The sequence below is a fragment of the uncultured Phascolarctobacterium sp. genome (assembly GCF_905212365.1).
Taxonomy (GTDB): Bacteria; Bacillota; Negativicutes; order Acidaminococcales; family Acidaminococcaceae; genus Phascolarctobacterium_A.
On record NZ_CAJMEH010000009.1, the window covers coordinates 1 to 48,730 of the forward strand.

Sequence of the window (48,730 nt, forward strand, 5' to 3'; positions counted from 1 at the left end):
CCTACGGCGGCAACGTAGCTACGCCGTGGCAGTGGAACGCGGGCGTGCGCTGGAGTTTCTAAAGCATAATATCGTCAACATAAAAGAGTCGCTGCTTGCAGCGGCTCTTTTAACTTTCAGTAAAATGCCAGCCCTTTACAAGACTATGGAAATTACAGGCAATATATGATATAATTTAATGACGATTTGTTTCTCAAGGGATTATTATGCGATTTTTTTGCTGGCTTAGAGGCTTTTGCGCCTTGGCCGGCAGCTTGTAATAGGAGTTGTCATGGTAGGACTTATTAGTGGCGTGCGCAAAAACAGCCTGGCAGAGCAGGCCGGTATTCAGCCCGGCGATAAGCTGCTTGCTGTGGACGGCGTACAGGTTAAAGATATTATTGAATTAAGTTTTTGTACTTCTGACTACGCTGTGGAGCTGGAGCTGGAGGGCCCCGACGGTCAGCGCCGTCAGCTGCATATTGATAAATATCCTGATGAGGATTTGGGCCTGGAGTTTGAAGCGGCAGTTTTTGATAAGGTAAGCACCTGTTATAACAAGTGCATCTTTTGCTTTGTCGATCAGATGATTCCCGGTATGCGGCCTGGCCTTTATGTGCGCGACGACGATTACCGTCTGTCCTTTTTGTACGGTAATTTTATTACGCTGACAAATATGAAGGATGCTGATTTTGAGCGCATCATCAGTACCCATATGACGCCTTTGTACGTTTCGGTGCACGCTACCGACCCGGAAGTGCGCTGTCAGATGATGAAGAACCGTTTTGCCGGTGAGCTGATGCCTAAGCTGCGGCGTTTATTTGACGCTGGTATTCAGGTGCATACGCAAATTGTTTGCTGCCCCGGCTATAACGATGGGGAAGTGCTGGCTAAAACCTTTGCCGATTTATACGCTTTGCATCCTTCGGTATTGACAATGGCGGTTGTGCCGGTAGGCTTGACGAAGCACAGGGAAGCGCTGCATCCGCTGCGTACTTTCATGAAGGAGGAAGCGGCGGCGATTGTAGACCAGGCTGCTCTTTGGCAAAAGCAATGCCGGGAAGAAACGGGCAAGTCCTTTATTTATTTAGGCGACGAATTTTACCTGCTTGCAGGCAGGGAGGTACCTCTTGCCGAATGGTATGACGGCTTTCCGCAGCTGGAAAACGGCATCGGCCTGACCCGCACCTTTATAGACGAATGGCGCAAGGAGTGCGGCAAGCTGCAGGGCTGGAAGCCTACGGCCCCGGCGGTAATTCCTGTGGGCGAAAGCGCTTATCAGGTGCTGCAGCCGCTGATGGAAAAGTTTAACTGCCGTTTCGGCGCTCAGCACCGTTTCGCGGCTGTACCTAATTTGTTCTTTGGCGGTAAAGTGAACGTCACCGGTCTGCTGACTGCGGGCGATATTTTAAGCGCCGTACAGGAGCAGCGCATTATTTTGCCCTCTGTAGTGTTAAACAATGACCAGCTGTTTTTAGACGATAAATCCTTGGAGCAGTTCAAGCAGGCCTATCCCGGCAGGGTGGAACTGGCTAAGGACGCTAAAGAGCTTTTGCATTTACTATTGGAAAGATAAGGTGGTACTATGCTGCAGGTATATACGGGCACAGGCAAGGGCAAGACTACTGCCGCTTTAGGCGTGGCGCTGCGGGGAGCAGGCTACGGCTTAAAGACGCTGATGCTGTCCTTCCTTAAAGACGACCCCGCTTACGGCGAGGCTAGAGCGGCGCGGCTGCTGCCGGGCTTTGTTTTAAAGCAGGTAGGACGCGACGCTTTCGTAAATTTCCGCAATCCCGATCCGGTGGATTTAAAGCTGTGCCGTGCTGGCTGGGAGGAAGCAAAAAAAGCTATCGCTCAAAAAGCGGCGGACATTATTATTTTAGACGAGCTGAACATCGTGCTGGCAACCCATATGCTGCCAACGAACGAGGTTTGCGAATTTTTGCGGCAGTACAGCCATACGCTGGAAATTATTACTACTGGCCGCGGCGCACCGGAGGAGCTGCTGAAAATTGCCGACTTGGTAACGGATATGCAGGAGATTAAGCATTACTTCCACAGGGGGATTGCATCGCGCAACGGCATCGACCACTGATTTTAGACTGCAAATAAAGCGTCATATACTTCGTCAGGGCTCCTGACGCAAAGACCCGATTATTCGTGAACATGAGTGAAACGAATAATCGTTGGTCGTGCTAATATCCGAAGGATGAGGAGTATTAATTATACACCGTCGTCGCCCTTTCTCGTCTCTAACGCTTTCTTTTCAGTCTGTATAATAAAGATTTTACATTACTTTGCTGGATAGATTACGAAATTTATATTATTATGGAGGAAACGTATTATGGGAAAACCTATTGTTGCGATAGTAGGACGTCCTAATGTGGGCAAATCGACCTTGTTCAATATTTTTGCCAATAGTAGGATATCCATTGTGGAGGATACGCCGGGCGTTACCCGCGACCGTTTGTATGCTACGGCCGAATGGCTGGCTCACGAATTTATGATGGTGGATACAGGCGGCATCGAAATTATGAACGCCGACGCTATCGCCGTATCCATTCGCCAGCAGGCGCAGATCGCTATTCAGGAAGCGGACGTTATTCTGTTTGTCTGCGACGCCCGCAGCGGTATTACTACTGAGGACGCCGACGTAGCGCGTATGCTGCGTCAATCGAAAAAGCCTATTGTTCTGGCGATCAACAAGGCCGATTCTCCCAAGCAGGAGATGAATACCTTTGAATTTTACAATCTGGGCATCGGCAAACCGATACCGGTTTCGGCGTCCAATCATTTGGGCTTAGGCGATTTGCTGGATGCAGTTGTCGCTAAGTTCCCCAGCGATAAGATGCAAAGCGAGCTGGACGATGAGGATGAAATCAAAGTAGCGCTTATCGGCCGTCCCAATGTAGGCAAATCTTCCATTTTTAACGCGCTGGTAGGCGAGGAGCGCTCCATTGTCAGCGATATTGCCGGCACCACCCGCGACGCAATCGATACTCCCGTAGTACGTAATGGGCAGAAATATCTCTTTATCGATACTGCCGGTATGCGCCGCAAGGCCAAGGTGGACGAGCCCATTGAAAAATACAGCGTTATGCGTTCTCTGCGCGCTGTGGACCGCAGCGACGTAGTGCTCATGGTTTTCGACGCCGTAGAAGGCGTTACCGAACAGGATAAGCGTATCGTCGGCTATGCCCATGAGGCAGGCAAGGCTGTCATTCTGGTGGTTAATAAGTGGGATTTGTATGAAAAGGACAACAGCTCCACCCTGCGCTATACGGAAACATTGCGCAAAGAGCTGGTATTTTTGCAGTACGCGCCCTGCGTTTTCGTTTCCGCCATTACCAAGCAGCGTATCCACCGCTTGCCGGAGGTTATTTCCTATGTAGCCGAACAAAATGCTATGCGTATTTCTACCAGTATTCTTAATCAGGTTATCGAGGACGCTGTGGCTATCAACCCGCCGCCGACAGAAAAGGGCAAGCGCTTAAAGATTCTTTATGTAACGCAGGTTAAGATTAAACCGCCCACATTCGTTATCTTCGTCAACGAGCCGGAGATTATGCACTTTTCCTATCAACGCTATTTAGAAAACAAGCTGCGCGAAGCCTTTGGCTTTGAGGGTACGCCGATACAAATGATCATTCGCGGCAAAAACGAGGACGAATAACGGCTAAAGACAGGTGATTTTTTATGTTTAATGAGGTAGGGGTTGTCCATTATTTAATGGGCTTTGCGCTGGGACATTTAGGCGGCTCTATTCCCAGCGGGCTATGGCTGGTGCAGGCCATTCATGGCATCGATATACGCGATTACGGCAGCAAAAATATTGGCACGACCAATGTGTTTCGCACCGTAGGCCCGCAGACAGCCGTTTTGGTGCTGCTGTGCGATATGCTCAAGGGTATCGCCGCAGTGGCTTTGGTAAGCTATTTGTTTCACAATCCGGTATTAGATGTTGTGACGGCCTTGGGCGCGCTCTTAGGGCATAATTATTCGGTATTCCTAGGCTTTAAGGGCGGCAAGGGCGTGGCTACGGGTTTGGGACTGCTGGTATTTTTGATGCCCAAGGTAGCGGGTACGGTCTTTCTCATCTGGCTGGCGTTGGTTATGGCAACGCGCTATGTTTCCTTAGGCTCCATTGTAGCCGCGGTGTGTACGCCTATTATGGCCTGGTATTTCGCCTATCCGCCGGCCTACATAGTTTTAGGCGCGATTGCAGGCTTCTTTGTGGTGCTGCGCCATAAGGAAAACATCGGGCGCTTGCTGTCCGGTACAGAAAGTAAGATTAAGCCGGGCAACGCCAACAATCTGAAAAAGTAAAGCTAATCATAAAATCAAGACTGACAGAGAGATGCTGAATACATCTTTTTGTCAGTCTTTTTTCACAAAAACCTTTGTACTTTTCACACAAACAGTGCTATAATAAACAAAGAGTTCTGTGTAAAGAAGGGAGGCATTATTATGCCTGAAAAATCTACATTTTATTTAGTTCGTGAAGAAATTCTTCCGGAAGCTATTAAAAAGACTATTAAGGTAAAAGAGATTCTCAAGAGAGGCGAAATTAAGACGATTAACGAGGCTGTAGAAAAAATGGGTCTCAGCCGCAGCGCTTATTATAAGTATAAGGATTTTGTTTTTCCGTTTTATGAAGCCAGCAAAGAAAAGATTATTACCCTGTCCCTGCTGCTGGAGCATAAATCCGGCGTACTGTCCAAGGTTCTGAATACCGTAGCCGACGAGTCCGGCAGCATTATGACCATCAATCAGGGGATTCCTTTGCAGGGCGTGGCCAATACTACAATTTCTATTGAAACCAAGCATTTGACCGTTGACCTAGAAGCCCTGCTGGATAAGCTGCGCATGATCGACGGCGTAAAGCGTTTAGAAGTATTGGGTCAGGTCTAATCAGCCTGTAAATAGCTGTAATATTATGAAGTTGGAGGGGAAGTTATGAAGGATTTTATCAATGTCGGCCTTTTGGGAGCCGGTACCGTAGGCGGCGGCGTTATTAAAGTATTAGAGAAAAATGCTGCGGCAATTACGCAAAAGGTAGGCAAACCTATTCGCATTACAAAAATTTTAGATAGAAATGCGGAAGCGCGGCAAAAGGAATTTGGCGATCAATATATCTTTACCGATGTTCCGGACGATGTGCTGAACGATAAGGATATCGATATTATCGTCGAGCTGCTGGGCCGCGAGCATCCGGCCAAGGAATATATCGCGCAGGCCTTTGAAAACGGCAAGCACGTAGTTACCGCCAATAAGGACGTATTGGCGCGTTATGGCTCCGAGCTGTTTCCTCTGGCGGAAAAGCATAATTGCGATTTTATGTTTGAAGCGAGCGTTTGCGGCGGCATTCCCATTATCGAACCGTTAAAAACCAGTATGGCCGCCAATACTATCAATTCCGTGATGGGCATTGTCAACGGCACTACTAACTATATGCTGACGAAAATGTCCAACGAGCATCTGGAATATGACGAGGTATTGAAGGAAGCGCAGGAAAAGGGCTATGCCGAATCCGACCCTACCGCGGACGTAGGCGGCCTGGACGCGGCGCGCAAAATCGTTATTTTGGCTTCCATAGCCTTCAACACCCGCATCAGTCTGGACGATGTGCTGGTAGAGGGCATTGAAAGCGTTGAAGCCAGCGATATTAAATATGCTCAAAATTTAGGCTATGCCATCAAGCTTTTGGCTATTGCTAAAAATGATCCGGAAAACGGCGTTATGGTTTGCGTTAAGCCTACCATGCTGCCTTTAAGCCATCCTTTGGCAGGCGTTAACGGTGTATATAACGCAGTTTTCGTAAACGGCGACGCTATCGGCGAAGCCATGTTCTTGGGCTTGGGCGCAGGCCGTTTGCCTACGGCCAGCTCCGTTTGCGGCGATATTATTGAAATCGCCCGCAATATGCAGCATCATTCTAATGGGCGCATCAGCTGTACCTGCTTCAAGGAAAAGAAGCTGTGCCCGCCGGAAAAAATGGCTGCTCCTGCATATATCCGCTTGCAGGTTCTGGACCAGCCGGGCGCTCTGGCGGCTATCGCCGCTGCTTTCGGCGCACAAAACGTCAGCCTGCGCAATGTTTTGCAGACGAACGGTATTTTAGGACAGAAGGCCGAGATTGTTGTAGTAACGCACAGCGTATCGGAATCCAATCTGCAAATGGCGCTGCAAATTCTGCAGGTACTGCCGGTAGTAGAGAAGGTGAGCTGCGTCATCCGCGTTGAGGACAGCAGCTTATCCTAGAGGTGCGGCATGATGAAGAAAGTAACGATTCAGGTTCCGGCTACCTCCGCCAACTGCGGCCCCGGCTTCGATACGTTGGGGCTGGCATGTACGCTTTACAACGAAGTAACCTATGAAATAACGGACACCAAAGGCTTTCAGCTTTGCGTAACGGGTGAGGGTGCAGATTATCTCAAGCCCTTCGGCCGTAATTTAGCCTTTGCCAGCTTTCTGCGCGTGTGGAATAAGGCTGCTGGCGGCCAGCGCATTGGCCTCAAGGTAACGATGCATAACCGCATCCCTATGTCCCGCGGTTTGGGCAGCAGCTCCAGCGCTATTGTAGCCGGCTTGTATGCCGCCAATTGCTTGTGCGGCAATTATTATAACAAGGACGAGCTTTTGGGTATAGCTACGGATATCGAGGGCCATCCGGATAATGTGGCTCCCGCTATTTACGGCGGCTTTACTATCAGCTATATGGATAACGGCAAGGCCCATTCCCTGCGCCTGCAGCCCGCCAAGCCTTTGAAATTTATCGCCGTAGTGCCGGATAGCAAGCTGCCTACAGTGCAGGCGCGTCAGGCTATCCCGGCTAATATTGCGCATAAGGACGCGGTATTCAATACCTCCAGGGCTTCGCTTTTGGTAGGCGCGCTGCTGAGCGGCAATTACCAGTATTTAGGGGCGGCGCTGGAGGATAAGCTGCACCAGCCATATCGCGCTCATTTGATACCCGGCCTGCGTGAAGTTTTTGCCGCGGCTAAAGAAGCCGGAGCATATAACGCTATTATCAGCGGCGCAGGCTCTACGGTTATGGCATACGCTGCGCCGGAAGCTGATTGCCAGGCTATTGCGGAAGCTATGAAATGCGCTTTTGCCGCTCAAGGAGAACATTGCGCGTACCATATACTTGATTTGGATACTGACGGCGTAAAAGCTATTTAGATAATCTGAAGATTTTTACTTGGAAAGTATTGACAAAAGCATTTTAATGCAGTATAATCTTATTCGTTGCTAAGATATGGCAACAACCCAAAGTAGTCGGGGCGTGGCTCAGTTTGGTAGAGCGCTTCCTTGGGGTGGAAGAGGTCGTGGGTTCGAATCCCGCCGCTCCGACCATGTCGGATCTATAGCCTTTACGTTTGCGTAAAGGCTTTTTTTACGTTTATTTTTGGAGGCATTACCAATGATTCGTACCTTAGACCTTATTTGCAGCGAATGCGGCAATACCTTTGTGCCTGGTGAAAAATTGTATTACCGCGACAACTTTTTGAACGCGAATATCCGCGATACTAAATTTATCTGCCAGGAATGTATCGCCAAATGGCATGCTAAATGGCAGATTAAAAGCGCCAGCTTTACCGAAAAGGATTACGTGATGACCGTGGATATCGAGCTGGAGGACGGCAGCGTTTACCATAATATGGACTGCACGCCCCTCGAAGAAACGGAAACTGTAGTCGTAGGCGAGGATATTCCCGTTGAGGCGCAGCGCAGGCTGTACGCCGTTTACGACGCCTGGAACAAGGAGCGAAAGGCTCATTATCTGAAGGATTGCATTTTTACGGACGAATTTATGCGTACCTCCTTTACCTGTGAAACCTACGGCGGAGAAAAATTCGATAATGTGGCCTTCCGCGTAACCATGCGCGGCGAGCTGCAGACGGAAATCCCCGTACCCGATTATATCAAAAAGCAAATTCTGGAAGCCTATAAATTATACGAGGCGCAAAATATGGATGAAACCATTGAGGATTGATAGGGGGATCTTATGCAGGAACTATTAGAAAAAATTGAAAAACGCCGGACCTTTGCCATTATTTCGCATCCTGACGCCGGCAAAACTACCTTAACGGAAAAGCTGCTGCTGTACGGCGGCGCTATTCATCTGGCAGGTTCCGTCAAAGCAAGAAAAAGCAATAAGCACGCTGTGTCCGACTGGATGGAAATTGAAAAGCAGCGCGGTATTTCCGTAACTTCCTCCGTACTGCAATTTGATTACGACGGCTACCGCGTTAATATTTTGGATACTCCCGGTCATCAGGACTTTTCCGAGGACACCTACCGGACGCTGATGGCTGCCGATAGCGCCGTTATGCTTATCGATGCGGCCAAGGGTGTAGAGCCGCAGACGAAGAAGCTCTTCTGGGTCTGCCACCGCCGTCATCTGCCTATTTTTACCTTTATCAACAAACTGGACCGTTACGGACGCAATCCTTTCGACCTGATGGACGAGCTGGAAAAGGTTTTAGGCATTCGCGCTTATCCTGTCAACTGGCCCATTGGCATCGACGGTCATTATAAGGGCGTATATGACCGCCTGCAAAACACTATCGAGCTGTTTGAGGACGATACCAGCCACGGCTCCAATAAACTGAAATCTACCACCGGCTCTCTGGACGACCCTAAAATTAAGAAGATGCTGGGGGAGGAGCTGTACGAAAACCTGTGCAACGACATTGAGCTGCTGGATATGGCTGGCGACACCTTTGATTTGGATAAGGTAAACACAGGCGAGCTGACGCCAATGTTTTTCGGCAGCGCTATGACCAACTTCGGCGTGCAGAGCTTTTTGGAAAAATTTTTGGAATTGTCTCCCAAGCCACAGCCTAGAACGCTGCAAGATGGTACAATAATAGAACCGGACAACGAAAAATTCTCTGCTTTTGTTTTCAAAATCCAAGCCAATATGAATCCTGCCCACCGTGACAGAATTTCTTTCATGCGCATTTGCTCCGGCGTTTTTGATAAGGGTATGAGCGTTTATCACAAGCAATCCGGCAAGCTAGTGAAGCTGGCGCAGCCGCAGCAATTTTTAGCGCAGGAGCGCACTATTGTAGAAAAGGCTTATCCCGGCGATATTATCGGCGTGTTTGACCCCGGTATTTTCGGCATCGGCGATTCCTTGAGCGACAATAGCTTAAAGCTGCAATTCGAGGATTTCCCCGTATTCCCGCCGGAAATTTTCGCCCGCGTGCAGCCCAAGGATTCCCTCAAGCGCAAGCAGTTTGAAAAGGGAATAATCCAGCTGTCGCAGGAAGGCGCTATTCAGGTGTTCCAGCAAAAGGGAGTAGGCCTGGAAAGCTATATCGTCGGCGTAGTCGGCGTACTGCAGCTGGAGGTGCTGGAATACCGCTTACTCAACGAATACAGCGCGCAGCTTTTGATGAATCAGCTGCCTTATTCGGTAGCACGTTGGGTATATGCGGAAGATAAAAAGCTTATCGACAATATTAAGGGTCTGGATAACGGTATGCTGGTGTACGATAAGAAGGAACGCCCGGTTATTCTCGTAAGCAACGAATGGTCCCTGAATTGGATTTTGGAGCGTAATCCCGGAATACAGTTTTTGACGGTGCCTGCAGATGTGGAAAAAATTTAAGGGCGAGCTTATCTGTTTAAAATTAAATAAAAAGTTTTCTTTGTCGCAGCAAATCGTTATCCTGATTAGCCTAGTTGTTTGCGTAGCGCTTTTGCCAGCGTCTTTGTTTACCACCTATCGCGTGTCGAAGGTGATTTACGACCGCGTCAGCATTAACGCCGTAAGTATCAACAACATTCTGTGCAATTCTGAGGAAATTCAGTCCAGCTTAATTCAGCAAAATGCCAGCGCTGATCCCAGCGATGAAATCGACGCTTATATGACAGCCTACGTTAATGAGGTGGACCATTCGGACGAAGCCGGCGTAGCCATTTACGACAAGCATCACAATCTGCGCGTTATGTATAATCCCGGCAATCTGCCTAATTTTGAGGGAAGCGCCCGCAGCCTGATGGAACGGTACGCTTTGCGCAATACGATTAACTGGCGCGAAAATTATGACATACCCAATAAAGCGCTGGGCTTTGTGCGCGATACAAATAACGAAACCATCGGCTATGTCGTTACGGGCTATTCCGACGATATTCTTAATAATTCTACCATCGATGCGGTTATGTTTTTGCTGCTGACTACGATGGTAGGCTTAATCGTCGGCATTGTAGGCGCTATCTTTTTGGCCGCCCGCATTAAAACGGTACTGTTTGGCTATGAGCCGGAAGAAATTGCCCGCCTGCTGCAGGAGCGCAATATTATTCTGAATTCGGTACGCGAAGGCATTATCAACGTCAACAATCTAGGCATTATTACCGTAATCAATTCGGAGGCCCGCGACCTGCTGCGGCAGGCCGGTATAGCTAACGGCAGCGATCTGCACGGCAAATATGCCACGGATGTATTGAAACATATTTCATTAAATGATATTATTAAAGATGGTAAAACCTTAGTTGATGCTACGACTAAATTCGGCAATATCGTTTTCGTCTTTACGGCCGTACCGCTGCTGTCCAGCAACCGTATTTTAGGCGCAGTTATTACCTTCCGCAAAAAGTCGGTAGTAGAGGAGATGGCAAACCAGCTGACGGGCTTTAAAAACTATGCGACGGCGCTCAGAGCGCAAACCCATGAGTTTATGAACAAGATGCACGTCATTATGGGGCTCATTGAAATGAAGGCTTACGACGAACTGAAGAATTATACGCAGGAAATTGCGCATAACAGAAATTCTGAGGTTTCTTATGTCGTAACCCGTTTGAAGGATATTACCCTTTCGGGCTTTATCTTAGGCAAGATGAGCCGCAGCCGTGAGCTGGCTATCGACTTCACGCTGACGGAGGAAAGCGAGCTGCGCGGCGATCTGGAGGTGCCGTCTGTACACGATTTGGTTCTTATCGTCGGGAATATTATTGAAAACTCCTTTGAGGCCCTCAAAAATTTTGACGGCGAACGCATTGTTAACCTGTCCATTCTTGATTTTGACAGGGAGATCGTCATTGTGGTCGAGGATTCCGGCCCGGGTATGAGCGAGGAGACAATTAAAAAGATTTATCAGCGCGGCTTCAGCAGCAAGAGCGACAGCGGCCACGGCTTTGGACTGTTTCTTGTTAAGCAGAGTATAGATAATCTTAATGGTACTATTACAGTTGAATCAGCAGAGGGTGAAGGAACCACCTTTACCATACGATTGCCCGTCAAGAAGGAGGACTAAACATGATCAACGTATTGGTTGTTGAAGACGATCCGATGGTAGCCCAGCTCCATGAGCACTATCTTAGCCAGATTAAAGGCTATCAGCTATGCGGCATTGCCAATAACGGCGACATGGCTTTAAAGCTTTTGGCTCAGAAAAAGTACGATCTGCTCATTTTGGATATTTTTATGCCTACCATGGATGGCCTGCAGCTGCTGGCCAAGATACGCGATAATGCTTATGACGTGGACGTTATTATCGTCTCTGCGGCAAACGATAAGGATAAGATTAAGCAGGCGCTGCGTTTAGGCGCTGTCGACTATATTATCAAGCCCTTTGAATTTGAACGGTTTAACCTGGCGTTGAACAATTATCTGAAGCGCTATCATATCGTAGAGGATCAGAACATTATCGAGCAGTCCGATTTGGACCAGACTATTATCCGGCAGGAGGATCAGGTACTTGTCAGCTTGCCGAAGGGACTCGATAAAAATACTTTAGGTACGGTATGGGAGTGTATCCGCAGCATCGACGGTATGTTTACTACGGAAGAAGTAGCCGTTAAGGTGGGCATTTCCCGTGTATCCATCCGCAAATATCTGGAATTTTTAAAATCCCTGCATTTACTGAAGCTGGATTTGCATCGCGGCTCCGTGGGCCGTCCGGTATATAAATACCTGTGCCTAGATAAGCACAGCGATGTTTTGAAGGCCTATATTCAATAAAGTGAGGCTATAAAAATGCAAGAGCCAATAAAAATTTTAGGCGTTCCCGTACATCCTCTGACCATGCAGCAATCGGTGGATTTTCTGGAGCAGCGTATGCTGGAAAAGGAGCAAACCTTCGTTGTCACCGCTAATGCAGAAATCATTATGATGTGTCAGGAGGATGCAGGCTACAATAAAATCGTCAGTCAGGAGGCAGAGCTGGTGCTGCCTGACGGCGCGGGAGCTGTTTGGGCAGGGCGCTATTTGGGCCATAAGGTGCCGGAGCGCGTAGCAGGCTTTGACCTGTTTAATAAGCTATTGGCTTTGGCTGCAAAAAAAGGCTATAAGGCATTTTTCTTCGGCGGTTCGCCCAGCGTGGCGGAGTCCGCTAAAGCCAAGTCCGAAAGCCTCTATCCCGGAGTGCAGGTAGCAGGCTGCCACAACGGCTATTTTACGGAAGCGGATGAGCCTGCGATTATCGAGGCTATTAACGCTTCCGGCGCAGATATGCTGTTTGTCGCGTTAGGCGCGCCCAAGCAGGAGAAATGGCTGCTGCAGCACAGAAAGCAGCTGCGTCCGCGCATTTTGATGGGCATCGGCGGCAGCTTCGACGTATTTGCCGGTAAAATGGAGCGAGCTCCTAAATGGATGCAGGACGCTTCGCTGGAGTGGGCCTTCCGCCTGTATAAACAGCCTAGCCGCTTTACCCGCATGCTGGCTTTGCCTAAATTTGTACTCAAGGTAATTTTTTCCGGTAAATAAGATTTAACATAAATCTGCTTGCTGTTTGCCGTTATTTATGTTAAATGTTTAACGGTTATCATGGACAAAAATTATATCGTGTATTATAATAAAGTGATGGAATGAGCTTTGTCGCAAAGGCCGCCATCACTTTTTGTATATGTATAATGCTTTTATATAAAGCCATGGAAAGCGAGGCTGTTTATGTTTATTGTCAAAGAAGGATATCCCTTTATTATTGCATCTCTGGTTGTAGCCGCTGTTGTGTATTATCTGTTCGGAGCGGTATGGGCTGTTATTCCTGTTGTACTGGCGCTGTACTTTGCCTATTTCTTCCGCGATTTTCACCGCAGCATGCCCTATGACCCTAATATTTTATATTCTCCGGCCGACGGCACGGTCATGGGCGTAGAGGAAATTTATGACGACGAATATTTAAACGAGCCCGCTTTAAAGCTGACGATTTTCCTTTCCGTTTTCAACGTGCATACCAATCGCAGTCCTTTGGACGGCGAAATTAAATATCAACGCTATACCTGCGGCCAATTTGTGCCGGCCTACGAAAAATCTGCTTCCTTTGAAAACGAGCGTCATGCTATCGGCATTGACAACGGTCGGATGCGCTTTCTGGTCATTCAGGTAGCAGGCCTGCTGGCGCGCCGCATCGTGTCCTGGGTAACGGTGGGCCACCAGCTTAAACAGGGCGAAACCTATGGTATGATTAAATTCGGCTCCAGCACAGAGCTGATCGTACCGCGCAATGTGGAGATCACCGTGAAAAAGGGGCAAACCGTCGTTGGCGGCGTGACCGTAGTAGGGAGGATTAAGGCATAATGAACTACCGTCGTCTTATACCCAACAGCATCAGCTCCGCCAGCTTGATTTTTGGCATACTGTCTATTTTTAAAACTATTCAGGGCGATTTTTTCTACGCGCCCATCTTCATAGTCATAGCCGTAATCTTTGATTCCTTGGATGGCCGTGCCGCCAGAGCCTTAGGCGTGGGCGGCGGCGATTTTGGCAAGGAAATGGATTCCTTATGCGATATGTGTTCTTTCGGCGTAGCTCCGGCTATTATGATTTACCAGTTTGGTATGCAGGAGCTGGGAGTGCCAGGGCAGGTTATCGCAGCCTTATTTGCCGTAGGCGGCTGCTTGCGTTTAGCTCGCTTTAACTGTAATACTGGCGTTGTCCACGGTTATTTTCAGGGCATGCCCATTCCTGCGGGCGCTTGCTTTTTAGCGGCCTATGTTCTGAGCGGCTATCAGCTGAATGCTGTTATGACTGCTGCTATGACGCTGATAATCGCCATTATCATGTACAGTAACGTAAGATTTCCTGATTTTAAGGGCAAAGGCAATCCTATGTACAGGCTTCCTGTAATCATCGCGCTGGTTATCGGTGCGGTCATGCTCTTTGAGCGTCCTTCTGCCTGGCCCTTCATTTGTATGTTTACTTATACTATCGCCGGTATTATCAATCATATTTATCGCGCTGTAACCGGCAAAAATAAGTAACAAGACTTTGGGAGAAGTTTTGAGGGAGTAAAGGAGCCTTTTCATGTATACCTATTTTGATATAATCATGATACCCCTGCAATTATTGATTATATTTTTTACTGTTTATTACTTTTTTGTATCTTGGTTTGGCCTGTTCGGCAAGAAGAAGGAAGTAAAGATTTACGACGAAAGCAAGACCTTCGCGTTGGTGGTTTGCGCTCATAACGAGGAAAGAGTAATCGCGCAGCTGGTGGATAATTTACGCAGGCTGCATTATAACAACGCTTTATACGACGTTTTCGTGGTAGCTGATAATTGCAGCGATAATACGGCGCGAGTAGCCCGCGAAGCCGGCGCCTTAGTACACGAACGCTTCAGCGAAACGGGTAAGGGCAAGGGCTTTGCGCTGGCCTGGATGTTTGAGCGTTTGTTCAAGATGAAGCGCCAGTACGACGCTGTCTGCGTTTTTGACGCCGATAATTTGGTGCATCCAGATTTTCTGAAAGAAATGAACAGCCGTCTGTGCCATGGCGAAAAAATAATTCAGGGCTACATCGACGCGAAAAATCCTACGGATACTTGGGTATCTGGCGTGTTTGCGATATCCTTCTGGATTGTCAACCATGTATGGAGCCTGGCAAAATACAATATGGGGCTGAGCTGCTGCCTGGGCGGCACCGGTATGTGCTTTGATACGCAGGTCTTAAAGCGGTACGGCTGGCGTGCCACCTGTCTGACGGAGGATATGGAATTTACTATTCAGGCTATGATGGAAAATATCCCCACGACCTGGGCTCACGACGCTATTATTTACGACGAAAAGCCCTTGACCTTCAAAGCGTCCTGGAATCAGCGCAAGCGTTGGTCCCAGGGACATTTTGACGTAGCCGACCGCTATCTGCTGCCCATGCTGAAAAAGGCATTCAAAAAGCGCAACATCGTAATGCTGGACTGCTCCGTCAATTTAATTCAGCCTTACTTTTTGATGGTGTCTACCTTTTTCGTGCTGTGCAGCTATATCAACAGCATCGAGCCTTTTTACACTAATATTTTGTACAAGGTTATTCCCTTGGAGGTCTGGACGATTATTGGCTTCGGACAATATATTTTCCCGGTAGCAGTGCTGTGGAAAATCCGCGCTTCCTTTAAATCATGGATGTATCTGCTGCTGTATCCCTTGTTTATTTACAGCTGGGTACCTATTACGGCCTTAGGCTGGTGGCATCGCCATGACCATGAATGGAACCATACGCTGCACACCCGCGGCATCAGCTTCGACGACGTTATTATTCCGGAGGATGCAGTAAACGACGGGCCTAAAGAAGTAGTGTTCGCAAAAGAAAAAGAGAAATAAATTGTTATCTGGCTCCGCAGTAAAGGCTGCGGAGCTTTTTCGTATGCGAGCAGAAATGTTGCAAATTTTTCATACTTACATCAGCTTTGCTGATGGATAATGCAGTTTTTGACAGGTATTGAATGGTAAAAGTGTGCTATAATTATTATGTATAAAATTACGCGGCTTAATTTTAAGTCAGTGCTTAATATGCTCGCAAAAATGTGCTGAAATGCAGTTCTGATTTGTGATATAATTATAAGAATAGAACTCGTTTAAAGGAGCTAAATCTTGATTAAAGGAATTCTTTTTGATTTTGACGGCACGCTGGCTAATACGATTGATTTAATCGTAGCGGCGTTTGAATACAGCTGCCAAAAAATTTTAGGAGTAAAGCCCGCGCGAGAGGCCATTATCAACACTATCGGCCTGCCCTTGGCCGACGCCTTTATTGTGCTGACGAATGCTCCTGATAAATTGGAGGAGCTGCGAGCCACTTACGGTTGGTTCAACAAAGAGCATCACGACACAATGATCGAGCCTATTCCCGGCGTGAAGGCGCTGCTGGCCGCTTTAAAAAAACGCGGCTTTAAAATAGCCGTAGTTACGTCCAAAAAGCCGCCCATGCTGCAGCGAGGGCTGGATTGTTTGGGCTTGTCGCAGTATATTGACGCTCAGGTTACAGTGCTGGACACAGAATTTGGCAAGCCGCATCCTGCACCCGTACTTTTGGGCTGCCAGCGGTTGGGCCTGGAGCCGCAGGAATGCATTTGCGTAGGCGACAGCCCTTATGATATGCAGAGCGGCAGATCAGCCGGTACAGTAACGGCTGCCGTCAAATATACGGCCTTTGCTTTGGACAAGGTATTGCTGGAGGGCGTTCCCGATTTCGTTATCGACGACCCTGAAGCTTTACTGGATCTTATAGAACATTTAAACAGAACGGAGGAAGATGATTAAGTATGCGTAAAATTGCTATTATTGGCGGTACCGGTATCTACAGCCCCGAAGCCTTGAACGGCTTTGAACAAAAGATAGTAGAAACCCCCTATGGTCAGGCCTTATGCAATATCGGCCACATGGCAGGAAATCAGGTGATTTTTATTACCCGCCATGGAGTGGGGCATAAAACGCCGCCGCATAAGGTAAATTATCGCGCTAATATTTGGGCGCTGAAAAGCTTGGGCACCGAAGAAATTTTTGCAACCACCGCTGTAGGCAGCCTTAATCCGGAAATGAAGGCCGGACATTTTGTCGTTTGCGACAATGTGCTGGACTTTACTAAAAGCCGTATCAATACCTTTTACGATACGCCGGAGCGCGGCGTGGTGCATGCGGATTTTTCCTATCCGTACTGCCCGGCTCTGCGGGAAAAGGTTATCAAATGCCTGGAAAAAACCGATATTTCTTTTCATAAGCATGGCGTTTACGTTGCTACAGAAGGCCCGCGCTTTGAAAGCGCCGCTGAAATTAAAATGTTCGCTATGCTGGGCGGCGATGTCGTTGGTATGACCAATATGCCGGAAGCTATTTTAGCCCGCGAGGCGGAAATGTGCTATACTAACTGCTCCATCGTTACCAATATGGCGGCGGGAATTTCGCCTACGCCCTTATCTCACAGCGAGGTAGTGGAGGCCATGGGCAGGAGTATTCAAAATATGGAAAAGCTGATTACCGCCTTTATCGCTTACAACGAGCCTGCCGAAGCCAGCTGCGGCTGCCACGAGGCGCTCAAGGAATTTGGCGGCTTTAAGCTGTAAGGAGCCTGCGATGGTAGAAACGATGCATTGGCAGCAGGGTGTGCTGGAGCTGTTAGATCAGACCCATCTGCCGCAGGAATGTATATTTATCGCCTGCCGCGATTACGAGCGGGTGAAGCTGGCGATTCAGCGGCTGGAGGTTCGCGGTGCGCCGGCTATCGGCGCTGCGGCCGCCTTTGCTATGGTGCTGGGTGCGCGTCAGCTTGCCGACAAGCCCGACTTTTTAGGAGCGCTGAACGCTGTGCGCGCCGATCTTATATCCGCCCGGCCTACGGCTGTCAACCTGTCCTGGGCCGCAGATAAGCAGTACCAACTGGCAGTAAAGCTGCATGAGCAGGATTACGCGCCCTATAAAATTATTGGCGAGCTGGAAAAAGCCGCTGTCAAAATTTATAACGAAGATATTGCCCGCAATAAAAAAATGGGCGAGTACGGCGCTGCCGTGCTGCCGCAGGACGCAGTAGTACTGACCCACTGCAACGCCGGAGCTTTGGCTACCTGCGGCTGGGGCACGGCCCTGGGCGTACTGCGCACCGCTCATTCGCAGGGCAAGCTGCGTATGGTTTACGCTGACGAAACGCGGCCCTTGCTGCAAGGCGCGCGGCTGACAGCCTATGAGCTGGCAGAGGATGATTTGCCAGTGACGCTGATTACAGATAATATGGCGGCCTGGACTATGAAAACCAAGGGCGTCAACGCCGTGATTGTGGGTGCTGACCGTATTGCGGCCAATGGCGACGCGGCTAATAAAATAGGAACCTATGGCGTGGCCTTGGCGGCCAAAGCTCACGGCATTCCCTTTTATATTGCCGCTCCGGTAAGCACCTTTGATTTTACGCTGACCAGCGGCGAGCAGATTCCCATTGAGGAGCGGGCTGCCGAAGAAGTCAAAAGCTTCCGCAGCGAGCAGACTGCGCCAGCCGGTGTGGACGTTTTTAACCCGGCTTTCGACGTAACTCCGTCGGAGCTGATTGCCGGTATCATTACTGAATATGGCGTGATTCGCGCGCCCTATATAGAAAATATTCAAGAGCTGCAGAAGCAGAGCAAGGAGGATTTTTAGTACATGGAAAGCATCATTAAGGATATTAAGCTGGCGCCTTTAGGCCATCAGCGCATTGCCTGGGCCAAGGAATATATGCCCCTGCTGAATATTTTGAATGAGGAATACAGCAAGACGAAGCCCTTTAAAGGCTTGAATATGGTCGTAACCATTCATTTGGAGGCTAAGACCGCATATTTGGCGCTGGTGCTGAAAAATGCCGGCGCGAACGTAGTCGTAACCGGCAGCAATCCTTTGTCCACTCAGGACGAGATTGCCGCAGCCCTGGTTGACAGCGGCGTTACCGTTTTTGCAACTCACGCCTGCACTAATGAAGAATACGATATGTATCTGCGCGAAGCCCTGAAGGTAGAGCCCGACTTGATCATCGACGACGGCGGCGATTTAGTAAATATGCTGCACGGCGAACGCCGCGATTTGATTGGCAAGCTGCTGGGCGGCAGCGAAGAAACCACCACCGGCGTACATCGTTTGAAGGCGCTGGCTACCGCCGGTCATCTGGCTTTCCCCATGATTGCCGTTAACGACGCTTACTGCAAGTATTTGTTCGATAACCGTTACGGTACCGGTCAATCCTCCTGGGACGGCATTATGCGCACTACCAATCTGTCCGTAGCTGGCAGAACCGTTGTCGTAGCCGGTTACGGCTGGTGCGGCAAGGGCGTGTCCATGCGCGCCAAGGGCTTGGGCGCTAACGTAATCGTTACCGAAGTCGACCCCATTAAAGGCATCGAAGCGGTATTCGACGGCTTCCGTGTTATGCCCATGCAGGAGGCGGCTAAGTACGGCGATATTTTCGTTACCGTAACTGGCTGCAAGGACGTTATTACCAAAGAGCATATGAAGGTGATGAAGAACGGCGCAGTTATGTGCAATGCCGGTCACTTTGACGTGGAAATCAATAAGCATCATCTGGAGGAGCTGTCCGTTGCTGCTCCTTACGAGGTGCGCAAAAATATTATGACCTATACCATGGCCGACGGCCGCAAGCTGAATCTGCTGGGCGAGGGCCGTTTGGTAAATCTGGCCTGCGGCGACGGCCATCCCATCGAAATTATGGATTTGTCCTTCGCTATGCAGTTCCTGGCTATGAAGTATCTGCTGGAGCATAAGGGCGCTATGGAAAATAAATTGTATGTGCTGCCGGAAGAGCTGAATACGGAAATTGCCTCCTTGAAGCTGCACGCTATGGGCGCGGGCATCGATACTCTGACCGAGGAGCAAAAGGCTTATCTGGCCGCCGAATAATGATGGATAAGTATTTATCTGCCAACGAAGCCCGTGCCGCTATCGTGGAAATGGGGCACAGGCTGATAGAAAAGCGTTTGGTCGCCGGCTCCTGGGGCAACATCAGCTGCCGCGCAGGCCAGCAGACCATCGCGATTACGCCGTCCGGGCGCGGTTACGAGCATTTAGCGCCCAGCGACGTAGTGCTGCTGGATAATACGGGCTGCGTTGTCGACGGCGAGCGCATTCCGTCTTCGGAAAGCAAGCTGCATGTGGCAATTTATGCAGCCTGCCCTGAGGCCCAGGCCGTAATTCATACTCACAGTATTTATGCCAGCGCTTTAGCAGCCATGCGCCGTCCTGTTCCGGCCATCATCGAGGACATTGTGCAGATTTGCGGCGGCAGCGTTAACTGCGCCGAATATGCCTTTCCCGGTACGCAGGAGCTGGCCGACGCCGCAGTGAAGGCTTTGGCCGGACGCAAGGCGGCGCTGCTGGCTAATCACGGTGCGGTGTGCTGGGGCAAATCTCTTGACGACGCGCTGGTGGTTGCCGAAATTTTGGAAAAGGCGGCGCAGATTGCCGTTATCTGCTCCAGCTGCGGCGGCAAGGTATACGAGCTGGACGAGGCCGACGCCGCAGCAATGCACAGCTTTTACGAACAGCATTATTCCAAACGGCAAATGGGCGAAGAATAAGGAGTGATATTTTGAGCAAGCTGCTGATTAAAAATATCGAGCTTTTACATACTACCAACGGGCAAATGCAGTGCATTGCCGTGGAGAACGATAAAATTACCTATGTAGGCATAGACACGCCTGCGGATATGGAAGGCGCCGAAATTATCGACGGCAAGGGCAAGCTGGCTACGGCAGGTATGGTCAATACCCACGGCCACGTTTCTATGACGCTGCTGCGCAGCTATGCCGACGATATGGCGCTGATGGACTGGCTGGAAAATCAGATTTGGCCCATTGAAGCCAAAATGAACGCCAACGATATTTACTGGGGCGCTATGCTGGGCATCGTGGAAATGCTGAAAAGCGGCACGACCTGCTTTGCCGATATGTACGCCTTTATGGAGGACGTGGCCCGCGCCTGCGCCGAAACCGGCATTCGCGCCAACTTGTGCCGCGGTCTTATAGGCGTAGCTCCCGATAAAGACGTCAAACTGGCGGAAAATAATACGCTGGCTGAAAACTGGCAGGGCTACGACAACGGACGCATTCGCGTTACCTACGGCCCGCACGCGCCCTATACCTGCCCGGTGCCTTACCTGGAAAAGGTTATTGAGGCAGCGGCGGAACACAAAGCGGAAATTCAAATGCACCTGTGCGAAACAAAATTTGAAGTGGAAAGCTGCGTTAAGGAGCATGGCGTAACGCCCATCAAGCTGATGGACAGCCTGGGCATGTTCGAGCTGGGCACTATCGCCGCTCACTGCGTACACCTGACCGACGAGGATATGGATATTATGGCCGCTAAAAAAGTGCGCGTAGCCCACAATCCGCAGAGCAACCTGAAGCTGGCCAGCGGTATCGCGCCGGTTGCGGCTATGCTGCAAAAAGGCATCTGCGTTGGCCTGGGCACCGACGGCGCGTCCAGCAATAATAATCTGGATATGCTGGAGGAATGCCGTGCCGCAGCTATGCTGCACAAGGCTACTACTTTCGATCCGTTGGCAGTGCCTGCGTCCAAAGCCTGGGCGATGGCTACGGAGGACGGCGCTAAGACCTTGGGCTTTGCGCAGCTGGGTCGCTTGGAAGCAGGCCAGCTGGCGGATATTGTGCTGTGGGATATGCACAAGCCCTACTGGTACCCGCGCCACAACAAGCTGTCCCAGCTGGTTTACGCAGCTAACAGCAGCGATGTGGACACGGTTATTGTCGCCGGTAAAAAGGTTGTGGAGCAGGGCAGGCTGCTGACCTTCGACGAGGAAAAAATTTACGCCGAGGCTGAAGCCTGCGCGCAAAGGCTTATCAATAAATAAGAGCATCATACGAGGAGAAATATTATGGCAAAAATCATCACCAAGGAAAATATCGCTCCCGCTGTCTACGAGATGGTCGTGGAAGCGCCGCTGGTTGCGCATAAGTGCCAGCCCGGACAATTTGTAATCGTGCGCACCGACGAATACGGCGAGCGCGTACCGCTGACCATCGCCGATTTTGACAGAGAGCAGGGAACCATTACGCTGATTATTCAAGCTATCGGCAACAGCACTACGCAGCTGTGCACTGAGTTCAACGCAGGCGACGACATTCTGGACGTAGTAGGGCCTTTGGGCCGTCCGTCGGAAATGGGCAAATTCGGCACTGTGGTAGTTGTCGGCGGCGGCATCGGCGTAGCGCCGGTGTATCCTATCGCCCGCGCATACCACGAACTGGGCAATAAGGTTATCGCTATTATCGGCGCGCGTAATAAGGACCTGGTTATTTGGCAGGATAAAATGGCGGCCATCAGCGGCGAGCTGATCGTTACCACCGACGACGGCAGCGCAGGCCGCAAGGGCTTCGTTACCGACCCGCTGCGGGAAATGCTGGAGGCCGGCGAAAAAATCGATTTAACTCTGGCTATCGGCCCCGTTATTATGATGAAAAACGTAGCCGCAGTAACCAAACCCTTCGGCGTTAAAACTACCGCCAGCCTGAACACCATCATGGTGGACGGCACCGGTATGTGCGGCGGCTGCCGCGTCATGGTAGGCGGAGAAAATAAATTCGCCTGCGTCGACGGGCCGGAATTTGACGCGCATCAGGTAGATTTTGCTAATCTGGTAATGCGCCAGCAAATGTACAAGAACCAGGAAGCACTGGAATATAGCTGCGGAGGTCATTGCAAATGCGTGGAGGAATGAGAAACCCGATGCCGGAGCAGCCGGCTAATGTTCGCAATAAAAATTTTGAAGAGGTAGCTCTTGGCTACACCAGGGAAATGGCTGTGGACGAGGCGCAGCGCTGCCTGAATTGTCCCAAACCGCGCTGCGTGATGGGCTGCCCGGTAAACATAGAAATTCCGGCGTTTATCCACGCCGTAGCTCAAGAAGATTTTGCCGAAGCCTTTAAGATTCTGAAACGCAAAACTACGCTGCCCGCCGTTTGCGGCCGCGTGTGCCCCCAGGAAAATCAGTGCGAGGGCAAATGCGTTTTGGGCATTAAGGGCGAGCCTGTGGCTATCGGCCGCCTGGAGCGCTTTGTAGCCGATTACGCTCGCGAGCATGGACTGGACGCTGTGGACGAACCTCTGCCGGAGCGCAAGGGCCAAAAGGTAGCCATCGTCGGCAGCGGTCCCAGCGGCTTGACCTGCGCAGGCGATTTGGCTAAGCTGGGCTACGACGTGACCCTGTTTGAAGCTTTGCACGCGCCCGGCGGCGTGCTGATGTACGGCATTCCGCAGTTCCGTCTGCCAAAGGAAATTGTGCAGCACGAAATTGCCGCGCTCAAGCAAATGGGCGTGAAGATTGTGGTCAACGCCGTTATCGGCCGCACCTTCACTATCAAAGAGCTGATGGAGGAGGAAGGCTTCAACGCCGTTTACGTTGGCACCGGCGCAGGCCTGCCGCACTTTATGAATATTCCCGGAGAAAATTTAAACGGCGTTTATGCGGCCAACGAATTTTTAACCCGCGTAAATTTGATGAAGGCTTATCAATTCCCCCATGTAGCGACCCCCGTCTATGTGGGCAAGCGCGCCGCTATCGTTGGCGCAGGCAACGTGGCTATGGACGCTGCGCGTACTGCCAAGCGCTTGGGCGCGGAAGAAGTTTACATTGTTTACCGCCGCAGCAAGGAAGAAATGCCCGCCCGCAAAGAGGAAATCGGCCACGCCGAAGAAGAAGGCATCGAGCTGCGCCTTTTGAATAATCCTGTAGCCATTGTCGGCGACGATAAGGGCTGGGTAAAGGGCCTGCAATGCGTAAAAATGGAGTTGGGCGAGCCTGACGCCAGCGGCCGCCGCAGTCCCGTAGCTATCCCCGGCAGCGAATACGTGCTGGACGTGGATATGGTGGTTATGGCTATCGGCCAGGGGCCTAACCCACTGATTAAGGATACCACTCCCGATTTGGAGGTCAACAAGCGCGGCAATATCGTAGCCGACGCGGCAGGGGCGACCTCTATCCCCGGTGTTTTTGCCGGCGGCGATATCGTTACCGGCGCTGCTACCGTTATTTCGGCTATGGGCGCAGGCAAGAAGGCTGCCGCTGCTATCGACGAGTATTTGAGCAAATAAATAATATTTTTGTACATACAAAAGCTCCCGCTTCATAACGAAACGGGAGCTAAATTTTTGATTATAATTTTTCCCTTACGCTTTAGAACTTCCGAACAAGCTCTTGCGAGCGGTGAAGAAGAGGGCGATAGCCAGAATAAAGAGGACAGTCCCCAGAGCGGCGGTGATGATATGCGCAGCCATGTTAGCGGCGATAATCTGCACCAGAGCCACCAGCGTTACGCAGAACATAAAGATCATGGGGATAACAACCATCAGATTGTTTTTACCCACGCTCTTCAGCCATACGCCAACAGCCAACAGGGATAGAGCAGCCAACAGCTGGTTAGCAGCGCCGAAAATCGGCCAGATAGTCAGGTAAGAACCCAAGGACATATAACCGGACAGTACAACGGTAATAGCGGTTGCTACATACGGATTGGTCAGCATGCTGCCTTTAGCTGCGCCGCTTTCAGCTTCAATTTTGGTGAACAGCTCTTGGAAGATAAAACGGCCCAAGCGGGTAGAGGTATCCAGAGTAGTCATAGCGAATGCGGAAATGGTCAGAGCCACAAAGCCTTTAGCTACGCCGAAGGAGAAGCCCAAAGTAGTCATGAAAGTACCAACGCCGTCAGCAAATACGTTTACCGGGCCGCCGGCTTTGAGCAATTCAGTCAGCTTGTCGCCGCCTACATAACCAACGGCTACAACGGAAACAACGGCCAGCACACCTTCCAGCAGCATGGAGCCATAACCGATCAAGCGGGCGTTGCCCTCGCTGTCCAGCTGCTTAGATGTAGTACCGGAGGATACCAGGGAGTGGAAGCCGGAAATAGCGCCGCAGGCAACGGTTACGAACAACATGGGAAACATGGGATTGCTGCCATTGCCGGAGGGATCAAAGGTAGTGATTGCAGGCAGCTGCATGGTGGGCTGATACAAAATAATGCCAAGCAATGCGAAAGCGATGCAGGCATACAGCAGGAAGGAGTTCAGATAATCGCGGGGCTGCAGCAGAATCCATACAGGCGCGATAGAAGCGATAAAGATGTAGGCCATCAGAATGCAAACCCAGGTGTTTTTGGTCAAAACCAGCGGGAACATGTTGCCCAAAGCGATGCACACCACCAGCAGGATAACGCCGGCTACGGTGCCGATTTTAAAGCTCAGGCCGCCGCGGTATACTGCCAAGCCAAAGGCTACGGCCAACACGATAAAGAGCATGGAAGCGGTAGCAGCCTGCGGGCTGGCTACGAAGGTAGCGGCTACGATATTGGCGAAAGCAGCGATTACTACCAGCAGCGTTACATAAGCGAAAATGGAGAAGAGGAACTTGCCGCTCTTGCCCAAGGTAGCTTCGATGATTTGGCCGATGGTTTTGCCGTCAAAACGAACGGAAGCGAACAAAGAACCAAAATCATGTACGCCGCCAAAGAAAATGCTGCCGAATAAAATCCACAGCATAACAGGGACCCAGCCGAATACAGCTGCGGTAATGGGGCCAACGATAGGGCCTGCGCCTGCGATAGAGGAGAAATGGTGACCCATCAGCACTGCCGGAGGGGTAGGCATGTAGTCAACATCGTCGCGTAATCTTTCAGCCGGCGTTTTGCGCGTGGGGTCGATGCCCCATTGCTTGCACAGCCAGGCGCCGTAAACAGTGTAGGCAATGAAGAAAATGATCATTGAGCCTACTAATAACATAAAACCACTCATAAACAACATCCTTTCTTTTTCTTTGCGTCTTTGCAAATAAAGTTATGAGAAAAATAAGAGCATATCAGCACTATATATTGTGCCAAATATAGCAATAGTATAGCATATTTCAGCGTTTTGTCAACGAAATAGTCAGAAAGTCTTGAAACAAAAATACCGGAGTGAGAGAAAACCAAAAAGCTGTTAAGATAGATACAGAAATATCTTCCTAACAGCTGGAACTATATATTAATGAGGAAAATCGAAATAAGCGGCAGTTTTGCGTCCGGCCTTATTATATGAAAGCTGCCGGTTCGGCAGGTCTGCAATAAATACGGCCAGGTCCGACCACCCCTTGAGGGAAAAGCAATAGTCCTTGTGATATTTAAAATTAGTCAGCTCCTGCTGCACCGATGGCTCCAAACCATTTTCACAAACAAGAACTAAAGCGAACAGGCTGTTCATATGCTCCGTAGTCGTAACTAAATTCTGCATTTTTTGGCGCAGATAATTTAAATAGGGCTGTGCCATAGCCATAGTTAGCGGCTGCTCAAAGCGCTGCACATAAAGATATTCGTTATGCTGCACGCTGTAGGTTTTAATGCTTGGCACAATAAAATAGCCCTCGTCCGCCGCGTTCAGCTCCGCAACGAGAGCAAAGGGCAGCTCTTCCGGCGCAGGCTTGCGGTCAAAATAGCGCTGGAGCCGCTGCTGCAAAAGCTGTAAATAGGCTTGTCCGTCCATATTTCTACCGTCCTTCATCTATAAATAGGCGCATTTGCCTCGCTTTTATGCTTCTTTAGTATACGCTATCAGCGTCCGCTTGTCCATAGACTGTCGCAAAATCGCTTCTTGGTGTGAAGAATATGCTAATTTTATTTTGTAAGCAACATATAAAGATATTTTTATGATATACTATAGTTATCCTGATAAAATTTATACGAGGTGAGATACATGCAATTTCCAATTGTTTTGGGCGTCAGCGCCCGTCATGCGCACCTGTGCCGCGAGCATATGGATATTCTTTTCGGTAAGGGCAGCGAGCTGCATCCTAAAAAAGCCATTGGCCAGCCCGGCCAATATGCTTCCGAAGAACAGATTACTATGGTAACTCCCAAGGATTCTATGAAGCTGCGCGTTATCGGCCCGCTGCGTCCGGAAACTCAAATCGAGCTTTCTCTGACCGACGCCCGCAAGGTAGGGCTGAACGCGCCTATTCGCAACAGCGGCGACATCGCAGGCTCGGCAGGCGCTAAGCTTATTGGCCCGGCAGGCGAGCTGGAGCTTAAAGAAGGCATTATTATTGCAGCCCGTCACGTACATCTTTATCCTGAAACTGCCGCTAAGTACGGCCTTAAGGACGGCGATATTGTAGATATCCAAACGGAGGGCGAACGCAGCCTGACGCTGCATAACGTATTAGTACGCGCAGGCGTAAAGCACGCCGACGAGGTGCATATCGATACGGACGAAGCCAATGCCTGCAATTTGGACAGCGGCGTCATGGTGAATATCGTTTATCATAAATAAAACAGTAATCTACGGGGAGGGTTGACAATGAAAAAAAGTGCGGCGTTAGCAGCAGCGCTTGTTCTATGCGCCAGTCAGGCCTGGGCCTATGATAATTTACAAGCGGGCTACAGCGTTCAGGATAAAGAGCCGTTCTACAAAATGGCCAGCAGTAAGCTGTACGCTTATTCCAACTTCAGCTCGGCGTCCTTAGCTAAGCTGGAGCGCATGGACCAAACCAGCGTGCATTTAATAAACTATTATACTGCCGATGAAATGGAAAGTATCCTAGGCGAAAAATTCAGTACAGATTATTTTGTCAAGCAGTACGAGAAGATGGCTTTGCTGCAGCGCTCGCAGCTGGATGTGCGCACCGTTCCCAGTCTTCTTGTCGATATGGAGCGTTATGCGGCTCATGAAAATAAAAATAATCTTTTGCCGCAGCAGCAGCTTGTTCTTAAAGAACAGCTGCAAAAGCTAAAGCCGATTATTAGCGTAAGTAAAATCAGCGGACGAAATGTTATAAATATTTCTTATTTATATAAGCAAAATCAAGACCTGGTAGCCGTGGATACCAGCCTGTTATCCGCTAACGACCGGCTGTATATGTTATCTACGGTAACTATCGACGAGCAAGCGCTAGCAGAAACGCAAGCGGACGACGACGCAGCTGATGTAGAGCAGGACAACACATCTAAGACCTATTCTAAAAACGGCAAAACTACAGAAGCAGGCATGAGCTCCGGTAAATTCAGCAATAAATTAAGCGAAGCCTTAGCCAAAGCTCTGCAGGTTGAAAATGTCAACCCTGACGATATTGATAAAAGCAAGCTGAAATATTTTGCTCAAGCGCATAATAAGTTCGTCAAAGGCTTTAAAACGCTGGCTCCGATTGACGCTGCCGCACCGGTAAGCTTTACGGACGCTACCGCACAGAAAACTATGACGCTGCCGCAGGACTGGTTTTACGGTCAAATACAGTTCAAGGAAAAAGAAGCCGCAGGCACCTTTACTGTGGCCGCATCTTTGCCGACAATGCAGAAAATAGCCAGTGAATTAGATTATGTAGGTTTATTTTCTATTTTAGATACTGCTCCCGCTCACAGCACAGAAATAGATACGGAAGCAGGCACTGGTGACGGCGCGGCAGATGTGGTTATTCTGTCGCAAGAAGAGCAGGCTGAAAACGCAGCTTATCAAGCGAAATTGCAGGCTAAAGCGGAAGAAGAAACTCGTAAGATTCTGCGCAGCTTTGATAGCATGATGTTCACTTGCAGCTTTAGGATCAATGACAAGGATTTTCAAGAAATGCTGGCAATGCCGCGTACCAATCAGCTGGAAACAGAATTTTTCCTTCAGCAAAGCCTGGAAAATCTGAAGCGTTACAATAACGATTATTTTTCCTTGAAGGACTATTCCTACGACCTTGATTTTAGACAAGAAAAAGCCGTTATCAATATTAACAGCAAAATAAGCCTGTTAAAAGATTTTGAGTTTACTAATTTTCTGCGTTTAGCTTCCTTGTCTAATAACGTAGGCAGTATGTTATTTTATACGCATAAAAGCGACGCAGCGCCGGATGAGCAAATTATGAAAGATATCGACAAATGGCAATTTTGATTTGCTTGATTGATTGGCGCGAGTAATTTATCGCAAATGCGGAAATCGTTTGTGAGAAAAAGCGAAAATTTTACATAATATACATTATCGGACGTAAAATATTATATCACACTGCTGTTTGACGAAATTAGTTTTATCTGTTATAATGAAGCTGCAAAGTAAATCATAAACACTTGATTGGAGGTTCTGAACATGGGCAGAAGAAAAGCGCTTCCCCCTGATTTTGATGGCAATTATACCGAAGATATGCTTTCCGAGCGTCAGCGTAATATTTTGAAATTTGTCCGCGATTTTATTAATCATAAGGGCTATCCTCCCGCAGTACGCGAAATTGGCGCGGCTGTTGGTTTATCTTCCAGCGCCAGCGTACACAATCATTTAAAAAGATTGCAGGAGTTTGGCTTTATTCAACGCGACGCAGCTAAACCGCGCGCTTTGGAGTTAATGTCTGAAAGCGATGCCTGGAGAAATAAGCTGTTGGTTCCCGTACCGTTAGTTGGTAAGGTTACGGCAGGCGTACCGATTTTAGCAGTAGAAAACATCGAAGAAACTTATCCTATTCCCCGCGACCTGATTGGCTGCGACGACGACGTATTTATGCTTTCCGTTTGCGGCGACAGCATGACTAACGCCGGTATTTTGGATCACGACTATATTATAGCCCGCAAGCAGAATTTTGCTAATAACGGCGATATCGTAGTCGCTTTAATCGACGGCGAAGAAACTACGGTTAAGCGTTACTTCCGCGAACTGCGCAGCGTGCGCTTGCAGCCGGAAAACGATAAGTATAAGCCCATCGTAGGCTCCGACAATATTCAGGTATTGGGTAAGGTTATCTCCGTTTTCCGTATGCTGTAAGCTATTTGAGTGTAAAACAACTGCATAATAGCATTATAGTGACGTCATACTTATATCAAAACTATCCAGAGCAGCTCTATCAAGAGCTGCTTTCTTGCTATTCAAAGAATTATGCGCTACAATAATGATAAGTAAAATAAAGGAGAAAAATTTTTATGTCGCATCCTATTAAAGATATTATCGCCAGCGCACAGAACGCTTATGCCGCAGAGCAAAGCACCCGCAATCTAACCGCGCTGCTACAGGCCGTCAGCAATATTATGCAGGAGGACGCTGAAATATTGATTCCCGTTGTGCCCAATGCTGCGGGCGGCCAAATCAGTATTTTAACCCATACGGCGGAAGACGATTTAGTTTATGCAGCCGCTTATTCCAGTGCGGACGCCGTCGGCGGCTGCGATACAGCGAACACTATAGCCCGGCCTTTAATAAATTATTGCGAAGCCATTCTGCAAATGGAAGGAATTGCCGGTATCGTCTTTAACCCCCAGTCCCCTGCTCCCGTTACGCTGCAAAAGAAAATGCTGCGGGAGCTTCTGCAAAACGCGCAGCAGCAGCCTTTAAAAAGCGGCGTTTCGCTGTGGCGCGGCGACATCACCACGCTGGACTGCGACGTAATCGTCAACGCCGCCAACAGCTCGCTTTTAGGCGGCGGCGGTGTGGACGGAGCCATTCATCGCGCTGCCGGGCCGCAGCTGTTAGCCGAATGCAAAACTCTGAACGGCTGCCGGACGGGCGAAGCAAAAATTACCTTCGGCTACAACTTGCCTGCCCGCTACGTTATCCACACTGTAGGCCCCATTTACGCAGGCAAGGTCAGCCAACGCCTGGAGCTGGCCGACTGCTACCGCAATAGTCTTAACCTGGCCAGGGAATACCATTTGCACAGCATCGCCTTTCCCGCCATTTCCACCGGCGCTTACGGCTATCCTGTGGAGGAAGCGGCACGCATTGCGCTGCTGACCGTAACCCAATGGCTCAACAATAATCCCGACTATGCCATGAAAATTATCCTGACCTGCTATAACAGCGCCGTTTATAAAGCTTACCAAGAGCTTATCGACGCTGCCAAGCGCGGCGCACTGGCATAAAAAAATCAGCGTACCCTACTCTGCTTATCCATGCAGAACTTAGGGTACGCTTTTTATTTTTATGTATTCATATAGGTGGAAACAGCGTTTGTTTCCTATCGTGAAACGCTAGGGGAAACATTTATTTTGTTTATTCAGCTGTTGATAATAGCCGTAAACTTGTCTTTATTGGCTTCGATGGGCTGCTTGCCGCCCACAACGCACAGCAAGCCGTCGCTGAGCATATCCTCCACTACCTTGCCCAAGGCCTGCAAATCGGCGTTAGTCACGTCCAGCACCTCGTCGCGGATACGCTGACGCAGCTCTTCCGGAATCTGCTTCAAATATTGCAGCGCCGCCTGGTCCAAACGCATACTGTTGGTCAATGGCGTATCCATACCGCTGATGGTGCCGATAACGTATTTATCCAGCTCGCGGGCAGGAAATTCCACCGTTTGCAGCCAAGCAGGCAGCGTCTTGTAGGCCTCCAAAGATTTTGCCAGCTGCGGGTCACGGTAAGAAGCGAAAACGCCTAGGCCGTTCAGCTCAAAACGAGCCGTTGCGCCGTAAGCGCCGCCCTGAATACGAATCTTCGTCCACAGATATTCGTACCGCAAAATGGTTTCCAGCACCCGCATAGCGCCGGTATACTTATGGCCAAATTTGGCAAAGCTGCCGCCTGCCGCCACATACTGCACCTTGCCCGCCGTGGTGATGCCCTCGTTATGCCCTGGCACAGGCAAAAATTCCGGTGCGACGGCTACGGGAGCCTCCGGCAACTGAGCCGCAAAGTCCAAACATTGCGCCTTCACCTGCTCCTTATCCTCCGCGTCGCAGGAATAGAACAGCGTAAAGCGGCTCTTTTGGAAAAACAGCGCCAGCAAGCTTTGCAACTGCTGCAAAACAGCAGCGCCCTGCTCGGCAAAATTATCGCTGAGCTTTTTCAAAAATTGATAATAGCTGAACTGATCCTGCTCGTTGGCGCGAGCGCCCGCCGCGCAGTAGGAATATAAACGCGCAATAGCGACAGTCTGCCCGCGATTGAAAAATTCATCGTCCCAATCGGTTTTGATTTCTGCCAGCAGCTCCTGGAAGCGCTGCACATCGTTCAGCAAACTTTCCGTACCGATGGCCTGCAGCAAATCGAAAACATGGGGCAGATTTTGCAGCAAAGCTTTGGCCTTCACGCTGAAATATAAACGGTAAGCGTCCGCGTTTTCCGCCTCGGAAACGGCGCGCACGTTAAAGGTAATGCCGCCGGTGTACATAATGCCATAAGTAGACAGCTCCTGATAGCTGTAACGCTTTGTATTGAATTTGCCCAAAACGTCGGACAGCAGGAAGCATAAGGGCAGCTGCGCCGCCGGTACGCCGCTGATATCGAAATACCAATTAGTATAAGCAATTTTATTGGTAACGGCAGGAACGAAAACCAAACGCTGATTGGCTTCACCCTCCTCCACTTTTGCAATCCGCTCCGTCTGACGGCGGATATCGCTGCGCTGCAGAATGGGAATGGAAGCGCGGGCTTCCTCGCTGTCAGGTTCAGCCTGTAAGCGGTGCAGCTCGGCGCATTCGGCAGCGTACTGCGCCAGCTGCTCTTGCGTCATGCTTGCCTTCAACCGCTGCATTTTTTTCGCGGCGGCAGCCTGGTCGGCCTCCTCCTTGCCCGGCTGGGGCAGCAGCGTCACGATAACCTTATGCGTATTATCCAGCAGATAATTTTCAATCAGGCTTTCATAATAATTGCTGGCCAAGCCCTGGCGCATGGCGGCCAAAGCCTGCTCGTAGCGCAGGCCCTCAATCGGGTCGCCGCCGTACAGCCAGGTATCCAGCACGCCCAAACCGTAAATCAAGCCTTTGGGATAAGGCCCAAAATCAGACTCGCGCAGCTTAAATTCCGTAGAATTCAGCGACGCCTCCAGCAGCTTTTTATCGATGCCGTTAATCGTCAAATCCTGCAAGGTTTTATAAATCACGCTGATAAATTTATCGCGTAAATCCTTTTCGCTGCCCGCGGCGCGGATGCTGAACACAGGCTGCTGTAAGCTGCCGGTATAGCTGCCGCTGATGTTCTGCCCTACGCCCGCCGCCAGCAAAGCGCGGCGCAAGGGAGAGGATTCGCTTTCCAATAATACTGCTTCCAGCAAACGCAAGGACATACCGGTCTGTAAATCCACAGCTTTACCGGTAACTATGGACAATTCATGATAGGTTTTACCCTTGCAGTCCTCCTCTGCATCCACGGGATAGAAGGCTTCCACTTCCGCCGTCCGCGCCAAAGGCTGCTGCAGAGGAATTTCGGAATGCACCTGACCCGTTCTGCTAAAATGCGACAAATATTCCGCGTCCAGATAGGCCAGCGTGGCGTCGATATCCATATCGCCGTACAAATAGATAAAGGAATTTTCCGGACTGTAATAAGCCTTATGGAAGGCTTCAAACTGCTCCTGCGTCAGCTGCGGAATCGCGTCCGGATAGCCGCCGGACTCAAAGCGGTAGCAAGTATCGGGGAACAGCGCCTTCATCGCTTCGTTTTCCAAAAAAGCGTCGGGAGAAGAATAAACGCCCTTCATCTCGTTATAAACAACGCCGTTGTAGCTCAGCTCTCCCTCCGGGCTTTCCAGATTATAATGCCAGCCCTCCTGGCGCAGCGTATATTTATTTTCGTAAAGCAAAGGATAAAACACCGCGTCCAGATAAACGTCCATCAAATTATGAAAATCCTTGGCGTTGCGGCTGGCAACGGGATAAACAGTTTTATCTGGATAGGTCATGGCATTTAGGAAAGTGTTCAGCGAGCCCTTGACTAAATCTACAAAGGGTTCCTTTAGATGATATTTGCGCGAGCCGCATAAAGAGGAGTGCTCCAAAATATGCGCTACGCCGGTATCGTCGGCGGGAGGCGTGCGGAAGGCGACGGAAAACACCTTGTTATCATCGTCGTTAGCTAAATACAGCAGTCGCGCGCCGCTCTGCACATGCTCCATTAAATAAACAAGGGAATGCACCTCGTTGACCACGCTGCTTTGCACTACCTTAAAGCCGTGATAAATTTTATTTATTTCCAAATTCATATTGACCTCCTGTATTGTAGGTTTTGAAATCTATTTTGCCGCAATGGCATATGTTGTACATCAGCTCTCGCTTCTCCTTGCGGCTCGCGAATCCCTGTGTACAACATTATACCACACAATGATTCTTTCCGTCTTAAAAAGTATGTGAAGCCCATGCGTCCACAGCTTAAGGCTTGCACAAATCCCGCAGATTGCCTATAATAAGAAGTAAGCTGAAATTTGGAGGGATAGTAAAATGGAAGAAGCGCGCTTTACTCTGCGTATTCACCCCATCATTATGAATAAGATGAAGCATATAGCCAAAAATAACGGCCGTTCCGTCAATAAAGAAATCGAACAAATTTTAAAATGGGTCGTCGACGATTACGAGCGCAAATGCGGACGCATCGTTTTAAACGTAGACGAAATGCCCGCGGCGGGCAGCAAGCCCATAAAACCCGTCCCCGACCGTCCCATGGATATGCTTTTCAAAATCGAAAAATAAATGGTTCTCTAATAAATCTTGGGGCCTGACGAGAAAAATCAGACCTTATATATGACCTGCCTGCGGCTAAACATTGAATGTTCATTCCCCTAAGATTTTGCTGCAAAATAAGAAAAGCCAGCGTTCTTAAATGCTGGCTAACTAAAAGACTATAAATTATTTGATTAATAAATATTCTATTTATTCTTCAATTCTTCAAACAGCAGCTCATTGAGCACACGTATATATGTGCCCTTCATGCCCAGGGATTTAGTTTCTATCAAACCTGCGCTTTCAAATTTACGCAAAGCGTTAACAATGACAGAGCGAGTAATGCCTACGCGATCAGCAATTTTAGAAGCGACCAGCAAGCCTTCATTGCCATTAAGCTCGCCTAAAATATTAACGATAGCTTCCAATTCAGAATAGGACAGCGTAGAAAATGCAATCTGAACCATAGCTCTCTTGCGAATTTCATCTGCCACACGCGCTTCACGGTCATGTAAAATCTCTACGCCTAAAACCGTCGCCGCATATTCGGCTAACAGCAAATCCTCATCAGTAAATTTTCCATTGTATTTAGCGATGATAAGCGTTCCAATACGCTCACCCTTACCATAAATAGGCACAACGGTAGTCATTTTATCTTTGAAAATACATTTAGTCGCAGCTACAAATGAGCAGTTTTGATCCTGATGCGGAATATTAGCCACGGTTTCCTTAACACTCATAATAAAGTCAAGATAATCCTCAGGAAAACGCTTATCATCCAGCACCTGCTCGCGCATAATATCGCATTCAAACTCATGAATCAGAGCATAACCCTTAACGCCGCCCTTACGCCCAACAATATAAGTATTGGCCGCAATAACGTCACGCAGCAGCTTAGCAATAGCATTAAATTCTACTTTATCTCCACTTTGCAGCAGCTTATTGATTTTTCTTGTTTTCTCTAACAGCACCATAAAGAACCCCTCCTGTTCTCGTTACGCTCTGGGATGATTTTGCCTGTAGACAGCGGCTATCCTCTCCGTCGTTATATGTGTATAAATCTGTGTCGTAGCCAAATTAGCGTGCCCCAAAAGCTCCTGTACTGCGCGTAAATCCGCGCCGTGAGCTAATAGATGGGTAGCAAAGGAATGTCGAATTGTATGCGGACTGACATTTTTGCGAATGGCCAATTGGGAAATATACTTATCTAGAATACGGCGCACACTTCTGTCAGTCAAAGCTCCGCCTCTGCTATTAACAAAAACATAGTCATGCCCGGCTGCCTGATATTTTTGCATCAGCATAGCGCGTATTGTATAATAGCGACTCAGCGCGTCACAGCATTTATGCCCCAGCGGTACCAATCTTTCCTTATTACCTTTGCCTAATAAAATGACGTATCTGTTTCCTAAATCGATACGAGCCATCGTCAATCCGACCAGCTCGGACACGCGGCAGCCTGTAGCATACAATAGCTCTAAAACAGCCTGATCCCTACAGCCTAAAGCCCCGTCGTTCGGCAGCTCCAAAAGTTCGCTGACTTCTGCTTCATCCAAAAAAGAGGGCAGCTTCTTATCAAGCTTAGGAGAACGTATCTTATCTATAGGACTGGATTCTAAAATATTTTCTCTTACCAAATATTTGTAAAAGGAACGCAAAGCCGATATTCTGCGGGCAACTGTGCGTTTGGCATACTGCTTATCATTTAAATACGCCAAATAAGCACGGATATCCAAGGCTCCTACCCGCTCCCATAATAAAACTCTCTTTTGCCGCTGCTCCCAAAAATCCGCAAAGGCAGTCAAGTCCTTGCGATAATTAGACACTGTCAGCGGCGAGCAATTTTTTTCAACTGTCAGATACGTTAAAAATCTTTCAGGATATTGGTTTACGGCAGTAGACATATACGCATATCTCCTTGTTACATATCCTATCATAAAGTGCGACTAAGAGCAAGAGAATTTTTTTATTCTTCTCAATTTTCTAATAGATTGCTAAACTATATCAAGGCTTTTCCCACCAGTCCTCGCCTGCCAGGCGGTCCAAAATAATGGCCGCCGCGCCGCGCACGCACAGATGATTATAATCGCAGGGGCCGTACACAGGCTCTAAAATAAAATCAAAGCTTTTCATCGTTTCCGCTTCGATGCCGAAGCCCGTGCCGAACAAAAGCAGCACGGGACGGTCGCCCTCCTGCAGCTGCCTGCGCATAAAGCTGTAGGTCACGGTATTGGGATAAACGCGGGCGTCGGTAGTGACAATATAGGGACGCTTGCCCGTACGCTCCTCGATATCCGCAGCGGCAGCGGCAATATCCTCCAGCCAGCAGACCCGCGCCAAAGCGTCGGCCCTGTCCGGGTTATAAATTTTTCCGTAGCCCCGCTGCCAGTAGTCGATAATCTTGCTGATAATGCGCTTCTGTGGCTCCAGGGGATGAATAATATAATAGCGCTGCACATTATAGGTACGGCAGGTGCGGGAAATATCGTGAATGTCAAAATTAGTTACGGCGCTGGCAATAACCTGCATCCGCTTATTATAAATAGGATAGTGGACCAGTCCCACATATAATTCAGCCATTTTCTCCCTCCTCTGCGTTCGCTGACGCTGCGCTTTCTTCAGTGCGCAGCTCCTTAGCCGCCGCGATTTTACCGCGCAGCTCCTCCCAGAATTTGCGCTCGGACTTTTTCATTTTATAAGGCAGTTTGCCGTCGATAAGCCGCTTCTGCTCAGCCGTCAATAAATCGGGGCGAATAAAATAAGTGGCTTTCAGCGCCTCCTGCAAGCGCCAGCTGTTGATTAAAGCGTGGTTGCCGCCGCGCAGCACCTCCGGCACCGTCAACCCTTCAAAATCCACTGGCCGCGTGTACTGGGGATATTCCAAAATGCCCGTGCTGAAAGAATCCTCCTCGGCGCTGGCCAGCTTGCCCAAAACTCCCGGAATAAAACGGGCCACGGCGTCCATAACCACCAGCGCCGGCAGCTCGCCTCCCGTCAGCACATAATCGCCGATGGAAAGCTTTTCGTCCACCCAATGAAAAATGCGCTCGTCGAAGCCCTCGTAATGGCCGCAGACGAAAATCAAATCCTGACCGCAGGCCGCGTACTCCTCCACAATGCTTTGCTTGAGCGTGCGCCCGCCGGGACACATGGCGATAACCCGCGCGTTAGGCAGCTGCTCCTTGGCCTTGCGGATAGCCGCCACCATGGGCTCCGGCTTCAGCACCATGCCCGCGCCGCCGCCGAAAGGCGTGTCGTCCACCGTGCGGTGTACGTCGTGAGTAAAGTCGCGGGGGTTGACGCAGCTGATATCGATTAAGCCCTTGGCCTGCGCCCGCTGCAGAATGCTGTGGCTCGCCGCCTGCTCTATCTGCTCCGGAAATAAGGTTACAAATAAAAATTTCATGCTTCGTCAACCCATTCCGGCAGCGTTACCACAATGCGTTTTTCCTCCGGATTGATTTCTTTAACGTAAATTTTCAGCGCCGGCAGCAGAATATCCTTCGCGCCGGGCACGGCGATAACGTACACGTCGTTGCTGCCCGTAGTCAAAGCGTCCTTAAAGGTTCCGATCTGCGCACCCTGCTCGTCGTAAACCGGCAGCCCGATAAGGTCGGCCACATAAAATTGCCCTTCCTCCAGCTCCGGCAAATCGTCGGAGTTAATCAAAACCTCCTGGCCCCGCAGCAGCTCCGCTTCATTCATCGAATTTATTTCCGCAACTGTCGCCAGCACCATGCGCTTGTGAAAGCGGGCGTGCTTCAGCGTCAGCCTGCGTCCGTCCGCCAGCAATAAATAATCCAGCTCTAAAAATTGTTCCGGCTTTTCAGTCAATGGCAGAATACGAATATCGCCCCGCACACCGTGCGGAGCGACGATTTTGCCAATTACTATTTGGTTATTCATGGATCACTCGCGGAAGGCGATAATCTTGCCGTCTTCCGTAAGAATTTCCGCGCCCATCAAAGCATCGATATTGGTGCCCACGGTAATTTCCACAGTACGCTCTAAAGTACCGTGACCGATTTCGGCGCCCATTTCCAAAGCTTCGGCTCTTTTCAGCTTGGCTTCGGCTTCCGCTTTAGCGGCGGTGCGTTTTTGTCTTTCGATGTCGATTTGCTCACGCAAAGCCGGCAGCATGCTCAAATCGTTGGCAGCCTGATGCAAAGCCTTTTTGGCCTGGAATTCAAATTGCTCCAGATCAAGCTCCATATTCTTTATAGTGTTTTGGAGATCTCCAATAATTTTCAATTTTAAATCTTCAGTCACTTTCGCTTTGACAGCAACAGGAACCCTTACAGTCATTTTATCCATAGTTATACCATCCTCAATTATATAATCTCGACAATAACCTTTACATTTTCGCGGGTTGCCACTGCTTTCATCACGGTTCTGATAGCTTTGGCGATGCGGCCCTGTTTTCCGATAACTTTACCCATATCTTCAGAAGCGACATGGAGGCGGAGTACCGTAGTTGTTCCGGTAATTTCCTCCTCCACTGCAACTGCAGAGGGATTACTTACAAGAGACTTGGCCATTACTTCTACCAATTCCTTCATGTAGCTCACGCCCCTCTAAATTATTTTGCTGCTTTAGCTTCAGCAAATTGTTTCATAATGCCATTTTTGCTGAACAGGTTCTTAACGGTATCGGTCGGCTGCGCGCCTTTGGACATCCAGTCCACAGCTTTTTCTGCGTCGATTTTTACGTTAGCCGGATTAACGGTGGAATCGTAATAACCGATGGATTCGATGAATCTGCCGTCACGAGGAGAACGAGCGTCTGCTACAACGATACGATAAAAAGGAGCTTTTTTAGCGCCCATACGTTTTAAACGAATTTTTACTGCCATGTTGATTTTCACCTCCTTAAACTAATCTTGCACAACATGGGACTTTTTTATTAGTGTCCAAAGGGAAGCTTAAAGCCGCCCTTGGAAGCAAACTTAGCCATACCCTGCATCCGCTTCATCATCTTTTTGCTTTCTTCAAAATTTTTCAGAAGCTTATTAACGTCCTGCACGCGCATACCGCAGCCTTGGGCGATGCGTTTGGGGCTGCCGTTAATGATATCAGGATTGCGCCTTTCTTTCGGCGTCATGGAGCGAATGATGGCCTCGATGCGGTCAAATTCCTTTTCGTCCACCTTGGCCTCTTTCAGCTTTTGGCTGATGCCGCCCATGCCGGGAATCAAGCCCAGAATGGTTTCCAGCGAGCCCAGCTTCTTCACCTGCTGCATCTGGTCCAAAAACTGCTCTAAGGTAAATTCATCCTTGCGCAGCTTTTTTTCCATCTCCAGCGCTTTGGCCAAATCGGTAGTGGACTGAATTTTTTCCACAAGAGTCAGGATATCGCCCATGCCCAGAATACGGGAAGCCATACGGTCGGGATGGAAGGGCTCCAAAGCGTCCAGCTTTTCGCCCAAACCAATCAATTTCACCGGCTTGCCGGTTACGGCCTTCACGGACAGCACTGCGCCGCCGCGGGCGTCGCCGTCCAGCTTAGTCACGATTAAGCCGTCGATGCCCAGCTCGCTGTTAAAGCTTTCGGCAACGGTTACGGCGTCCTGACCGGTCATCGCGTCGACAACCAAAAGAATTTCCTGCGGATTAACCGCGCCTTTAATATTGCGCAGCTCGTCCATCAGCTCTTCGTTAATATGTAAACGGCCTGCGGTATCGATAATAATCGTATCACATGCCAGGCTATGCGCCTTTTCCAAGGATTTCTGCGCAATTTCTACAGGAGAAACCTTGTCGCCCATGGTAAACACGGGCACGTTAAGCTGCTCGCCCAAAACCTGCAGCTGGGTAATTGCGGCGGGACGGTAAACGTCGCCTGCAACCAGCAGGGGTCTTTTCTTTTTGCGCTTTAAATAATTGGCCAGCTTGCCGGCGGTCGTAGTCTTGCCTGCGCCCTGCAGGCCCACCAACATAATGACGGTCGGCGGCTTGGGAGCAACGGCCAGCTTGCTTTGCGTGCCGCCCAAAAGCTCTATCAATTCCTCGTTGACGATTTTAATAATCTGCTGGTGCGGGTTCAGCCCCTCGCTGACCTCGGAGCCCAAAGCGCGCTCCTTCACGCGGGAAACGAAATCCTTAACCACCTTAAAGTTTACGTCGGCCTCCAGCAAAGCCATGCGCACCTCGCGCAGAGGAGCCTTTAAATCCTCTTCCGTCAGCTTGCCGCTGCCGCGAAACATCTTTAACGCATTTTGTAATCTTTCGGATAAACTTTCAAACGCCATCTCTTTTACCTACCTTCGCCGCAGATTTTTTGCAGAATCCTGACGGCTTCGTCTTTTTTCTCTCTATCGTCACAGCCCAAAAGGCCCATAACCTCGTGCAGCTTTTGGTGCAGCGCCTCCTCTTGCGCCAGCACGCCCAAAGCCAGCTCGTAACGCTCCAGAATCTGCTCCACTCTTTTAAGCAGGTCGTGCACAGCCTGACGGGAAACGCCCAGCTCCTCGGAAATTTCACTCAAGGATAAATCGTCGTAAAAATATAAGCTCAGGCAGGCGCGCTGCTTGTCCGTAAGCAAGCTGCCGTAAATGTCAAACAGCCGGCCCAAACGCATACGCTGTTCAAAAATTTCTTCCGCTGACATAATCCTACCTCGACACAATTGACTCGACTTTGATAGTATACTCTAAGCCGCCGGCTTTGTCAAGTATTTTTACTTGTCAAAAGCAAAATAAGCGGCAAAAATAAAATTCACAAAATATTACAGCCTGCCGATTCACATAAACCGACAGGCTGTTTTGCCTATATGAAGCTTTTAAGGATTAACCCTGCTTGCTTTCAGCGATAATCTTTTCCGCCATCTTAGCCGGAACGTCCTCGTAATGATCGAATTTCATTTCAAAGGTACCTTGGCCTTGGGTAATGGCGCGCAGGTCAACAGCATATTCTGTAATTTCTGCATAGGGAACTTGGGCAGTTACAACGCTCATGCCCTCTTCCACGCTCTGCATGCCAAGGATACGACCGCGCTTTTGGTTCAAATCGCCGATAACGTCGCCCATCATAGAATCAGCGCAGGTTACATTTAAGCTGTAAATAGGCTCAAGCAGCACGGGCTTGCACATTTCCATTGCTTTCTTGAAGGCGATATTGGAAGCAGTTTTAAATGCCATTTCAGAGGAATCTACAGTATGGTAAGAACCATCCAGTAAGGTAATGCGCATATCGACTACAGGATAACCGGCCAAAATGCCTTTTTCCATCGCTTCGCGCATACCCTTTTCGACTGCGGGGATATATTGACGCGGAACAGCACCGCCGAAAATCTTATCGACGAATTCAAAGCCGCCTCCCGGAGGCAGGGGTTCCATCTTAATCACAACGTGCCCGTATTGACCATGGCCGCCGGATTGCTTCTTATGCTTGCCTTCTACTTCGGCAGTGCCGCGGATGGTTTCGCGGTATTCGATGATAGGAGCTTTAAGGATAGCTTCTACGCCGAACTTGCGCTGCATACGCTCCATAATGATTTCAATGTGCTGATCGCCCATACCGCTGATTAAAGTTTCCTTCGTTACCGGGTTCTTGGTCACGATAATCGTCGGGTCTTCGTCCATCAGACGGGTCAGTGCGGACATAATCTTGTCCTCGTCGCCCTTTTTCTTCGGATAAATAGCTCTGGTGTACATGGGCAGCGGGAAGTTGATGGGCGGGAATTCTACCTCGGCGTTCTTATCGCACAGGGTATCGCCGGTGCAGGTGTACTGCAATTTGGCAACCACGCCGATATCGCCTGCTACCACTTGTTTCATAGCAATTTGCGTTTTACCGCGCATCGTGAAGATATTGGCAATGCGTTCTTCCTCCTCGCGGCGGGAATTATATACCATGCTGTCTGCCTTAATACAGCCGGAGAATACACGGAAATAGCTGAGACGGCCAACAAAGGGGTCGGAGGTTGTTTTGAACACCAAAGCCGCCATCGGGGCGTTGGCGTCGCGAAGCTCTTCTTCGCCTGTTTCTTTATCGATAACTACATAGTCGTTCAAAATAGCCGGATAAGTAAAGTCGATGATGGCGTTCATCAGACGGCCCAAGCCGATATTCTTGTAAGCGCTGCCGCACAGCATCGGGTAAATGATAGCCTGGCGGATGCCCTTAATCAAGCATTTCATAATTTCTTCGTCGCTGATGGCTTCGCCTTCCAGATAACGCATCATGCAATCGTCGTCCGCTTCTACCGCGGCCTCGATCATCTTTTCGCGGGCGGCTTCAGCGGCTTCTTTATACTCATCGGGAATGTCTATTTCATCGGAGCCGTTGCCGTTGGCACGATAGGCTTTCATCTTATACAGGTCGATAATGCCCTCGAATTTGTCTTCCTTGCCCAAGGGCAGCTGCAATGGCAATACGTGCTTGCCGAACTTGCCACGCAGATTATCCAGAATGCTGTCAAAATCAGCGTTTTCACGATCCATTTTGTTGACGAAAATAATACGCGGCAGACCGACCTCCTCAGCCAGCTTCCAGCATTGCTCCGTACCAACCTGTACGCCGCTGGTTGCGCAGACAACGATCAAAGCGCTGTCAACCGCTCTGAACGCACCCTTAACCTCCGCTACGAAATCGGCGAAGCCAGGAGTGTCGATAAAGTTAATCTTGCTGTCGCGCCATTCTACAGGAGCCAGCGTAGCGTTGACGGAAACCTTACGTTTAATTTCTTCGGGCTCATAGTCAGTGGTGGTAGCACCGTCCTCAACCTTGCACATTCTGCTGATAGCTCCGCTGCGATACAGCAGGGCTTCGGTTACGGACGTGGTTCCTGCTCCACCATGACCCACAATGGCCACGTTTCTGATCTTATCACCAGTGTATTCTTTCATAAATAAATCCCCCTTAGGCATTTTTTTGATGCCTAATATTTCGTTGAATTGACTGATTATTCCTGCTAAAAGCAGTAAATTTAACTTATATTTTTCCTGCGACAGTTAAAGTGTAACGCAAGTAACACTATTATCTCTAGTCGTATAATTCTCAAGACCAATCGCAGGCAAAAGGGAGGGGCAGCTTTTCTATGCTTCCGCTCCCTTAAATTATTTACGGTATGAATCGCGTATGGCCGCGATTTGACGCACTCTTTCTGTAATATCGGCAGCCGCCAGAATGCCGCTGATAATCGCCGCGCCGTCGGCTCCCGTCTGCAATACCTGCTCGTAATTAGCCGCCGTAACGCCGCCGATGCCCACCATAGGTAATTTACTTACCTGACGAATAGTCCGCAGGTTAGCCAAGCCCAGCTCCTGCACGTCCTGCTTGGTGGCGCTGCCAAAAACAGCGCCGCAGCCCAGATAATCTGCGCCGTCGGCAATGGCCTGCAATGCTTCCTTGGGATTATGGGCAGAAACACCGATAACGTAATCATTGCCCATAATTTTACGGGCAGCAGCGCAAGGCAGATCATCCTGCCCCAAATGCACGCCTGCCGCTCCTACCGCCATGGCTAAATCCACCCGATCGTTAATAATCAGCGGTACGCTGTAACTATCGCACAAGGCTTTCAGCTCCAGGGCCTCCGCATACATGGGGCCGCCGTCGTTATGCTTGCTGCGGTACTGAACCAGCGTTACGCCGCCCTCTAAAGCCTGACGCACGCAGTCTGCCAGCGAACGCCCATGCAGCCAGCTATCGTCCGTAACAAGATAAATGCTGTAGTCTATCTGCGGCTTCATGATACCTTCTCTTCCGGCTTCAAATTTACTAAATTCCATTTAGTAGTCACGTGGTACACGCAGTCTAGCAGACGCGCCTTAAACATACCGGGGCCGTCCTTCTTTTCCAAAAAGTTAGCTGCCAGCTCCGCGCTTTGCCCCATAATAACTACTCCCAAGGCCGCAGCTACCAGCATATCCTTCGTCACGGCGGCGCAGCAGGCCACCAGCGTGCTGGTCATGCAGCCGCTGCCCGTAATATCCTGTAAAAGCGGGTGGCCATTATTCAGTACAACCGCCTGCTTGCCGTTGCTGATATTATCGATAGCGCCGGTTACGGCGAAAACGCAATTAAATTTAGCGGCGGCGTCCTTAGCTACCTTCAAGGCCTCGCCCTCCTGCGTACTTTCGTCCAGGTTATCCACGCCGTGGCCGCCGGTTTTACCCAGCAGCAGCGCCCGGCATTCGCTGAAATTGCCGCGTACAATGCTGATATAGCCCTTATGCAGCAGCTTTAAAGCAAAATTCAGCCGCATAGTGGAGGTCATTACGCCTACCGGGTCTAAAATAACCGGAATCCCCAGCTTTTTGGCTACGGCAGCGGAACGCTCCATAGCAATCTGTTTATTAAAGCTGATGGTGCCCAAATTCAGCACTAAAGCGTTCGCTCCGGCGGTGATTTCCTCAACCTCCTCCGGCTCGTCCGCCATTACGGGAGAAGCGCCAGCCGCCAAGGCCACGTCGGCGCAGCTTTCCGCCGTCACGTAATTAGTTATTTCATGCACTACCGGTCTTTGCTTACGCAGCTTATCCACCAGCTCGCCAAATGTATTTTTCAAATCCATTATTCCAATATACCAGCCTTTCTGTATAAATCCACAAAATGATGCGTAGGCCCGCAGCCGCTGCCCAAGGCAATGCCGTGAGCGATGGCTTGCGTAACGTATTCCTTGGAGGCCTGCACTGCTGCCTCTAGGCTCATTCCCTTAGCCAGATTAGCCGCTAAGCTGCTGGATAAGGTGCAGCCCGTGCCATGAGTATTTTTAGTGGAGATGCGCTGGCCGGTAAACCAGCGTTCTGTCTGCCCGTCAAACAGCAAATCGTCCGCCGTATCCTGCAAATGCCCGCCCTTCACCAGCACGGCCTTAGCGCCCAAAGAGATAATTTTTTCCGCAACCGGACGCATCTGCTCCCTGCGCTCCACCTTCATGCCGGTGATAGCCTCCGCTTCCGGCAAATTAGGCGTTACCAGCGTCGCCAGCGGCAGCAGCTCGCTGATCAGCGTAGCGCAGGCCTCCGGCGCCAGCAGCGGATAGCCGCTTTTGGAAATCATCACCGGGTCCACCACCACAATGGGCGGCGCATAACGGCGCAGGCAAGCGGCGATAGTCTTAATAATCTGCGGCTGGGACACCATACCTATCTTTACCGCGTCCACGCGGATATCGTCAAAGACGGCCTCGATTTGAGCCTGCACCACGTCGCAGTCAATATCCTGCACTTTGGTCACGCCGCAGGTGTTCTGGGCCGTAACCGCCGTAATTACGCTCATGCCGAAGGTACCGTGAGCGGCAAAGGTCTTAAGGTCGGCCTGAATGCCCGCGCCGCCGCTGGAATCGCTGCCGGCAATCGTCAATAAATGCTTCAACATATCAATCTACCTCATGTTTTATATTATTATACTCCCCCAGTCACCATTGGTGACAGCCCCCTCTAAGAGGGGGCAAAATGTCCTTCTAATATTTTACTTTTGCTCCCTCGGTGAGGGAGCTGGCGTTTTGCTTTGCAAAACGACTGAGGGAGTAATTTTGTACACAACCTTATACTCTTGCGCTTACTTAGGAAAAAGACCGAGGAGTGCTCCCCGGTCTTTCGTCAATAACAGCTTACAGAACCTCTTTAACCTTAGCTACCAGGTTATCGACGGTAAAGCCGTATTTTTCCATCATTACACCGCCGGGAGCAGACGCGCCGAAGGTAGTAATGCCCAAAACATTCTTTTCACTGCCGGTATAACGGCTCCCGCCGTAAGGCACACCGGCTTCTACGGCAAATTTTACTATGCCCTCTGGCAGTACGCTGGCCTTGTATTCCTCGCTCTGTCTGTCGAAAGCATCCCAGCTGGGCATGGATACTACGGTCGCCCCAATGCCTTCGGCTTCCAGCTTGGCCTGAGCTTCCAGAGCCAGCTGCACCTCGCTGCCTGTACCGATTAAAATAACCTTAGCCTCGCCTTTTGCCGGACTCAGAACATAAGCGCCCTTAGCGGCGTTTTCGTGAATAACATCGGCATAAGCGTGCAGTACGTTCAGCTTTTGACGGCTAAGCAGCAGGCAGGTAGGCTTATGCTTGTTCAAGCAGGCCTGCTGCCAGGCGGCAGCGGTTTCCAGCGCGTCGGCAGGACGGATAACGCTGACATTAGGAATCAAGCGCAGACCCATAGCCGTTTCAATCGGCTGATGGGTCGGACCGTCCTCACCCAAAGCAATACTGTCATGGGTCAGTACAAAGATAGCCTGAATGCCCATGAGCGCGGCCATACGAATGGTAGGACGCAGGAAATCGGCAAATACCAGGAAGGTGCCGCCGAAGGGAATAAAGCCGCCGTGCAGGGAAATACCGTTCAGCACAGTGCCCATAGCATGCTCGCGCACGCCAAAGTGAATATTGCGGCCGGTGCGGTCCAGCTTGGAGAAGAAGCCGCCGGCCTTCATAATGGTTTTATTGGAGGGACCCAAATCGGCGCTGCCGCCGACCAATTCCGGCAGCTGTGCAGCCAACACTTGAATAATATCGCCGGAGGCTTCGCGGGTAGCGTTCTTGGCGGTATCCTTGAAGATAGCCTCCAAAGCGGACAGGTTCACCAAAGTATTGCCTTCAATGCGGTCGGTCAGCTCTTTAGCCAGCTCCGGATATACTACTTTATAATCTTCCAGCAAAGCGTTCCAAGCAGTTTCGGCAGCAGCGCAGCCTGCCAGCTTAGCGGCAAAATGCTCCCTAACCTCCGCGGGAACATAGAACATTTCCTGCGGCCACCCAGCCTTTTCCTTAGTAGCTACCAAAGCGTCAGCGCCCAAAGGCTCGCCATGGCAGGAAGCGTTATCCTGCTTGGGGCTGCCAAAGCCAATGTGAGTGCGTACGATGATTAAGGACGGATGCAAAGTGTCCGCCTTAGCTTCTTTAATGGCCTCGGCCATAGCCTCCACGTCCTCGCTGTCGCCTACGCGCAGCACCTGCCAGCCGTAAGCCTTGAAGCGGGCTTCCACGTCCTCGGTAAAGGCGATATCGGTGCTGCCTTCAATGGTAATTTTATTATCGTCATACAAGTAGATCAGCTTGCCTAAGCCTAATGTGCCAGCTAAGGACGCGGCTTCGGAAGCAACGCCCTCCATCAGGTCGCCGTCGGAGGTCAAGCCGAAGGTGTAATGGTCCACGATGGGGAAATCCGGCTTATTATACTTAGCGCCCAGCATAGCTTCAGCGATAGCGAAGCCTACGCCCATGGAAAAGCCGTGACCCAAGGGCCCGGTAGAAACGTCTACGCCGGGGGTAAGTCCATATTCAGGATGACCGGGGGTTTTGCTGCCCCATTGACGGAAGTTTTGCAGCTCTTCCATAGGCAGATCGTAGCCAGCCAAATGCAGCATAGCGTACAGCAGTGCGCTGCCATGGCCCGGAGAAAGAATAAAGCGATCGCGGTTGAACCAGTTAGGGTTGGCGGGATTGTAGCTCATAAAGCGATCCCAAATAGTATACATCAAAGGCGCGGTGCCCAAAGGGAAGCCGGGATGGCCGGACTTAGCCTTTTCTACCTGGTCTGCCGCTAAAAAGCGCAGAGTGTTTACGCAAGCCTGATCAATTTTTTGCATTGAGAAAACCTCCAATTACTCAATTTTTCTATAAACATTATACCATGTTTCCTTGTGTTGTACATCTTTTTCTTTTTGACGGCGCAGCAGTAAGCAAACGCAAGCTGCATTCTTTTCATCCCCTCAGAAAAACATCACATAATATATGGGCAAATGGGTCAAGAAGCAAAGCGTTCCGCCTATCAGCAGACGGCATTCCCATACAAAAACGGCATAGCCCGCAGGCTACGCCGTTTTAAAAATCGCTATTATTTTAGTTGGCCTTGGTCAAAAACTTACCGTACATTTCGTGGTCTTCGGCCATCATCTTATCAGCATCTTCGCCGATGATGCAGGAGGGGTCGATGCCCTGCTTCATAAAGTAATCCTTGAACTCCTTGGATTCGCACACCTTTTTAGCGGCGGCACGCAAAACTTCAAGTTTCTCTTTCGGAGTATTTTTCGGAGCTACCAGCGCAGCCCAGGCGCGCACGGTCATATTATGCCCCAGCTCCTTAAAGGTGGGCACATCGGGATAAATTTCGCTGCGGGAAGCGGACATGGTAGCCAAAATTTTCAAATTGCCTGCATCCACCTGGCTCTTGAATACGGAAGGATCGGCCAAGGTAGCGTCGATATGCTTACCGGCCAAAGCGGCGGCAATATCAGCGGAGCCTTTCGGATAAGGAACGTGCTTAAATTGCACGCCGAATTCGTCCTCAAAAGACAGCGCTGCAATATGCCAGATAGCGCCTACGCCGGAATTGCCCATTTTTACCTTATCCGGATTAGCCTTGGCATAAGCTACGAACTCATTTAAATTATTATAGGGAGCCTCCTTCGGCACGATTAAAGCGGCCGGAGCGGCGATGGGAGCGCAGATAGCGGCATAATCCTTATAGGTATTTTTGCATTTGCCCTGATGCGGGAACATAGCCAGCTCTACCGTAACCATGCCTAAGGTATGGCCGTCGGGCTTAGCGTTGGCAGTTTCCACCATGCCGGTTACGCCGCCGCCGTCAGGCTTGTTGACAGGTACGAACTTGCTGCCTGCCAGCTCCTTTTCCATCATCTGAATCAGACCTCTGGCAGAGGTATCGGTGCCGCCGCCGGGCGCCTTGGGAATGATGACGGAAATATCTCCGTCGGCAGGATAAGCGGCC

The 48,730-nt window shown here is 49.9% G+C and carries 47 protein-coding genes, 1 tRNA gene and 1 pseudogene; 30 read left to right on the forward strand and 19 right to left on the reverse strand.

All coding sequences use genetic code 11. The annotated features are described in order from the left end of the window. Positions 1–271 precede the first annotated feature (271 nt). From QZ105_RS02750 to gltA, 24 genes are all read left to right on the forward strand, one after another. Complete coding sequence (locus QZ105_RS02750; RefSeq protein ID WP_293728322.1) at positions 272–1,555, forward strand: DUF512 domain-containing protein; 1,284 nt, start codon at positions 272–274, stop codon at positions 1,553–1,555. Between the two features lie 9 nt (positions 1,556–1,564). Continuing rightward, on the forward strand, positions 1,565–2,074 hold the full coding sequence (locus QZ105_RS02755; protein ID WP_293728323.1) for a cob(I)yrinic acid a,c-diamide adenosyltransferase: 510 nt from the start codon (positions 1,565–1,567) through the stop codon (positions 2,072–2,074). Positions 2,075–2,323: 249 nt separating this feature from the next. After that, positions 2,324–3,652 carry a ribosome biogenesis GTPase Der gene (gene der, locus QZ105_RS02760; RefSeq protein ID WP_293728324.1) on the forward strand — a complete coding sequence of 443 codons (1,329 nt, stop codon included), beginning with the start codon at positions 2,324–2,326 and terminating at the stop codon, positions 3,650–3,652. 23 nt (positions 3,653–3,675) lie between these two features. After that, a complete protein-coding gene (gene plsY / locus QZ105_RS02765) occupies positions 3,676–4,305 on the forward strand; it encodes a glycerol-3-phosphate 1-O-acyltransferase PlsY (protein WP_293728325.1) in 630 nt (209 codons plus the stop codon). Between the two features lie 138 nt (positions 4,306–4,443). Continuing rightward, a complete protein-coding gene (locus tag QZ105_RS02770; protein WP_366935967.1) occupies positions 4,444–4,890 on the forward strand; it encodes an ACT domain-containing protein in 447 nt (148 codons plus the stop codon). A 45-nt stretch (positions 4,891–4,935) separates the two neighbouring features. After that, the gene (locus QZ105_RS02775) at positions 4,936–6,240 is read left to right on the forward strand and encodes a homoserine dehydrogenase (protein WP_293728327.1); all 1,305 of its coding nucleotides are present in this window, start codon (positions 4,936–4,938) and stop codon (positions 6,238–6,240) included. Between the two features lie 9 nt (positions 6,241–6,249). Then, entirely contained in the window at positions 6,250–7,164 is a 915-nt protein-coding gene (gene thrB, locus QZ105_RS02780) for a homoserine kinase (RefSeq protein ID WP_293728328.1), read from the forward strand. Between the two features lie 97 nt (positions 7,165–7,261). Continuing rightward, positions 7,262–7,338 (forward strand) — tRNA-Pro (locus QZ105_RS02785). A gap of 67 nt (positions 7,339–7,405) precedes the next feature. Beyond that, complete coding sequence (locus QZ105_RS02790; protein WP_293728329.1) at positions 7,406–7,978, forward strand: hypothetical protein; 573 nt, start codon at positions 7,406–7,408, stop codon at positions 7,976–7,978. A 12-nt stretch (positions 7,979–7,990) separates the two neighbouring features. Beyond that, positions 7,991–9,601, forward strand: coding sequence for a peptide chain release factor 3 (locus QZ105_RS02795; RefSeq protein ID WP_293728330.1), 1,611 nt, complete (start codon positions 7,991–7,993; stop codon positions 9,599–9,601). Continuing rightward, the gene (locus tag QZ105_RS02800) at positions 9,585–11,246 is read left to right on the forward strand and encodes an ATP-binding protein (RefSeq protein ID WP_293728331.1); all 1,662 of its coding nucleotides are present in this window, start codon (positions 9,585–9,587) and stop codon (positions 11,244–11,246) included. The genes QZ105_RS02795 and QZ105_RS02800 overlap by 17 nt, the downstream gene beginning before the upstream one ends. A 2-nt stretch (positions 11,247–11,248) precedes the next feature. After that, entirely contained in the window at positions 11,249–11,953 is a 705-nt protein-coding gene (locus QZ105_RS02805; protein ID WP_293728332.1) for a response regulator, read from the forward strand. Between the two features lie 15 nt (positions 11,954–11,968). After that, entirely contained in the window at positions 11,969–12,697 is a 729-nt protein-coding gene (locus QZ105_RS02810; protein ID WP_293728333.1) for a WecB/TagA/CpsF family glycosyltransferase, read from the forward strand. A gap of 183 nt (positions 12,698–12,880) precedes the next feature. Then, on the forward strand, positions 12,881–13,510 hold the full coding sequence (locus QZ105_RS02815; protein WP_293728334.1) for a phosphatidylserine decarboxylase family protein: 630 nt from the start codon (positions 12,881–12,883) through the stop codon (positions 13,508–13,510). After that, complete coding sequence (gene pssA / locus QZ105_RS02820; RefSeq protein ID WP_293728335.1) at positions 13,510–14,193, forward strand: CDP-diacylglycerol--serine O-phosphatidyltransferase; 684 nt, start codon at positions 13,510–13,512, stop codon at positions 14,191–14,193. Before QZ105_RS02815 ends, pssA begins: the two co-directional genes overlap by 1 nt. Before the next feature lie 43 nt (positions 14,194–14,236). Beyond that, positions 14,237–15,529: a glycosyltransferase family 2 protein gene (locus QZ105_RS02825; RefSeq protein WP_293728336.1), complete on the forward strand. Its 1,293-nt coding sequence runs from the start codon at positions 14,237–14,239 to the stop codon at positions 15,527–15,529. A 270-nt stretch (positions 15,530–15,799) separates the two neighbouring features. Beyond that, a complete protein-coding gene (locus QZ105_RS02830) occupies positions 15,800–16,468 on the forward strand; it encodes an HAD-IA family hydrolase (RefSeq protein ID WP_293728337.1) in 669 nt (222 codons plus the stop codon). 2 nt (positions 16,469–16,470) lie between these two features. Further along, entirely contained in the window at positions 16,471–17,268 is a 798-nt protein-coding gene (gene mtnP / locus QZ105_RS02835) for an S-methyl-5'-thioadenosine phosphorylase (protein ID WP_293728338.1), read from the forward strand. Positions 17,269–17,278: 10 nt separating this feature from the next. Then, entirely contained in the window at positions 17,279–18,331 is a 1,053-nt protein-coding gene (gene mtnA, locus QZ105_RS02840; protein ID WP_293728339.1) for an S-methyl-5-thioribose-1-phosphate isomerase, read from the forward strand. Between the two features lie 3 nt (positions 18,332–18,334). Next, positions 18,335–19,579, forward strand: a complete 1,245-nt coding sequence (locus QZ105_RS02845; protein ID WP_293728340.1) for an adenosylhomocysteinase — start codon at positions 18,335–18,337, stop codon at positions 19,577–19,579. After that, positions 19,579–20,256: a class II aldolase/adducin family protein gene (locus QZ105_RS02850; protein WP_293728341.1), complete on the forward strand. Its 678-nt coding sequence runs from the start codon at positions 19,579–19,581 to the stop codon at positions 20,254–20,256. Before QZ105_RS02845 ends, QZ105_RS02850 begins: the two co-directional genes overlap by 1 nt. 11 nt (positions 20,257–20,267) lie before the next feature. Further along, positions 20,268–21,548: an amidohydrolase gene (locus QZ105_RS02855; protein WP_293728342.1), complete on the forward strand. Its 1,281-nt coding sequence runs from the start codon at positions 20,268–20,270 to the stop codon at positions 21,546–21,548. Positions 21,549–21,572: 24 nt separating this feature from the next. Beyond that, entirely contained in the window at positions 21,573–22,415 is an 843-nt protein-coding gene (locus QZ105_RS02860) for a sulfide/dihydroorotate dehydrogenase-like FAD/NAD-binding protein (RefSeq protein ID WP_293728343.1), read from the forward strand. Then, a complete protein-coding gene (gene gltA / locus QZ105_RS02865; protein WP_293728344.1) occupies positions 22,400–23,788 on the forward strand; it encodes an NADPH-dependent glutamate synthase in 1,389 nt (462 codons plus the stop codon). Before QZ105_RS02860 ends, gltA begins: the two co-directional genes overlap by 16 nt. Positions 23,789–23,863: 75 nt before the next feature. Here the strand turns inward: gltA and QZ105_RS02870 are convergent, their stop codons facing one another. Together QZ105_RS02870 and QZ105_RS02875 are read right to left on the reverse strand one after the other, a co-directional pair. Next, on the reverse strand, positions 23,864–25,483 hold the full coding sequence (locus tag QZ105_RS02870; RefSeq protein WP_293728345.1) for a carbon starvation protein A: 1,620 nt from the start codon (positions 25,481–25,483) through the stop codon (positions 23,864–23,866). A gap of 228 nt (positions 25,484–25,711) precedes the next feature. After that, positions 25,712–26,206, reverse strand: a complete 495-nt coding sequence (locus tag QZ105_RS02875; protein WP_293728346.1) for a hypothetical protein — start codon at positions 26,204–26,206, stop codon at positions 25,712–25,714. Between the two features lie 210 nt (positions 26,207–26,416). On the opposite strand from QZ105_RS02875, the gene pduL reads away from it, so the two are divergent. From pduL to QZ105_RS10515, 5 genes and pseudogenes are all read left to right on the forward strand, one after another. Beyond that, positions 26,417–26,992, forward strand: a complete 576-nt coding sequence (gene pduL / locus QZ105_RS02880) for a phosphate propanoyltransferase (protein WP_293728347.1) — start codon at positions 26,417–26,419, stop codon at positions 26,990–26,992. A 27-nt stretch (positions 26,993–27,019) separates the two neighbouring features. Next, positions 27,020–28,591, forward strand: a complete 1,572-nt coding sequence (locus QZ105_RS02885; protein WP_293728348.1) for a hypothetical protein — start codon at positions 27,020–27,022, stop codon at positions 28,589–28,591. A 192-nt stretch (positions 28,592–28,783) separates the two neighbouring features. Then, complete coding sequence (lexA, locus tag QZ105_RS02890; RefSeq protein ID WP_293728349.1) at positions 28,784–29,449, forward strand: transcriptional repressor LexA; 666 nt, start codon at positions 28,784–28,786, stop codon at positions 29,447–29,449. A gap of 155 nt (positions 29,450–29,604) precedes the next feature. After that, a pseudogene (locus QZ105_RS10510) lies at positions 29,605–29,967 on the forward strand (SseB family protein); the annotation flags it as partial. Between the two features lie 3 nt (positions 29,968–29,970). Beyond that, entirely contained in the window at positions 29,971–30,540 is a 570-nt protein-coding gene (locus tag QZ105_RS10515) for an O-acetyl-ADP-ribose deacetylase (RefSeq protein WP_366935968.1), read from the forward strand. 134 nt (positions 30,541–30,674) lie between these two features. On the opposite strand, the gene QZ105_RS02900 is transcribed toward QZ105_RS10515, so the two are convergent. Next, on the reverse strand, positions 30,675–33,596 hold the full coding sequence (locus tag QZ105_RS02900; protein ID WP_293728351.1) for an insulinase family protein: 2,922 nt from the start codon (positions 33,594–33,596) through the stop codon (positions 30,675–30,677). A 235-nt stretch (positions 33,597–33,831) separates the two neighbouring features. Here QZ105_RS02900 and QZ105_RS02905 point away from each other — a divergent pair, with 235 nt between their 5' ends. Continuing rightward, a complete protein-coding gene (locus QZ105_RS02905; RefSeq protein ID WP_293728352.1) occupies positions 33,832–34,080 on the forward strand; it encodes an Arc family DNA-binding protein in 249 nt (82 codons plus the stop codon). 176 nt (positions 34,081–34,256) lie between these two features. On the opposite strand, the gene codY is transcribed toward QZ105_RS02905, so the two are convergent. The 16 genes from codY to QZ105_RS02985 form a co-directional block, all read right to left on the reverse strand. Continuing rightward, complete coding sequence (gene codY, locus QZ105_RS02910) at positions 34,257–35,024, reverse strand: GTP-sensing pleiotropic transcriptional regulator CodY (protein WP_293728353.1); 768 nt, start codon at positions 35,022–35,024, stop codon at positions 34,257–34,259. A gap of 21 nt (positions 35,025–35,045) precedes the next feature. Next, a complete protein-coding gene (xerC, locus tag QZ105_RS02915; RefSeq protein ID WP_293728354.1) occupies positions 35,046–35,954 on the reverse strand; it encodes a tyrosine recombinase XerC in 909 nt (302 codons plus the stop codon). 100 nt (positions 35,955–36,054) lie between these two features. Continuing rightward, positions 36,055–36,630, reverse strand: a complete 576-nt coding sequence (locus QZ105_RS02920; RefSeq protein WP_293728355.1) for an RNA methyltransferase — start codon at positions 36,628–36,630, stop codon at positions 36,055–36,057. Beyond that, a complete protein-coding gene (trmD, locus tag QZ105_RS02925) occupies positions 36,623–37,456 on the reverse strand; it encodes a tRNA (guanosine(37)-N1)-methyltransferase TrmD (RefSeq protein WP_293728356.1) in 834 nt (277 codons plus the stop codon). Before trmD ends, QZ105_RS02920 begins: the two co-directional genes overlap by 8 nt. Beyond that, positions 37,453–37,956: a ribosome maturation factor RimM gene (gene rimM / locus QZ105_RS02930; protein ID WP_293728357.1), complete on the reverse strand. Its 504-nt coding sequence runs from the start codon at positions 37,954–37,956 to the stop codon at positions 37,453–37,455. Before rimM ends, trmD begins: the two co-directional genes overlap by 4 nt. 3 nt (positions 37,957–37,959) lie before the next feature. Then, complete coding sequence (locus QZ105_RS02935; RefSeq protein WP_293728358.1) at positions 37,960–38,364, reverse strand: YlqD family protein; 405 nt, start codon at positions 38,362–38,364, stop codon at positions 37,960–37,962. A gap of 17 nt (positions 38,365–38,381) precedes the next feature. Continuing rightward, entirely contained in the window at positions 38,382–38,609 is a 228-nt protein-coding gene (locus QZ105_RS02940) for a KH domain-containing protein (RefSeq protein ID WP_293728359.1), read from the reverse strand. A gap of 20 nt (positions 38,610–38,629) precedes the next feature. Next, a complete protein-coding gene (rpsP, locus tag QZ105_RS02945) occupies positions 38,630–38,902 on the reverse strand; it encodes a 30S ribosomal protein S16 (RefSeq protein WP_293728360.1) in 273 nt (90 codons plus the stop codon). A gap of 50 nt (positions 38,903–38,952) precedes the next feature. Beyond that, complete coding sequence (ffh, locus tag QZ105_RS02950; RefSeq protein WP_293728361.1) at positions 38,953–40,296, reverse strand: signal recognition particle protein; 1,344 nt, start codon at positions 40,294–40,296, stop codon at positions 38,953–38,955. A gap of 5 nt (positions 40,297–40,301) precedes the next feature. Then, positions 40,302–40,655 (reverse strand): YlxM family DNA-binding protein, encoded by a 354-nt coding sequence (gene ylxM / locus QZ105_RS02955; RefSeq protein ID WP_293728362.1) that lies wholly within the window; start codon positions 40,653–40,655, stop codon positions 40,302–40,304. Between the two features lie 178 nt (positions 40,656–40,833). After that, positions 40,834–42,894, reverse strand: coding sequence for an elongation factor G (gene fusA / locus QZ105_RS02960; protein ID WP_293728363.1), 2,061 nt, complete (start codon positions 42,892–42,894; stop codon positions 40,834–40,836). Positions 42,895–43,104: 210 nt separating this feature from the next. Further along, positions 43,105–43,740, reverse strand: coding sequence for a thiamine phosphate synthase (thiE, locus tag QZ105_RS02965; protein ID WP_293728364.1), 636 nt, complete (start codon positions 43,738–43,740; stop codon positions 43,105–43,107). Then, positions 43,737–44,564 carry a hydroxyethylthiazole kinase gene (gene thiM, locus QZ105_RS02970; RefSeq protein WP_293728365.1) on the reverse strand — a complete coding sequence of 276 codons (828 nt, stop codon included), beginning with the start codon at positions 44,562–44,564 and terminating at the stop codon, positions 43,737–43,739. Before thiM ends, thiE begins: the two co-directional genes overlap by 4 nt. After that, complete coding sequence (gene thiD, locus QZ105_RS02975; RefSeq protein WP_293728368.1) at positions 44,564–45,367, reverse strand: bifunctional hydroxymethylpyrimidine kinase/phosphomethylpyrimidine kinase; 804 nt, start codon at positions 45,365–45,367, stop codon at positions 44,564–44,566. Before thiD ends, thiM begins: the two co-directional genes overlap by 1 nt. 238 nt (positions 45,368–45,605) lie before the next feature. Then, entirely contained in the window at positions 45,606–47,588 is a 1,983-nt protein-coding gene (tkt, locus tag QZ105_RS02980) for a transketolase (protein ID WP_293728366.1), read from the reverse strand. 253 nt (positions 47,589–47,841) lie between these two features. After that, on the reverse strand, positions 47,842–48,730 hold an 889-nt coding region (locus QZ105_RS02985), incomplete at its 5' end, for a tripartite tricarboxylate transporter substrate binding protein (protein ID WP_293728367.1).

Bases quoted from the DNA above. Each gene is read 5' to 3' on its own strand.
- QZ105_RS02750 (WP_293728322.1), top strand. From the start codon at position 272: ATGGTAGGACTTATTAGTGGCGTGCGCAAAAACAGCCTGGCAGAGCAG.
- QZ105_RS02755 (WP_293728323.1), top strand. From the start codon at position 1,565: ATGCTGCAGGTATATACGGGCACAGGCAAGGGCAAGACTACTGCCGCT.
- der (WP_293728324.1), top strand. From the start codon at position 2,324: ATGGGAAAACCTATTGTTGCGATAGTAGGACGTCCTAATGTGGGCAAA.
- plsY (WP_293728325.1), top strand. From the start codon at position 3,676: ATGTTTAATGAGGTAGGGGTTGTCCATTATTTAATGGGCTTTGCGCTG.
- QZ105_RS02775 (WP_293728327.1), top strand. From the start codon at position 4,936: ATGAAGGATTTTATCAATGTCGGCCTTTTGGGAGCCGGTACCGTAGGC.
- thrB (WP_293728328.1), top strand. From the start codon at position 6,250: ATGATGAAGAAAGTAACGATTCAGGTTCCGGCTACCTCCGCCAACTGC.
- QZ105_RS02790 (WP_293728329.1), top strand. From the start codon at position 7,406: ATGATTCGTACCTTAGACCTTATTTGCAGCGAATGCGGCAATACCTTT.
- QZ105_RS02795 (WP_293728330.1), top strand. From the start codon at position 7,991: ATGCAGGAACTATTAGAAAAAATTGAAAAACGCCGGACCTTTGCCATT.
- QZ105_RS02800 (WP_293728331.1), top strand. From the start codon at position 9,585: ATGTGGAAAAAATTTAAGGGCGAGCTTATCTGTTTAAAATTAAATAAA.
- QZ105_RS02805 (WP_293728332.1), top strand. From the start codon at position 11,249: ATGATCAACGTATTGGTTGTTGAAGACGATCCGATGGTAGCCCAGCTC.
- QZ105_RS02810 (WP_293728333.1), top strand. From the start codon at position 11,969: ATGCAAGAGCCAATAAAAATTTTAGGCGTTCCCGTACATCCTCTGACC.
- QZ105_RS02815 (WP_293728334.1), top strand. From the start codon at position 12,881: ATGTTTATTGTCAAAGAAGGATATCCCTTTATTATTGCATCTCTGGTT.
- pssA (WP_293728335.1), top strand. From the start codon at position 13,510: ATGAACTACCGTCGTCTTATACCCAACAGCATCAGCTCCGCCAGCTTG.
- QZ105_RS02825 (WP_293728336.1), top strand. From the start codon at position 14,237: ATGTATACCTATTTTGATATAATCATGATACCCCTGCAATTATTGATT.
- mtnP (WP_293728338.1), top strand. From the start codon at position 16,471: ATGCGTAAAATTGCTATTATTGGCGGTACCGGTATCTACAGCCCCGAA.
- mtnA (WP_293728339.1), top strand. From the start codon at position 17,279: ATGGTAGAAACGATGCATTGGCAGCAGGGTGTGCTGGAGCTGTTAGAT.
- QZ105_RS02845 (WP_293728340.1), top strand. From the start codon at position 18,335: ATGGAAAGCATCATTAAGGATATTAAGCTGGCGCCTTTAGGCCATCAG.
- QZ105_RS02850 (WP_293728341.1), top strand. From the start codon at position 19,579: ATGATGGATAAGTATTTATCTGCCAACGAAGCCCGTGCCGCTATCGTG.
- QZ105_RS02860 (WP_293728343.1), top strand. From the start codon at position 21,573: ATGGCAAAAATCATCACCAAGGAAAATATCGCTCCCGCTGTCTACGAG.
- gltA (WP_293728344.1), top strand. From the start codon at position 22,400: ATGCGTGGAGGAATGAGAAACCCGATGCCGGAGCAGCCGGCTAATGTT.
- QZ105_RS02870 (WP_293728345.1), bottom strand. From the start codon at position 25,483: ATGAGTGGTTTTATGTTATTAGTAGGCTCAATGATCATTTTCTTCATT.
- QZ105_RS02875 (WP_293728346.1), bottom strand. From the start codon at position 26,206: ATGGACGGACAAGCCTATTTACAGCTTTTGCAGCAGCGGCTCCAGCGC.
- pduL (WP_293728347.1), top strand. From the start codon at position 26,417: ATGCAATTTCCAATTGTTTTGGGCGTCAGCGCCCGTCATGCGCACCTG.
- QZ105_RS02885 (WP_293728348.1), top strand. From the start codon at position 27,020: ATGAAAAAAAGTGCGGCGTTAGCAGCAGCGCTTGTTCTATGCGCCAGT.
- lexA (WP_293728349.1), top strand. From the start codon at position 28,784: ATGGGCAGAAGAAAAGCGCTTCCCCCTGATTTTGATGGCAATTATACC.
- QZ105_RS10515 (WP_366935968.1), top strand. From the start codon at position 29,971: ATGCTGCGGGAGCTTCTGCAAAACGCGCAGCAGCAGCCTTTAAAAAGC.
- QZ105_RS02900 (WP_293728351.1), bottom strand. From the start codon at position 33,596: ATGAATTTGGAAATAAATAAAATTTATCACGGCTTTAAGGTAGTGCAA.
- QZ105_RS02905 (WP_293728352.1), top strand. From the start codon at position 33,832: ATGGAAGAAGCGCGCTTTACTCTGCGTATTCACCCCATCATTATGAAT.
- codY (WP_293728353.1), bottom strand. From the start codon at position 35,024: ATGGTGCTGTTAGAGAAAACAAGAAAAATCAATAAGCTGCTGCAAAGT.
- xerC (WP_293728354.1), bottom strand. From the start codon at position 35,954: ATGTCTACTGCCGTAAACCAATATCCTGAAAGATTTTTAACGTATCTG.
- QZ105_RS02920 (WP_293728355.1), bottom strand. From the start codon at position 36,630: ATGGCTGAATTATATGTGGGACTGGTCCACTATCCTATTTATAATAAG.
- trmD (WP_293728356.1), bottom strand. From the start codon at position 37,456: ATGAAATTTTTATTTGTAACCTTATTTCCGGAGCAGATAGAGCAGGCG.
- rimM (WP_293728357.1), bottom strand. From the start codon at position 37,956: ATGAATAACCAAATAGTAATTGGCAAAATCGTCGCTCCGCACGGTGTG.
- QZ105_RS02935 (WP_293728358.1), bottom strand. From the start codon at position 38,364: ATGGATAAAATGACTGTAAGGGTTCCTGTTGCTGTCAAAGCGAAAGTG.
- QZ105_RS02940 (WP_293728359.1), bottom strand. From the start codon at position 38,609: ATGAAGGAATTGGTAGAAGTAATGGCCAAGTCTCTTGTAAGTAATCCC.
- rpsP (WP_293728360.1), bottom strand. From the start codon at position 38,902: ATGGCAGTAAAAATTCGTTTAAAACGTATGGGCGCTAAAAAAGCTCCT.
- ffh (WP_293728361.1), bottom strand. From the start codon at position 40,296: ATGGCGTTTGAAAGTTTATCCGAAAGATTACAAAATGCGTTAAAGATG.
- ylxM (WP_293728362.1), bottom strand. From the start codon at position 40,655: ATGTCAGCGGAAGAAATTTTTGAACAGCGTATGCGTTTGGGCCGGCTG.
- fusA (WP_293728363.1), bottom strand. From the start codon at position 42,894: ATGAAAGAATACACTGGTGATAAGATCAGAAACGTGGCCATTGTGGGT.
- thiE (WP_293728364.1), bottom strand. From the start codon at position 43,740: ATGAAGCCGCAGATAGACTACAGCATTTATCTTGTTACGGACGATAGC.
- thiM (WP_293728365.1), bottom strand. From the start codon at position 44,564: ATGGATTTGAAAAATACATTTGGCGAGCTGGTGGATAAGCTGCGTAAG.
- tkt (WP_293728366.1), bottom strand. From the start codon at position 47,588: ATGCAAAAAATTGATCAGGCTTGCGTAAACACTCTGCGCTTTTTAGCG.